This is a genomic window from Nonomuraea sp. NPDC047897 (assembly GCF_043204415.1).
Lineage (GTDB): Bacteria > Actinomycetota > Actinomycetes > Streptosporangiales > Streptosporangiaceae > Nonomuraea.
This window is the reverse complement of the sequence record NZ_JBIDCC010000005.1, coordinates 388,758-438,188: the sequence shown is the minus strand read 5'-3', so window position 1 is coordinate 438,188 and position 49,431 is coordinate 388,758. Positions and strand designations below refer to the sequence as shown.

General features: G+C 73.6%; 45 protein-coding genes (1 of these 45 cut by a window edge). 27 read left to right on the top strand and 18 right to left on the bottom strand.

All coding sequences use genetic code 11. The features are described 5' to 3' along the window. From ACGF0J_RS14880 to ACGF0J_RS14840, 9 genes are all read left to right on the top strand, one after another. The coding region (locus tag ACGF0J_RS14880; RefSeq protein WP_393145841.1) for an AMP-binding protein at window positions 1–1,278 on the top strand (1,278 nt) is incomplete at its 5' end. Continuing rightward, window positions 1,275–6,740, top strand: a complete 5,466-nt coding sequence (locus tag ACGF0J_RS14875) for an amino acid adenylation domain-containing protein (protein WP_393145839.1) — start codon at window positions 1,275–1,277, stop codon at window positions 6,738–6,740. The genes ACGF0J_RS14880 and ACGF0J_RS14875, both read left to right, overlap by 4 nt. Next, entirely contained in the window at window positions 6,737–8,011 is a 1,275-nt protein-coding gene (locus ACGF0J_RS14870; RefSeq protein WP_393145837.1) for a saccharopine dehydrogenase NADP-binding domain-containing protein, read from the top strand. The genes ACGF0J_RS14875 and ACGF0J_RS14870 overlap by 4 nt, the downstream gene beginning before the upstream one ends. Then, window positions 8,008–9,141 (top strand): Gfo/Idh/MocA family oxidoreductase, encoded by a 1,134-nt coding sequence (locus tag ACGF0J_RS14865; protein WP_393145835.1) that lies wholly within the window; start codon window positions 8,008–8,010, stop codon window positions 9,139–9,141. The genes ACGF0J_RS14870 and ACGF0J_RS14865 overlap by 4 nt, the downstream gene beginning before the upstream one ends. Next, entirely contained in the window at window positions 9,138–9,917 is a 780-nt protein-coding gene (locus tag ACGF0J_RS14860) for a thioesterase II family protein (protein WP_393145833.1), read from the top strand. The genes ACGF0J_RS14865 and ACGF0J_RS14860 overlap by 4 nt, the downstream gene beginning before the upstream one ends. Before the next feature lie 31 nt (window positions 9,918–9,948). Continuing rightward, window positions 9,949–10,329: a nuclear transport factor 2 family protein gene (locus tag ACGF0J_RS14855; protein WP_393145831.1), complete on the top strand. Its 381-nt coding sequence runs from the start codon at window positions 9,949–9,951 to the stop codon at window positions 10,327–10,329. Between the two features lie 73 nt (window positions 10,330–10,402). Then, window positions 10,403–11,371 (top strand): ATP-binding cassette domain-containing protein, encoded by a 969-nt coding sequence (locus ACGF0J_RS14850; protein ID WP_393145829.1) that lies wholly within the window; start codon window positions 10,403–10,405, stop codon window positions 11,369–11,371. After that, window positions 11,368–12,201 (top strand): ABC transporter permease, encoded by an 834-nt coding sequence (locus tag ACGF0J_RS14845; RefSeq protein ID WP_393145827.1) that lies wholly within the window; start codon window positions 11,368–11,370, stop codon window positions 12,199–12,201. The genes ACGF0J_RS14850 and ACGF0J_RS14845 overlap by 4 nt, the downstream gene beginning before the upstream one ends. Next, window positions 12,198–12,953, top strand: coding sequence for an ABC transporter permease (locus tag ACGF0J_RS14840; RefSeq protein ID WP_393145825.1), 756 nt, complete (start codon window positions 12,198–12,200; stop codon window positions 12,951–12,953). The genes ACGF0J_RS14845 and ACGF0J_RS14840 overlap by 4 nt, the downstream gene beginning before the upstream one ends. A gap of 52 nt (window positions 12,954–13,005) precedes the next feature. Here the strand turns inward: ACGF0J_RS14840 and ACGF0J_RS14835 are convergent, their stop codons facing one another. After that, entirely contained in the window at window positions 13,006–13,692 is a 687-nt protein-coding gene (locus tag ACGF0J_RS14835; protein WP_393145823.1) for a methyltransferase, read from the bottom strand. A 114-nt stretch (window positions 13,693–13,806) separates the two neighbouring features. Here ACGF0J_RS14835 and pdxH point away from each other — a divergent pair, with 114 nt between their 5' ends. The 8 genes from pdxH (at window position 13,807) to ACGF0J_RS14795 (ending at window position 22,299) form a co-directional block, all read left to right on the top strand. Then, complete coding sequence (gene pdxH, locus ACGF0J_RS14830) at window positions 13,807–14,445, top strand: pyridoxamine 5'-phosphate oxidase (protein WP_393145821.1); 639 nt, start codon at window positions 13,807–13,809, stop codon at window positions 14,443–14,445. Window positions 14,446–14,468: 23 nt separating this feature from the next. Beyond that, on the top strand, window positions 14,469–16,118 hold the full coding sequence (locus ACGF0J_RS14825; RefSeq protein WP_393145857.1) for a (2,3-dihydroxybenzoyl)adenylate synthase: 1,650 nt from the start codon (window positions 14,469–14,471) through the stop codon (window positions 16,116–16,118). Next, window positions 16,115–17,305, top strand: coding sequence for a 3-deoxy-7-phosphoheptulonate synthase (locus ACGF0J_RS14820; protein WP_393145819.1), 1,191 nt, complete (start codon window positions 16,115–16,117; stop codon window positions 17,303–17,305). Before ACGF0J_RS14825 ends, ACGF0J_RS14820 begins: the two co-directional genes overlap by 4 nt. Before the next feature lie 10 nt (window positions 17,306–17,315). Then, on the top strand, window positions 17,316–17,960 hold the full coding sequence (locus ACGF0J_RS14815) for a DUF2461 domain-containing protein (protein WP_393145818.1): 645 nt from the start codon (window positions 17,316–17,318) through the stop codon (window positions 17,958–17,960). Between the two features lie 180 nt (window positions 17,961–18,140). Further along, on the top strand, window positions 18,141–19,394 hold the full coding sequence (locus ACGF0J_RS14810; RefSeq protein WP_393145816.1) for an ABC transporter substrate-binding protein: 1,254 nt from the start codon (window positions 18,141–18,143) through the stop codon (window positions 19,392–19,394). After that, the gene (locus ACGF0J_RS14805; RefSeq protein WP_393145814.1) at window positions 19,391–20,281 is read left to right on the top strand and encodes a carbohydrate ABC transporter permease; all 891 of its coding nucleotides are present in this window, start codon (window positions 19,391–19,393) and stop codon (window positions 20,279–20,281) included. The genes ACGF0J_RS14810 and ACGF0J_RS14805 overlap by 4 nt, the downstream gene beginning before the upstream one ends. Continuing rightward, window positions 20,281–21,114: a carbohydrate ABC transporter permease gene (locus tag ACGF0J_RS14800; RefSeq protein WP_393145812.1), complete on the top strand. Its 834-nt coding sequence runs from the start codon at window positions 20,281–20,283 to the stop codon at window positions 21,112–21,114. The genes ACGF0J_RS14805 and ACGF0J_RS14800 overlap by 1 nt, the downstream gene beginning before the upstream one ends. A gap of 9 nt (window positions 21,115–21,123) precedes the next feature. After that, complete coding sequence (locus ACGF0J_RS14795) at window positions 21,124–22,299, top strand: ABC transporter ATP-binding protein (protein WP_393145810.1); 1,176 nt, start codon at window positions 21,124–21,126, stop codon at window positions 22,297–22,299. A 3-nt stretch (window positions 22,300–22,302) separates the two neighbouring features. On the opposite strand, the gene ACGF0J_RS14790 is transcribed toward ACGF0J_RS14795, so the two are convergent. From ACGF0J_RS14790 to ACGF0J_RS14775, 4 genes are all read right to left on the bottom strand, one after another. After that, entirely contained in the window at window positions 22,303–22,965 is a 663-nt protein-coding gene (locus tag ACGF0J_RS14790; protein ID WP_393145808.1) for a TMEM175 family protein, read from the bottom strand. Window positions 22,966–23,037: 72 nt separating this feature from the next. Further along, window positions 23,038–24,501, bottom strand: coding sequence for a hypothetical protein (locus tag ACGF0J_RS14785; RefSeq protein WP_393145806.1), 1,464 nt, complete (start codon window positions 24,499–24,501; stop codon window positions 23,038–23,040). Window positions 24,502–24,596: 95 nt separating this feature from the next. Then, window positions 24,597–25,382 carry a sulfite exporter TauE/SafE family protein gene (locus ACGF0J_RS14780; RefSeq protein ID WP_393145804.1) on the bottom strand — a complete coding sequence of 262 codons (786 nt, stop codon included), beginning with the start codon at window positions 25,380–25,382 and terminating at the stop codon, window positions 24,597–24,599. Window position 25,383: 1 nt separating this feature from the next. Then, a complete protein-coding gene (locus tag ACGF0J_RS14775) occupies window positions 25,384–26,211 on the bottom strand; it encodes an IclR family transcriptional regulator (RefSeq protein ID WP_393145802.1) in 828 nt (275 codons plus the stop codon). A 244-nt stretch (window positions 26,212–26,455) separates the two neighbouring features. Here ACGF0J_RS14775 and ACGF0J_RS14770 point away from each other — a divergent pair, with 244 nt between their 5' ends. Continuing rightward, window positions 26,456–27,067: a hypothetical protein gene (locus ACGF0J_RS14770; RefSeq protein ID WP_393145800.1), complete on the top strand. Its 612-nt coding sequence runs from the start codon at window positions 26,456–26,458 to the stop codon at window positions 27,065–27,067. 61 nt (window positions 27,068–27,128) lie between these two features. Here ACGF0J_RS14770 and ACGF0J_RS14765 read toward each other — a convergent pair whose 3' ends face one another. Further along, a complete protein-coding gene (locus ACGF0J_RS14765) occupies window positions 27,129–28,229 on the bottom strand; it encodes an acetate/propionate family kinase (protein WP_393145798.1) in 1,101 nt (366 codons plus the stop codon). 377 nt (window positions 28,230–28,606) lie between these two features. On the opposite strand from ACGF0J_RS14765, the gene ACGF0J_RS14760 reads away from it, so the two are divergent. Further along, on the top strand, window positions 28,607–29,656 hold the full coding sequence (locus ACGF0J_RS14760; protein ID WP_393145796.1) for a glucose 1-dehydrogenase: 1,050 nt from the start codon (window positions 28,607–28,609) through the stop codon (window positions 29,654–29,656). On the opposite strand, the gene ACGF0J_RS14755 is transcribed toward ACGF0J_RS14760, so the two are convergent. Continuing rightward, on the bottom strand, window positions 29,628–30,851 hold the full coding sequence (locus tag ACGF0J_RS14755) for a TerC family protein (protein WP_393145794.1): 1,224 nt from the start codon (window positions 30,849–30,851) through the stop codon (window positions 29,628–29,630). The two genes, ACGF0J_RS14760 and ACGF0J_RS14755, sit on opposite strands and share 29 nt — an antisense overlap. Before the next feature lie 157 nt (window positions 30,852–31,008). On the opposite strand from ACGF0J_RS14755, the gene ACGF0J_RS14750 reads away from it, so the two are divergent. Further along, entirely contained in the window at window positions 31,009–31,518 is a 510-nt protein-coding gene (locus ACGF0J_RS14750; protein ID WP_393145792.1) for a DUF6328 family protein, read from the top strand. 38 nt (window positions 31,519–31,556) lie between these two features. Here the strand turns inward: ACGF0J_RS14750 and ACGF0J_RS14745 are convergent, their stop codons facing one another. Beyond that, complete coding sequence (locus tag ACGF0J_RS14745) at window positions 31,557–32,528, bottom strand: carbohydrate kinase (protein ID WP_393145790.1); 972 nt, start codon at window positions 32,526–32,528, stop codon at window positions 31,557–31,559. 176 nt (window positions 32,529–32,704) lie between these two features. Between ACGF0J_RS14745 and ACGF0J_RS14740 the strand changes: the two genes are divergently transcribed. Genes ACGF0J_RS14740 through ACGF0J_RS14725 form a run of 4 tightly spaced genes read left to right on the top strand, consistent with a single transcriptional unit; the run spans window position 32,705 to window position 36,512 of the window. Next, window positions 32,705–33,700: a sugar ABC transporter substrate-binding protein gene (locus tag ACGF0J_RS14740; RefSeq protein ID WP_393145788.1), complete on the top strand. Its 996-nt coding sequence runs from the start codon at window positions 32,705–32,707 to the stop codon at window positions 33,698–33,700. A gap of 10 nt (window positions 33,701–33,710) precedes the next feature. Beyond that, window positions 33,711–34,673, top strand: coding sequence for an ABC transporter permease (locus ACGF0J_RS14735; protein WP_393145786.1), 963 nt, complete (start codon window positions 33,711–33,713; stop codon window positions 34,671–34,673). Then, window positions 34,670–35,476: an ATP-binding cassette domain-containing protein gene (locus ACGF0J_RS14730; protein ID WP_393145784.1), complete on the top strand. Its 807-nt coding sequence runs from the start codon at window positions 34,670–34,672 to the stop codon at window positions 35,474–35,476. Before ACGF0J_RS14735 ends, ACGF0J_RS14730 begins: the two co-directional genes overlap by 4 nt. A gap of 22 nt (window positions 35,477–35,498) precedes the next feature. Further along, window positions 35,499–36,512 (top strand): LacI family DNA-binding transcriptional regulator, encoded by a 1,014-nt coding sequence (locus ACGF0J_RS14725; protein ID WP_393145782.1) that lies wholly within the window; start codon window positions 35,499–35,501, stop codon window positions 36,510–36,512. A gap of 58 nt (window positions 36,513–36,570) precedes the next feature. Here ACGF0J_RS14725 and ACGF0J_RS14720 read toward each other — a convergent pair whose 3' ends face one another. After that, window positions 36,571–37,395 (bottom strand): PIG-L family deacetylase, encoded by an 825-nt coding sequence (locus ACGF0J_RS14720; RefSeq protein WP_393145780.1) that lies wholly within the window; start codon window positions 37,393–37,395, stop codon window positions 36,571–36,573. A 195-nt stretch (window positions 37,396–37,590) separates the two neighbouring features. Here ACGF0J_RS14720 and ACGF0J_RS14715 point away from each other — a divergent pair, with 195 nt between their 5' ends. Next, window positions 37,591–38,469, top strand: a complete 879-nt coding sequence (locus tag ACGF0J_RS14715; protein WP_393145778.1) for an NUDIX domain-containing protein — start codon at window positions 37,591–37,593, stop codon at window positions 38,467–38,469. A 7-nt stretch (window positions 38,470–38,476) separates the two neighbouring features. On the opposite strand, the gene ACGF0J_RS14710 is transcribed toward ACGF0J_RS14715, so the two are convergent. The 8 genes from ACGF0J_RS14710 to ACGF0J_RS14675 form a co-directional block, all read right to left on the bottom strand. Then, the gene (locus ACGF0J_RS14710) at window positions 38,477–39,460 is read right to left on the bottom strand and encodes an MsnO8 family LLM class oxidoreductase (protein WP_393145776.1); all 984 of its coding nucleotides are present in this window, start codon (window positions 39,458–39,460) and stop codon (window positions 38,477–38,479) included. A gap of 34 nt (window positions 39,461–39,494) precedes the next feature. Beyond that, window positions 39,495–40,310, bottom strand: coding sequence for a hypothetical protein (locus tag ACGF0J_RS14705; protein ID WP_393145774.1), 816 nt, complete (start codon window positions 40,308–40,310; stop codon window positions 39,495–39,497). A gap of 411 nt (window positions 40,311–40,721) precedes the next feature. Next, window positions 40,722–41,210 (bottom strand): SigE family RNA polymerase sigma factor, encoded by a 489-nt coding sequence (locus ACGF0J_RS14700; protein ID WP_393145772.1) that lies wholly within the window; start codon window positions 41,208–41,210, stop codon window positions 40,722–40,724. A 168-nt stretch (window positions 41,211–41,378) separates the two neighbouring features. Continuing rightward, window positions 41,379–42,350, bottom strand: a complete 972-nt coding sequence (locus ACGF0J_RS14695) for an adenylate/guanylate cyclase domain-containing protein (protein WP_393145770.1) — start codon at window positions 42,348–42,350, stop codon at window positions 41,379–41,381. A gap of 94 nt (window positions 42,351–42,444) precedes the next feature. Further along, a complete protein-coding gene (locus ACGF0J_RS14690) occupies window positions 42,445–43,281 on the bottom strand; it encodes a carbohydrate ABC transporter permease (protein WP_393145768.1) in 837 nt (278 codons plus the stop codon). Then, entirely contained in the window at window positions 43,278–44,240 is a 963-nt protein-coding gene (locus ACGF0J_RS14685) for a carbohydrate ABC transporter permease (RefSeq protein ID WP_393145766.1), read from the bottom strand. The genes ACGF0J_RS14690 and ACGF0J_RS14685 overlap by 4 nt, the downstream gene beginning before the upstream one ends. 13 nt (window positions 44,241–44,253) lie before the next feature. Further along, a complete protein-coding gene (locus tag ACGF0J_RS14680) occupies window positions 44,254–45,591 on the bottom strand; it encodes an ABC transporter substrate-binding protein (protein WP_393145764.1) in 1,338 nt (445 codons plus the stop codon). An 8-nt stretch (window positions 45,592–45,599) separates the two neighbouring features. Further along, window positions 45,600–47,108, bottom strand: a complete 1,509-nt coding sequence (locus ACGF0J_RS14675) for an alpha-N-arabinofuranosidase (RefSeq protein ID WP_393145762.1) — start codon at window positions 47,106–47,108, stop codon at window positions 45,600–45,602. Window positions 47,109–47,271: 163 nt separating this feature from the next. On the opposite strand from ACGF0J_RS14675, the gene ACGF0J_RS14670 reads away from it, so the two are divergent. After that, window positions 47,272–48,309 (top strand): LacI family DNA-binding transcriptional regulator, encoded by a 1,038-nt coding sequence (locus ACGF0J_RS14670; RefSeq protein WP_393145760.1) that lies wholly within the window; start codon window positions 47,272–47,274, stop codon window positions 48,307–48,309. A gap of 131 nt (window positions 48,310–48,440) precedes the next feature. After that, the gene (locus ACGF0J_RS14665) at window positions 48,441–49,253 is read left to right on the top strand and encodes an aminoglycoside 3'-phosphotransferase (RefSeq protein ID WP_393145758.1); all 813 of its coding nucleotides are present in this window, start codon (window positions 48,441–48,443) and stop codon (window positions 49,251–49,253) included. 37 nt (window positions 49,254–49,290) lie between these two features. Here ACGF0J_RS14665 and ACGF0J_RS14660 read toward each other — a convergent pair whose 3' ends face one another. Continuing rightward, window positions 49,291–49,431, bottom strand: partial view of a FadR/GntR family transcriptional regulator gene (locus ACGF0J_RS14660; protein WP_393145756.1) — the 3' end only. 612 nt of this gene lie beyond the right edge of the window; only the last 141 of its 753 coding nucleotides appear in the window; the start codon falls outside the window, past its right edge; its stop codon occupies window positions 49,291–49,293.

The window sequence follows — 49,431 nt, the reverse complement described above, 5'->3', positions numbered from 1 at the left end:
CATCGGGCGGCGTTGAACACGGTGGTGGATGTGAACGCGCGGTTCGGGGTGGGTGCGGGGGATCGGGTGCTGGCGGTGTCGGCGTTGGACTTCGATCTGTCGGTGTGGGATCTGTTCGGGTTGTTGTCGGTCGGTGGTGCGGTGGTGCTGATCGGTGAGGAGGAGCGGCGGGAGGCGCACCGGTGGGCCGAGTTGGTGGCCGAGCACGGGGTGACCGTGTGGAACACCGTGCCCGCCCTGCTCGACATGCTCCTCATCGCAGCGCCGCCCGGCACCCTCGCCGGCCTGCGCCTGGCCATGGTGTCCGGCGACTGGGTCGGTCTCGACCTGTCCCGGAGACTCGCCGAGCACGCGCCCGGCTGCCGCCTGATGGCCCTCGGCGGGGCGACCGAGGCCGCGATCTGGTCCAACTTCTGTCCCGTCCCGGAGAAGGTGCCCGCCGAGTGGGTGTCGGTGCCGTACGGGCGGCCGTTGGCCAACCAGTGCTTCCGGGTGGTGGACGGCCGGGGCCGGGACTGCCCGGACTGGGTGGCGGGGGAGCTGTGGATCGGCGGCGTGGGTGTCGCGCTGGGCTATCGGGGTGATCCGGAGACGACGGCGGCCAGGTTCGTCGAGCGTGACGGGATGCGCTGGTATCGCACCGGTGATCTGGGCCGGTACTGGCCGGACGGGACGCTGGAGTTCCTGGGCCGGGTCGATCAGCAGGTCAAGGTGCGCGGGCACCGGATCGAGCTGGGCGAGGTGGAGGCCGCCCTGCTCGCCCATCCGGCCGTCGGCCAGGCCGTGGCGACCGTCGTCGGCGGGGCCGCCCGCCGGCTGGCCGCCCTGGCCGTACCGGCCGCCGGAGCCGACACACCCGGCCCGGACGAGCTGCGCGCGTGGCTCACCGACCGGCTGCCCTCCTACGCCGTGCCGGCCACCATCCGCCTGCTCGACGGCCTGCCACTCACCCCCAACGGCAAGATCGACCGCGCCGTCCTCGCCCGCCTGGCCGGGCAGGACGACACCACCGCCGACGCCCCGCCCGACGGGGACACCGAGCAGGCCCTCGCCCGCATCTGGCGCGACCTGCTCGTCCTGCCCGAGGTCGGCAGGCACCAGAACTTCGTCACCCTCGGCGGCGACAGCATCCTGGCCGCCCGCCTGGCCGAGGAGATCCGCACCGAGTTCGGCGTCGAGCTCCCGCTGCGGGACATCTTCGCCGGACCCACGATCGCCGAACACGCCGCCCTGATCGACCAGCGGCGGACCGCGACCTTCGAGGAGGGGACCGTATGAACGCCGGCCGGCTCGCCGCGGAACTCGAGAGCCTGGGCGTCCACCTGTGGGAGGAGTCCGGGCGGCTCCGCTACCGCGCACCCCGGGGCGTCCTCACCGACGAACGGCGCGCGCTGCTGGCCGAACACAAGGCCGCCCTGCTCGACCAGCTCGCCCGCCGCGAACGGCCCGAGGTCGTCCACGACCCCGGCAGCCGCCACGAACCGTTCCCCCTCACCGACGTGCAGGCCGCCTACCTGCTGGGGCGCCGGGACGCCTTCGACTACGGCGGCACCGCCTGCCAGGTCTACGCCGAACTCGCCTTCGCCGACCTCGACCCCGCCCGCCTCGAACACGCCTGGAACCAGCTCGTCCGCCGCCACGACATGCTCCGCGCCACCGTCCACACCGAGGGCTACCAGCAGGTCAGCCCGGACGTGCCGCACTACCACGTCCCGGTGGCCGACTTACGCGGCCGGCCCGCCGCCGACGTCGCCGCACACGTCGAACGCACCCGCGCCGAGCTGGACCACCGCGTCTACGACCCCGGCACCTGGCCGCTGTTCGAGCTGCGCGTCACCCGCACCGGCGAGCGCGACCTGCTGCACGTCTCCGTCGACTTCCTCATCGCCGACTACCTCAGCATCCGGCTCCTGCTCACCGAGCTGGAACGGCTCTACCTCGACCCGGACGCCGCCCTGCCCCCGCTGGAGATCACCTTCCGCGACTACCTGCTCGCCGCCCGCCGCGAACGCGACGGCCTCGCCTACGAGCGCGACCGCGACTACTGGGAGTCGCGCCTCGACGAGCTGCCCGGCCCGCCCGAACTGCCGGTCACCGAGCAGGCCGCCACCAGGGCGGGTAACCGCTTCACCCGCCACCAGGTCACCCTCACCCCCGCCCAGTGGGACGGCCTGCGCGGCCGGGCCGCCGCCCACGGCGTGACCCCGTCCACGGCCGTCCTCACCGCGTTCGCCGAGGTCGTCGGCCGGTGGAGCCGCCACCCCGCCTTCACGCTCAACCTCACCCTGCTCAACCGCCGCCCCCTGCACCCGCAGGCCGCCGACCTGGTCGGCGACTTCACCACCGTCAGCCTGCTCGCCGTCGACACCGGCGCCGCCGGCACCTTCGCCGGGCGGGCCGCCGCCGTGCAGAGCCGCCTGTGGGAGGACCTCGACCACCGCCTCCACACCGGCGTCGAGGTGATGCGCGAGATCGCCCGCCGCCGCGGCCGGGCCGCCGCCCTCATGCCCGTCGTCTTCACCAGCACCATCGGCGTCGGCGACGACCAGGCGGGCGGCGGCGACCTGGCCGAGGTCGTGTACGGCAGGAGCCAGACGCCGCAGGTGTGGATCGACTGCCAGGCCCTCGTGGAGGGCGGCACCTTGCAGGTCCGGTGGGACGTGCGCGACGGCGTCCTGCCCGACGGCGTCGCCGAGGACGCGTTCGGCGCGCTGCGCGACCTCCTGCTCGACCTGGCCGGCTCCGACGCCCCCTGGGACGCCGCCGCGCCGGTACGCCTGCCGGCCGTGCAGGCCGCCCGGCGTGAACGCGCCAACGCCACCGCCGCGCCGCTCCCCGCCGGCCTGCTGCACGAACCCGTCGTGGCCCAGGCCCGCCGCACCCCGGACCGGCCCGCCGTCGTGACCGGCGACCGCACCCTCACCTACGGCGAGCTGCTGCGGCGCGCCCGCGCGGTCGCCGCGCGGCTGCGCCCCGGCACGCGCGTGGCGATCCTCATGGACAAGGGCTGGGAGCAGGTCGTCGCCGCGCTCGGCACGCTCCTGGCCGGAGCCGCCTACCTGCCGGTCGACACCGCCCAGCCGCCCGCCCGGCGTGCCCGCATCCTCGCCGACGCCGGGGTCGCCCAGGTGCTCACCCAGTCGTGGCTCGCCGACCGCCCGGACGGCGTCGACCTGGTCGACGTCGACACCCTCACCCCCACCGACACCCACACCCCCACCGACACCCCGCCGCCGCCGTCCCCGGCCGGACCCGGCGACCTCGCGTACGTGATCTACACCTCCGGCTCCACCGGCACGCCCAAAGGCGTGATGATCTCGCACGCCGCCGCGCTCAACACCGTCGCCGACGTCAACGACCGCTTCGCCGTCACCGGAGGCGACCGCGTCCTCGGCCTGGCGAGCCTCGGCTTCGACCTGTCGGTGTACGACATCTTCGGCCCCCTCGCCGTCGGCGGCGCCCTCGTCCTGCCCGACGCCGCCCGCCGCGGAGACCCCGCCCACTGGGCGCGGCTCGTCGCCGAGCACGGCGTCACCGTGTGGAACTCCGTCCCCGCCCAGCTCCAGATGCTGGAGCACTACCTGGGCGCGCACCCCGGCTCCGGCCTGCCGTCGCTGCGGCTGGCGCTGCTCAGCGGCGACTGGATCCCCGTCGCCCTGCCCGGCCGGATCCGCGCCCACCTGCCCGGCCTGGACCTCGTCAGCCTCGGCGGCGCCACCGAGGCGGCCATCTGGTCCATCCACCACCCCATCGGCGACCCGTTGCCCGGCTGGTCCAGCGTCCCGTACGGCAAGCCCCTCGCCAACCAGGCGTTCCACGTCCTCGACCACGAGCTGCGGCCTCGGCCCGACTGGGTGCCCGGCGAGCTGTACATCGCCGGCGCCGGCCTGGCCCTCGGCTACCTCGGCGACGAACGCAAGACCGCCGAACGCTTCATCCGCCACCCCGAGACGGGCGAGCGGCTCTACCGGACCGGCGACCTGGGCCGCTACCGCGGCGACGGGGTCATCGAGTTCCTCGGCCGGGAGGACCGGCAGGTCAAGATCCGCGGGCACCGGATCGAGCTCGCCGAGGTCGAGGCCGCCGTCCAGGCCCACCCGGCGGTCGCCGCCGCGCACGTCCTGGTGGACGGCGACGGCATGGACCGCCGCCTGGCCGCGTTCGCCGAGCCCGCACGCACCGCCGCCGGAGCCGCCGAGGACGGCGAACGGGTGGCCGCCGAGCTGAGCGCGGCGGCCGCCGCGGCGGCGGCCCCGTGCACCGCCCACATCGACCGGGCCGAGCTGATGGAGTTCATCGCCCGGCTCGACCGGGCCGCCGTCCTCGGCATGATGCGGGCGCTCGTCCGGCGGGGCCTGTTCGGCGAGCCAGGCGCCACCGCCGCCGCCGACGAGGTGCTCGCCGCGACCGGCGCCGCGCCCCGCCACCACCGGCTCGTCCGCCGCTGGCTGCGCGTCCTGGAGAACGAAGGGCTGCTCGAACGGCACGGGGACCGTTGGCGGGCCGTACGGACCGTCGCCGCCGAGGACCTGACGGCGGCCTGGCGGGCCGTCGACGAGCTGCAACGCGAGGACAGCTACCCGGCCGAGCTGATCGGCTACTTCAGGGACAGCACGGACCGCCTGCCCGAGCTGCTGCGCGACGAGCTCGACCCGCTGCCGCTGCTGTTCCCCGAAGGCCGGCTGGAGATCTCCGAGGCCGCCTACCGCGAGAACCTCATCAGCCGCTACGTCAACCACGCCGCCGTCGAGCTGCTGCGCCGCATCGCCGGCCGCCACCCGGGCACGCTCCGCGTGCTGGAGGCCGGGGCGGGCGTCGGCGGCACCAGCGCCCAGACCATTCCCGCGCTCGACGGCCACGACGTCGACTACCTGTTCACCGACGTCTCGCCGTTCTTCATCAACGAGGCCCGCGAACGCTTCGGCGACCGGCCCTGGGTCCGCTACGGCCTGTTCGACATCAACGAGGACTACCGCGAGCAGGGCTACGCCCCCAACGACTTCGACGTCATCCTGTGCGCCAACGTGCTGCACAACTCCCGCCACGCCGGCCGGGTGCTGCGGCGGCTCACCGAGATGCTCCGGCCGGGCGGCTGGCTGCTCTTCATCGAGACCACCAAGGACAGCTACCAGATCATGACCTCGATGGAGTTCATGATGCCCGGCAAGGACCCCGCCACCTGGGACTACGAGGACCTGCGGCACGGCCTCGACCAGACCTTCCTCGGCCGGGAGCAGTGGCTCGGGCTGCTGCGCGAGGCCGGCGCCGACGCCGCCGTCTGCCTGCCCGGCGACGGCGACGTCACCGGGCCGCTCGGCCAGAACGTCTTCGCCGCCCGCTTCAAGGCCGACCGCGCCCCCATCGACGTGGCCGGCCTGGCCGGGCACCTGGCCGACCGGCTGCCCGAGTACATGATCCCCGCCCACCTGCAGGTCCTCGACAAGCTGCCGCTCACCACCAACGGCAAGGTGGACACCGCCGCGCTGCGCGGGCTGCTGCCCCGCGCCGCCGCCGGCCGAGCCTCCGCCGGCGGCCCGCCCCGCGACGACCTCGAACGCCGGCTCGCCGCCGTCTGGGCGGAGGTGCTGCACCTGCCGCGGGTCGACCGGGACGACGACTTCTTCGACCTCGGCGGCGACTCCCTCGTCGTGGCCAAGCTCGCCGCCGTGCTGCGCGAACAGGTGCCCGAGGCGTGCGAGATGTTCTGGGACGACCTGGTCCGCCACATCCTGCACCGGCCCAGCGTCGCCGCCCTCGCCGACGAGCTGCGCCGCGGCGCCCGGCCCGCCGCCGACGACGACAGCGGCGACGACGGCGGCGGCGGCCGGGCCGCGAGCTCGCCGCTGGTGCCCCTCGGCGGCGAACCGGCCGGCCCCGGCCCGCTGCGCGTGCTCGTCCACGAGGGCAGCGGCACGCTCGGCCCGTACCGGGCGCTCGCCCGCCGCCTCACCGACAAGGGCGAGCGGCTCGCCGGCCTCGCCGTCACAGAGGTCGACGCCTACCTCGCCGAGGACCCGCGCGGCCTCATCGAACGGCGCGCCGCCCGCTACGCGCGCGCCCTCCTCGACACGGGCGCCACCGGCTTCCACGTCGTCGGCTACTGCATGGGCGGCCTGCTCGCCACCGAGGTCGCCCGGCACCTCACCGAGGCGGGCGCCACCGTCGAGAACCTCACGGTGATCAGCAGCTACACGCTGCCGCGCGTCATCGACGACGACCTGGTCGCCGAGTACGTCTTCGCCCGCGTCATGGGCGTCGACCCGGCCGCGGCCGGCTACCCGGCCGACGAGGCGGCCATGTCACGGCTGTTCGAGCGGCTGCTCGCCGAGGACCCCGAACGGGTGCCCGCCGGCCGGCTCGCCGCCCTCGACGCCGCCTTCAGCCGCCTGGCCGCCCGCCCCCAGCCCGAACGCCTGGCCGCCATCGGCCGCACCGCCGCCCACGCCGACGCCGAGATCGAACGGCATGTCACATCCCTCTACCAGGTCGTCCGGCACAGCCTCGACGCCGTCGGCACCCACCGGCCCGAGCCGTACGCGGGGGACATCACGTTCCTGCGGCAGCTCGGCGACACCGGCTTCCTGCCGTGGCTGCGCGACGACATGACGGGCTTCTGGCGTGACCTGTGCCTGGGCGAGCTGACCGTGGCCGACATCCCGGGCGACCACTTCACCTGCCTGCGACCTCCGCACGTGGACGAGGTCGCCATGCTGCTGACCCGCCTCGGGGAGCGCCGATGAGCGCCCCGGACGCCCCCGCCGCCGGGCCGCCGCGCCACCCTGCCGCCGCGTCCGCCGGGCCGCCCGGCCGTCCGGGTACGGACGGCGCGCCGGTCGGGGTGCTCGGCTGCACCGGCGCGATCGGCGGCGCGCTGGCCCGCCGCCTCCACGAGGCCGGCATCGGACCCCTCCGCCTCGGCGGACGCGACCTCACCCGCGTACGGGCCGTGGCGGCCTCGCTCGCCACCGGGCCGCCGGGGCCCGGCCGCGGGGTCGAGAGCGTGGAGGTCGACGTGGCCGACGCGGACGCGCCGGCGGCGTTCTGCGCCGGGTGCCGGGTGGTCGTCAACTGCGCCGGCCCCTCCGCCCGCATCCTCGACACCGTCGCCCGCGCCGCGCTCGCCGCCGGCGCCGCGTACGTCGACGTCGCCGGCGACCTCATCGACCGTGCCCCGCTCCACGCCCTCGCCGGCGACGGCGCCGGCGACGGCGTGGTCGTGCTGGGGGCCGGGATGATGCCCGGGCTGTCGGCGTTGCTGCCGAGATATCTCGCCGCCGGAGCCGGCCGGGTGGAGCGGCTCGTCGCGTACGTGGGCGGGCTGGATCCGTTCACGCCCGCCGCCGCGCGGGACTACGTCGCCTCCCTGGCGGGCGGCCACGGGACGCCGCTGGCCGCCTGGCGGCGGGACGGTCCGGTGCGGGGGGCGTTGCGGCCCGCCCGGGGCGTGCGGGTGGCCGGGTGGCCGGGTCGCGTCAGCGTGTACCCGTACCTGGCCGCCGAGACCGAGCGGCTGGCCCGGACGCTCGGCATCGCCGAGGTGGACTGGTGGACGGTGTTCGACGGCGACCGGACCCTCGACGCGCTCGCGCGGGCGGGGGAGGCCGAGCCGGATCGGACGGCCGAGACGCTGGTGCGGGCCTCCCGGCTGGACGCGTTCGGCCGCGAGCCGTACTTCCAGATGGTCTTCGAGCTGACCGGCGACGGCGGCGGGCGGACACTGGTGGCGCGCACCGGGCGCAGCCACGAGCTGAGCGCCGCCGTGGCCGCCGCCGCGACCGCGGCCGTGCTGCGCGGGCAGGTGCCCGCGGGCGTGCACGAGGCGGGCGACGTGCTGAGCCCGCAGGAGGTGTTCCGGCGGCTGGACGACGATCCGGCGCTGACCCGGCTGGCCGTCGAGCCGATGATCCGGGCGGCCGGCGGCGCGGCGCCCGGTCACGCGGGCGGCGCACCGGCGCGGCCGCACCGCCGCGGTGACGAGGCGGACACGCTGGTGGAGGAGGGAACGCTGTGAGCGGACGGCCCCGCGTCCTGGTCTGCGGCACCGGCTTCGGCCGGGTGCACCTGGCGGCTCTGACCGACCCGGGATCGGCCTTCGAACTCGCCGGCATCCTGGCCAGGGGCGGCGAGCGGTCCCGGGCCTGCGCCGCCGAGGCCGGGGTGCCGCTGTACACGCGGGTGGCCGACATGCCGGACGGTGTGGACCTGGCCTGCGTCGTGCTGCTCGGCGACGTCAACGGCGGCCCCGGCAGCGCCGTCGCGGCCGAACTGATGGCCCGCGGCGTGCCCGTGCTGCAGGAGGGACCGCTGCTGCGCGACGAACTGGCCGCCTCCCTGCGCGCCGCCCGCCGCCACAAGGTGGTGTTCCAGGTCAACACCCACTACGTGCACCTGCCGCCGGTGCGCAGGTTCGTGGCCGCCGCCCGGGCGCTGCGTGCCGAGCAGGAGCCGCTGTGGGTGGCGGCCGCCTGCGGCATCCAGGTCGCCTACCACCTGGTGGACGTCCTGGGCCGGGCGCTCGGGGGCCTCAGACCGTACGAGTTCGCCGCGTGCGGCACGACGGACGGGCCGCGCACGCCGTTCCGCACCCTGGAGGGCGTGATCGCCGGCGTGCCCGTCACCCTGCGCGTGCAGAACCAGCTCCACCCCGCCGACCCCGACAACCACGCCCACCTGCTGCACCGGATCACCATCGGCGCCGAGGGCGGCACCCTCACCCTGCTGGACCCGCACGGCCCCGTCCTGTGGTCGCCCCGCCCGCACCTGCCCGCCCCGGCCAGGAACGCCACCCGGCTGCACGACGCCGCCGACGCGCACCTGGACTTCCCGGCCTGCACCCCGCTCGGGCCGGCCGAGGCGCCGCCGTACCGGGAGATCCTGGCGCGGATGTGGCCCGCCGGCGCCCATCGCGCGATCTCCACCACCTGGACCGCCGTACGTGATGGAATGGACACGATGCGTGACGGACAGTACTACCTCGCGGTCGGCGGGGCGTGGCAGGAGCTGACGGCGGCGCTCGGATTTCCCGAACGGCTCACCGCGCCGCCGCCCCGGCCGCTCTCCGCCGAGCCCCTGCTGGCCGCGGCCCTGCGAGCAGCCGCGCCCGAGGAGGAGCCCGACGCGCTGGAGGAGGCGAACGCATGACCGTCACCACGACCGAGCTGCGCGAACGGTGGCTGCGCCCGCTGCGCCGGCACGACGCACCCAGGCTGCGCCTGGTGTGCTTCCCGCACGCCGGCGGCGCGGCCGGCTTCTTCCGCACCTGGGCGGCCCGCCTGCCGCACGGCATCGAGCTGTACGGCGTGCAGTACCCGGGCCGCCAGGACCGCATCGGCGACGGCCACGCCGCCGCCATGGACGACCTGGCCGGCCCCGTCGCCGCCGCGCTGGAACCGCTGGCCGGCGTCCCGCTCGCGCTGTTCGGCCACAGCATGGGCGCGGCCGTCGCCCACGAGACCGCCAGGCTGCTCGAAAGCCGGCTCGGCCGGCCGCTGGCCGGGCTCGTCGTCTCCGGCCGGCCGGCGCCCGACCGGCCGCGCCCCTCCGACGTCCACCTGGGCGGGGAGGAGGCGCTGCTCGACGACCTGCGCCGGCTCGGCGGCACCAGCGAGGAGGTGCTCGACGACCCCGCCCTGCGCGCGATCGTCCTGCCCACGCTGGAGGCCGATTACCGGCTGATCGAGACCTACCGTCCCGCCACGACCGCGCCCATCCGCACGCCGGTGTGCGCCTGCGTCTCCGACGCCGACCCCGAGGTCGACCCGGACGAGGCGGCCGCCTGGGAGCGCCACACCACCGGCTCGTTCGACCTGCGGATCTTCCCCGGCGACCACTTCTACCTGGTCCCGCAGGAGGCCGAGCTGGTCGCCCAGGTGCTGCGCTCCTGCGACCTGCCCGCCCCCTGGCCCTCCACCCCCTGACACACCCGCCCACCACGAAAGGAGCACCGCGATGAACCTCGACAAGGAACTGACCGCCCTGGAGGAGCAGGGCTGGGCCGCGATCTCCGTCGGCGACGGCGGCTTCTACCGCCGGCTGGTCACCGACCGCACCGTGTGCGTCGAACCCGACGGCCTGCAGACCGGCCGGGAACTGGCCGACGACATCGACGCCAGCAAGTCGCCGTTCGACGACTACAAGCTGGAGGACGTCAAGGTGTTGCCGCTCGGCGACGCCGCCGCGATCATCACCTACCGCGCGGTCGTCCGGCTCAGCCAGGCCGACTTCACCTTCCAGCTCTACATGACCAGCGTGTACGAGCGCGCCGGCGAGGAGTGGAAGCTCGTCTTCCACCAGCAGACCCCGGTCAAGGAGGCGGGCGAGGACGGCTGATCGCGGATGCGCCCGCCCGCGCGTGGGCAGGATCTCCGGCGCAACCGACCGCTCACCCCAGGAGGTTCCGATCATGCACGGAGGCAGTGTCGAGGTGGAACGCCTCCGCAAGACCTTCGGCGAGAAGACGGCCGTGGACGACGTGTCGTTCGGTGTCGCGCCGGGCACCGTCCTCGGTCTGCTCGGCGGCAACGGCGCGGGCAAGACCACGATGGTCAACTGCCTGAGCACGCTGCTGCCCCTCGACGGCGGGCGGGCCGTCGTCGCCGGGCACGACGTCACCGACGACCCGGCGGGCGTACGCGCCTCCATCGCGCTGACGGGCCAGTTCGCCGCCGTCGACGACGTGCTGACCGGACGGCAGAACCTCGTCCTGTTCGGCAGGCTGCTCAAGCTGGGCCGCAGGGAGGCCGCCGCGCGCGCGGCGGAACTGCTCGCCGGGTTCGGCCTCGCAGACGCGGCCGACCAGCCGGTCAAGTCCTACTCCGGCGGCATGCGCCGCCGCCTCGACCTGGCCGCCAGCCTGGTCGTGCGGCGGCCCGTCATCTTCCTCGACGAGCCGACCACCGGCCTCGACCCGGCCGGGCGCAGGGAGATGTGGGGCGTCGTGTCCGGGCTGTGCGACGACGGGGCGACGCTGCTGCTGACCACCCAGTACCTGGAGGAGGCTGACCGGCTCGCCGACCGGATCGTCGTCCTCGACCAGGGCCGGGTCATCGCCGAGGGCACCCCGCGCGAGCTCAAGGACCAGGTCGGCGGCGCCGTGTGCGCCGTCCACGTCGACGTTCCCGAGCAGCGCGAGCGGGCCGTGCGCGCGCTGCGCGACCGGATGGACGGCGTCACCGAGTCCGGTGACCTGATCACCGTCCCCGGCGCCGACGCCGGCACGCTCACCGAGGTGGTGCGCGTCCTCACCGAGGCCGGGGTGGAGCCCGACGACGTGGGGCTGCGCCGGCCCACGCTCGACGACGTGTTCTTCTCCCTCACCGGCCGGCGCGAGGAGAGCGAGGAGCAGGAGGAGCAGGAGGGGACGCGGCTGTGACGCTCCCGACCAGCCCGACCGGCCCAGCCCGCGCGACCGCCGGGGCGGCCCGGCGGCCCGTCACCGAGAAGGGCCCTCGCAACCTGCTGGAGCAGGGCCTGCTGCTGGCCGGCCGCAACGTGCGGCTCGCCTCGGTGGCCGACACCGTCAGCACCATGGTCGTCTTTCCGGTGATCTTCGTTTTCGGCTTCCTGGCCATCTTCGGCAACCTGCTGGCGGCACGGGGCGTCGACTACGCCCAGTTCCTGCCGCCCGCGATCGTCGTGCAGTGGATGTTCTCGGTGGCCATCTCGGCCGCGTTCTTCTTCGCCACCGACCGGCGCACCGGCATGCTCGCCCGCTACCGGGCGATGGCCATCAACCGCGGCGCCGTGGTGGTCGGCAGGATGGCCGCCGACAGCCTGCGCGCGCTGCTGGCCATCGCGGTGATCCTCGCCGCCGGGCACGTGGCGGGCTTCCGCTTCCAGGCGGGGCCGTTCGCCGCGCTCGGCTTCGTGGCGCTCGCGGTGGGCTTCGCGCTGACGCTGTCGGCCGGCACCAGCGCGGTCGGCCTGACCGCCCGCGATCCGGAGGCGGTCTCGTCCACCCTGCACACCGTGTACCTGCCGCTGCTCATGGTCTCGTCCGCGTTCGTGCCGGCCGACGCCTTTCCCGCCTGGATCGAGCCGTTCGTCAGGGCGCAGCCGGTGACGGCGGTCATCGACGCGCTGCGCGCCCTGGCCGACGGCGGGCCCATCGCGGGGCCGCTGACCCGGGCCGTGCTGTGGATGGCCGGGCTGCTGGCGCTCTTCTCGCTGGCGGCCGTCCGCGCGTTCAGGAGGGCCACGTGAACACGCTCACCGAGACGTCCCTGCTGGCCGGGCGCAACCTGCGGCGTTTCCTGCGCAGCCCGCAGCTCATCGCCGACTCGGTCACGTTCCCGCTGATCCTGCTGTTCGTCATGCTGCTGGTCTTCGGTGAGCTGGTCGGAGGGGTCACCCGCGGCGCCTACATCGACCGGCTGGCCCCCGTGATCGTGCTGTTCAGCGCCGCCTACGGCGCGGTCGGCACCGGGGTCGGCTTCTTCACCGACCTGCGCGGCGGGATCGTCGACCGGTTCCGGGTCATGGACATCGGCCGGCTGTCGGTGCTGACCGGCCGGATCGCCGGCGACCTGGTACGGGTGCTGCTCGTCGCCGTGGTCACCACCGCGGTCGCGCACCTGGCCGGGTTCCGTTTCACGCAGGGGCCGCCGGCTGTGGTGGGCTTCTTCGGCGTCGTGCTGCTGTTCGCGTGGATCTTCCTGTGGCCGGCGATGGTCGCCGCCATGTCCGCCTCCAGCGAGCAGGCCGTCAGCGGGGCGCTCAACACGCCGATCACGCTGCTGCTCTTCCTGTCGTCGGGGTTCGTGCCCGCCGAGCAGTTCCCCGGCTGGCTGCAACCGGTCGTCCGCGCCAATCCGCTGTCCCTGGCGGGAGACGCGCTCGTGGGGCTCTCCCGTGGGGGTCCCGTGGCCGGGCCGGTGCTTTTCACCCTCGCCTGGGCGGCGGTGGCGACGGTGATATTCGTGCCGCTCGCGGTGCGCCTTTACCGGCGGCGGTGAAACGCATTCTTCCGGGCCTTTTCCGGGGCTCGAAAGAATGCGCGCCGCGTCGTTATCCGGCTCGTCGGAATTCGACGAGCCGGTATTCGATGTGCCCGTCGGCGGCGCCGCACCGCGCCGCCCGGATCGTGCCGGCCGACCAGCCGTGCCGGGTGGCCAGCTCGTCCAGGCGCTCCCGGCTGCCGAGGTCCGTGAAGCCGAGCAGTAGCCTGCCGCCCGGCTCCAGGTGCCGGGCGGCGTCCCGCAGATACGTCTCGTGGGCGCCGTAGCCGGGGTCGAAGAAGGCCCGCTCCAGCTCGCCGCCCGCTCGCTCGCCCGCCGGCGCCTCCACGAAGTTGGAGTTCCAGAAGATCAGGTCGAACCGGTCGTCGCCGCTCAGCGGGGCGAACATGTCGCCGTGCCCGACCCGTACGCGGTCCTCGACGCCGTGCCGTACGGCGTTCATGCGGGTGTTGCGGGCGGCGGCGGCGCTCACGTCGAGGGCCGTGACGGAGGCGCAGCCACGCAGCGCCGCCATTACGGCGAGGTAGCCGCAGCCGCTCCCGACCTCGCAGAACGACCCGTGCACCGGATAGGGCAGCCACTCGGCGTACAGGGCGGCCGACTGGGTCAGGTGGGGGGCGTACACCCCCGGCAGCAGGTCCCACTCCAGGCCCAGCAGCCGGAATGTCGCCGGCTCGACGATCTCCCTGTGCCGGTCGAGAAGAATTCCCGCCGCCTGTCTGGCTCGTCCATTCATCACCGCTCTCCGATCGTTGTCCGGCATTGCGTCACGATAATTATAGGCATTAGTGTTTAAAAGGCACCAGGGATGGTAATCGGGAGATGAATCTGGATAAGGACGGATATGGCGATGACCGCTACCGCAGACGTCACCCGGCTCGCCGCCGCGTACCGGCGCACGGGCATCGAGGCGCCCGACCCCGACCCCCTCGGACAGTTCGCGCGCTGGCTGGAGGAGTGGCGGGCGGCCTGCCCCGGCCTCCCGGCCTCGGCCGTGCTGGCGACGGCCGACCACCACGGGCGTCCCTCGGCCCGCTGGGTGGACGTCGCCCACGTCGACCACGGCTTCGTGTTCTTCACCCACCACGCCAGCCGCAAGGCCGCCGACCTGGCCGTCAACCGGACGGCCGCGCTCTGTTTCGGCTGGCTCGACCTCGGCCGCCAGGTCCGCGTCGACGGCACGGCCGACCGGCTGACCGACGTGGAGTCCGACGCCCACTTCGCCCGGCTGCCGCGCTCCCTGCAGGTGCTGTCCTGGGCGAGCGACCAGAGCGCCGAGATCGGCGACAGGGAGGTCGTACGGGAACGTTTCGCCCGGGTCCGCGATCGCTTCGCCGGCCAGGAGATCCCGCGGCCCGTGCACTGGGGCGGCTACCGGCTCACGCCGCTGGAGGTGGAGTTCTGGCAGCGGCGCGGCGACGAGATCCAGGACCGGCTGCGCTACCGACGCGACGACGGCGGCTGGCAGCAGGGCAGGCTCGCCCCATGAGCGCCCCCGAGGAGGACGACGCGATGATGCCCGGATGCGTGCCGTGGCCCCCCGAGGTCGCCCGGCGCTACCGCGACGAGGGGCTGTGGCGCGGGGAGACGCTCGGCGACCTGCTGCGCCGGTCCGCGCGCGAGCACGGTGACCGCACCGCCGTGGTCGCCACCGGCGGCGGCCCCGGCGCGCCCCGCCCGGTGCGGTGGACGTACCGGGAGCTGGACGAGCGGGCCGACCGGCTCGCCGCCGGGCTGCGCGCGACCGGCGTGCGGCCCGGCGACCGCGTGCTCGTCCAACTGCCCAACATCCCCGAGCTGATCGAGCTGTGCTTCGCGCTGTTCCGCACCGGCGCCGCCCCCGTGCTGGCGCTGCCGCCGCACCGCCATGACGAGATCACCCACCTGGCCGCCCACACCGAGGCCGTGGCGTACGTCATCCCCGACCGGCACCAGGGCTTCGACCACCGCGAGCTGGCCCGCCGCGTCCGCGGGGCCGTGCCCGGCCTGCGGCACGTCATCGTGTGCGGCGAGCCCGAGGAGTTCACCCCCCTCGACGGCCTGTACGCCGCCGCGCGGGACGGGGAGGCGGGCCCCACGCCGCAGGACGTGGCGCTGTTCCTGCTGTCCGGCGGCACCACCGGCCGGTCCAAGCTCATCCCGCGCACCCACGACGACTACCTGTGCAACATCCGGCTCAGCGCCGTCAACGCCCGCCTCGGTCCCGGCGACGTCTACCTGGCCGCCCTGCCCATCGCGCACAACTACGCCCTCGGCTGCCCCGGCGTGCTCGGCACCCTGCACGCGGGCGGCACCGTCGTGCTGCCGCCGACGCCCAGCCCCGACGACGCGTTCCCGCTGATCGAGAGCGAGCGCGTCACCGTGACCGGCCTGGTGCCGTCGCTCGCCCGGCTCTGGACCGAGGCCGCCGCCTGGAGCGGCCACGACCTGTCGAGCCTGCGGCTGGTCCAGGTCGGCGGCGCCGCCGTCGACCCGGAGCTGGCCCGCGCGGTGGGGGAGCGGCTCGGCCGCGTCCAGCAGTCGTTCGGCATGGCGGAGGGGCTGCTCAGCCAGAGCCCGCCGGACGACCCGCCCGACCTGCTGGCCACCACCCAGGGCAGGCCGCTGTCGGACGCCGACGAGGTGCGCGTCGTGGACGACGAAGGGCACGACGTGCCCGCCGGGCAGACCGGCGAACTGCTCGTGCGCGGCCCGTACACCATCCGCGGCTACTACCGCGCCGAGGAGCACAACACCGCCGCCTTCACCCCTGACGGCTTCTTCCGCAGCGGCGACCTGGCCAGGATCACCCCGACCGGCCACCTCGTCATCTGCGGCAGGGTCAAGGACGTCATCAACCGCGGCGGCGACAAGGTGCCCGCCGACGAGGTGGAGGAGCACCTCGTCGCCCACCCGCGGGTCCGGGCCGCCGCCGTGGTGGCCGTGCCCGACCCGTACCTCGGTGAGCGCACCTGCGCCTACGTCGTCCCCGCCGGGCCCGCGGACCAGGCGCCCACCCAGCGGGTGATCTCCGCGTTCATGCGCGAGCGGGGCGTGGCCGCCTACAAGGTGCCGGACCGCGTCGAGATCGTCCCGGCCCTGCCTCTCACCCCTGTAGGGAAGATCGACAAGGCGCGGCTGCGCGCCGGGGCGGACGCGCGGCGCGGCGGCGGGCCGGCGTGAGCCCCGCCACGGCCGCCGCGGACGGGCAGGCGCGCCCGCGCCCCGCCCCCCAGCAGCCCGACTGGGGCGACCCGGAGCTGCTGGCCGAGGTCACCCGGACGCTCGCCGGGCTGCCGCCGCTGGTCAGCCGCGCCGAGTGCGTCCGGCTCACCGAGGCGGTCGCCGAGGCGGAGCGCGGCCGGGCGCTGCTGCTCCAGGGCGGTGACTGCGCCGAACGCTTCCGCGAGTCCGGGCCCGAGCAGGTCGGCGCCAAGCTGCGGCAGCTCTACGACCTCGCCGCCGTGATGCGCGCCGCCACCGGCCTGCCCGCCGTGCCCGTCGGCCGCCTGGCCGGCCAGTACGGCAAGCCGCGCTCCTCGCCGTACGAGCGGGGCCCGGACGGCGTCCCCGTCCCCGCCTACCGCGGCGACGCCGTCAACAGCCCCGCCGACGACCCCGCCGCCCGCGACCCCGACCCGTTCCGGCTGCTGCGCGCCTACGCGTGCGCGGACCGGGTGCTGCGCGAGGTCCGCGGCTCCTGGCCGGGACGCGGCCCGCTGGAGCGCGCGTACGTCTCCCACGAGGCGCTCCTGCTCGACTACGAGCAGCCCCTCACCCGCCGGGACGGCACGACCCGCTACGCCTCCTCCGCCCACTCGGTGTGGATCGGCGAACGCACCCGCGACCCCGGCGGGCCGCACGTCGCCTTCGCCGCGGGCATCACCAACACCGTCGGTGTCAAGCTCGGGCCGTCGATCACTCCCGCGCAGGCGGTCCGGCTGACCCGCCTGCTCAACCCCGAAGGCCGCCCCGGCCGCCTGGTGTTCGTGGTGCGCCTCGGCGCGACGAGGGTCCGCACGTTGCTGCCCGAGATCGTGGGGGAGGTGACCAGGCGGGGTACACCGGTCGTGTGGTTGTGCGACCCCATGCACGGCAACACCGTGCGCATCGGCTCGGGGCCGAAGACCCGGCCCATGGAGGCGATCCTGGAGGAGGTGGTGGCGTTCGTCCGGGTGCTGCAGGCGCAGCGACGGCATCCGGCGGGGCTGCACCTGGAGATGACGCCCCAGGACGTCACCGAGTGCGTCGCCGCGCCGCGCCCGCACGCCGGGCCGCCCGCGCTGCCGCGCTACCGCACGGCCTGCGACCCCCGCCTCAACGCCGGCCAGGCGGCCGAGGTGGTCGACCGGTTCGTGAGAGTCCTGTGAAGGAGGCGACGTGAGCTTCGACGGCATCCCGCGCAAGGCCTACGACTTCTACAAGGAGCTGGAGGCCGACAACACGAAAGAGTTCTGGCACGCCCACAAGGAGACCTACGACGCCAGTGTCCGCGAACCGCTCCAGGCGCTGCTGGCCGAGCTGGCGGACGAGTTCGGCCCGGCCAAGCTCTTCCGGCCGCAGCGGGACATCCGCTTCAGCAAGGACAAGTCACCGTACAAGACCGAGCAGACGGCGAGCGTCGCCGTCGAGGGCTCCGTCGGCTACTACCTGCAGATGGAGGCGGCCGGACTGTACGTGGGGGCCGGGTTCCACGCCTTCGGCGGAGACGACACCGCCCGCTACCGGGCGGCCGTGGCCGACGACGAGGCGGGGCCCGAGCTGGCCGCCGTCACCGAACGTCTCACCAAGGACGGCTTCGAGCTGGTGGGGGAGCGGGTCAAGACGCGGCCGCGCGGCTACCCGGCCGACCATCCGCGCCTCGACCTGCTGCGCTTCGCGTCGTTGGGCGCCGAGCGGCGCATCCCCAAGACCAGGGGGACCGGCCGGCAGGCGCTGACCGCCGTCCGCGACGACTGGCGGCGCCTGCGCCCCCTGGTCGAGTGGCTCGTCACGCACGTCGTGCACGGCCGCCCGGCCTCCTGACGTGACCACAGGGCGAAGCGTGCCACGCCCGTCAGCCGTGGCGGCGGGCGCGCGCCCGGGGAAGCCGATCCCGGGACAGTCCGGCGAGTTCCGGGATCGGGAGCCGCTCCGAGGCGGACGTTTGGCCGATTGATGGACCACGCTTGGTCATAACAGCAGGTCACCGGGTAGATCCGCGATGTGCGGAGAGCGAGGGGGACACGAGCCGCGGCGGTGCTGCTGGCCGCGGTGGCGCTCGCGCCCGCCGCCGCCTGCGGGACCGGAGACGCAGGCCAGAAGCTGATCAACTTCTACAACGCCCCGCAGGAGAACCTCGCCGCCATCGTCGACCGGTGCAACGACCTGGCCGCCGGCCGCTACCGGATCGTGCTCAACACCCTGCCGCGCGACGCCGACGGACAGCGCGAGCAGCTCGTGCGCCGCCTCGCCGCCGCCGACCCCGGCCTCGACGTGCTCGGACTGGACGTGACGTGGACCGCCGAGCTGGCCGAGGCGCGATGGATCCGCGAGTGGACCGGCGAGCACGCCCGGCAGGCCAGAGCGGGCACCCTGGCCAAGCCGCTGGAGACGGCCACCTGGCGGGGCAGGCTGTACGCGGCGCCGTACAACACCAACGTCCAGCTCCTGTGGTACCGCTCCGACCTGGTCCCGGAGCCGCCGAGGACGTGGGACGAGATGATGCGGGTCGCCGCCGAGCTGGCCGCGCAGGGCAAGCCGCACTACGGCGAGGTGACCGGGGCGCAGTACGAGGGGCTCGTCGTCTGGTTCAACAGCCTGGTCGCCTCCGCGGGCGGCCGGATCCTCGACCCCGAGGGCACGAAGGTCGAGCTGGGCCCGCCCGCGCTGAAGGCGTTGCAGGTGATGCGCGACTACGCCCGTTCCAAGGCCGCGGACCCGTCGCTGCCCAACACCCAGGAGGACGCCGCCCGGCTGGCCATGGAGGGCGGCCGGGCCGCGTTCGAGGTGAACTGGCCCTTCGTGTACGCCTCGATGGCCTCGAACAAGCCCGACATGCTGCCCGTCTTCAAGTGGGCGCCCTATCCGGGCATCCAGGGGCCCGGCACCTCGCCGCTGGGCGGCGGCAACTTCGCGGTCAGCGCCTACTCGCCGAACCCGGCGGAGTCGTTCCAGGCGGCCCTGTGCCTGCGCGACCCCGCGAGCCAGCTCACCGCCGCCGTCAAGGACGGCCTGCCGCCGACCCTTGAGGCCGTCTACGACGACCCCGCCATGGCCGAGCCGTACCCGATGCGGCAGGCCATCCTCGACGCGCTCAAGACGGCCGCGCCCCGGCCCAAGACGCCCACGTACCAGAACGTCTCCACCATGATCTCGGCCGCCCTGTCGCCGCCCGCCGCGATCGACCCGCCCGCCACCCTCGGCGAGCTGCGGGAGCAGATCGGCGAGGCGCTGCGCAGCCAGGGGGTGCTGCCGTGACCGCCCGCGGGGCGCTCACCGAGGGCCAACGCTCCGAACGGCGGCTCGGGCTGTGGCTGTGCGCCCCGGCCGCGTTCATCATGCTGCTCGTCACCGGCTGGCCGATCGTCTACTCGGTGCTGCTGTCGCTGCAGCGCTACGACCTGCGTTTCCCGGCGGACCGGGCGTGGGTCGGGCTGTCCAACTACGCGGCCGTGCTGACCAGCGAGTTCTGGTGGAGCGCCCTGTGGGTGACGCTGGTCATCACCGTGATCAGCGTCGCCATCGAGCTGGTGCTCGGCATGGCGCTCGCCTTCGCCATGTACCGGGCGCTCGTGGGGCGGGGACTGGTGCGCACCGTGGTGCTCATCCCGTACGGGATCGTCACCGTCGCCGCCGCCTACGGCTGGAGGTACGCCTGGACGCCCGGCACCGGCTGGCTGGCCGGCATGCTGCCCGAGGGGTCGGCGCCGCTCACCGACCGCGTCTCCGCGATCGCCATCATCATCCTGGCGGAGGTGTGGAAGACCACGCCGTTCATGGCGCTGCTGCTCATGGCGGGCATGGCCGTCGTGCCGGAGGAGCTGATGCGCGCCGCGTCCATGGACGGGGCCTCACGCTGGCAGCGGTTCACCCGCGTGATGCTGCCGCTGATGAAGCCGGCCATCCTGGTCGCGCTGCTGTTCCGCACGCTCGACGCGTTCCGCATCTTCGACAACATCTACGTGCTGACCAACGGCTCGCAGAACACGAGCTCGGTGTCCATCACGGCCTACCACAACCTCATCGGCGGGCTGAACCTCGGCATCGGCTCCACCATGTCCGTCCTCATCCTCATCAGCGTGGCGATCATCGCCGCGCTGTTCATCGTGGGCTTCGGCACCGCCGCGCCGGGGAGCGGGCGCTGATGGAACGCCTCGACCGCAAGCGCGCCACCGGCTGGACCGTCGCCAACGTCGTGGTCGTCCTGTACGCGATGATCCCGGTGGTGTGGATCGCGTCGCTGTCGTTCAAGGACCCCGGCACGTTCACCGACGGCTCGTTCATCCCGCGCAAGTGGACGCTGGCCAACTACGCCGGCATCTTCGACAATCCCGACTTCGTGCGCGGCCTGGTCAACTCCATCGGGATCGGGCTGATCTCCACGTTCGTCGCCCTCGTCTTCGGCACCATGGCGGCCTACGCCATCGCCCGGCTCACCTTCCCCGGCAAGCGGCTGCTCATCGGCGTCTCGCTGCTGATCGCGATGTTCCCGCAGATCTCGCTGGTCAGCCCGCTGTTCCAGATCGAGCGGAGTCTCGGGCTGTTCAACACCTGGCCCGGCCTGATCCTGCCGTACATCACGTTCGCGCTGCCGCTGACCATCTACACGCTGTCGGCGTTCTTCCGGGAGATCCCGTGGGAGCTGGAGAAGGCCGCCAAGATGGACGGCGCCACCCCGTTCCAGGCGTTCTGGCAGGTCATCGTGCCACTGGCGGCTCCGGGCATGGTGACCTCGGCGATCCTGGCGTTCATCTTCTGCTGGAACGACTTCCTGTTCGCCATCTCGCTGACCTCGTCCAACGCGGCGCGGACGGCCCCGGCGACGATCTCGTTCTTCACCGGCAGCACGCAGTTCGAGGATCCCACGGGGTCGATCTCGGCGGCGGCCGTCGTCATCACGATCCCCATCGTGATCTTCGTGCTGTTCTTCCAGCGCCGGATCGTGGCCGGCCTGACGTCCGGAGCGGTGAAGGGATGACGCGAACACATGGCTGAGATCGAGCTCGACCACGTCACGAAGAGGTTCGCCGACGGGACGGTGGCGGTGGACGACTTCGACGTGCGCATCGCCGACGGCGAGTTCGTCATCCTGGTCGGCCCGTCGGGCTGCGGCAAGTCCACCACCCTCAACATGATCGCGGGCCTGGAGGACATCTCCGAGGGCGAGCTGCGCATCGACGGCGTGCGGATGAACGACAAGGCGCCGCGCGACCGCGACATCGCGATGGTCTTCCAGTCGTACGCGCTCTACCCGCACATGACCGTGCGCGAGAACATCGCCTTCCCCCTCAAGCTCGCCAAACTCGACAAGAAGGTCATCGACGAGAAGGTCGAGCACGCCGCGGGCCTGCTGGACCTCACCCCGTACCTGGACCGCAAGCCGGGGGCGCTGTCGGGCGGGCAGCGGCAGCGGGTCGCGATGGGCCGCGCGATCGTGCGCAGCCCCAAGGCGTTCCTCATGGACGAGCCGCTGTCCAACCTGGACGCCAAGCTGCGCGTGCAGATGCGCACCTCCATCTCGCGGCTGCAGAAGAACCTCGGCACGACCACCGTGTACGTCACCCACGACCAGACCGAGGCGATGACCCTCGGCGACCGGATCGTCATCATGCGGGCCGGGCTGATCCAGCAGATCGGGCCGCCCCAGGAGCTGTACGAACACCCGCGCAACCTGTTCGTGGCCGGGTTCATCGGCTCGCCGGCGATGAACTTCATGCCCGCCGAGCTGACCGGGGACAGCCTGCGCACCGCCATCGGTGACATCCCGCTGCGGGGGCGGCTGCGCCGCGCCTTCGACGGCCGCGACCCGAAGGCCAAGGACGTGCCCAAGCAGGTCATCGCGGGCATCCGGCCGGAGGCGTTCGAGGACGCCTCGCTCGTGCACGACGGCGACGGCGGCGGCGGTTTCACCGGCACCGTGGACCTGCTGGAGTCGATGGGGCCGGAGAAGCTCGCCTACTTCACCCTCGACACCGGCGGCGTCCGCTCGCGGCATCTGGAGGACGTCGCCGCCGACGAGGCCGGCGGCGGCGCGCAGCTCGTGGCCCAGCTCGACCCGAAGTCGCAGGCCCGCCGCGGGCAGCCGGTGCGGCTGTGGTTCGACTGCGAGGCCATCCACCTGTTCGACCCCGACAGCGGCGAGAACCTCACCGAACGCGCCTGACTCTCAGGCCGGCAGGGCCCTGCCGAACGCCCGGGCGGCGACGCCGCCCACCACCGGGCCGAGCAGCCAGAGCAGCGGCACCCCGTCCACCAGCCACGTCAGCCCCGCCGTGAGCAGCCAGAAGACGCCCACCACGGTGAGCGTGCCGGCCTGCACTCGCATCGCCCGCCCGTCAGCGCCGGGGCGCAGCACCCCGTCGCTGACGATCGCCCTCAGCAGCCCCGCCTGGGTGAGCAGCAGTGCCGCCACCGCGCCGGCGAACAGGCAGACGGCCAGCGGGTTGGCCACGGTCTCGCCGATCAGCCCCGTCGCGTACGGCAGCAGCACCACGACCAGCAGCAAGGGGACGTGCCAGCGCATCACCCGGGGGGTGACCCGGCCGACGAGGTCGAGCGTGCGGTGGTGCTCCCGCCACACGCCCCACAGGATGAGGAACGCGATGACGAAGGCCAGCCACGCCCCCCAGTTGTCGCCGAGGAAGCCCCACAGCCGGGCGGCCATCACGGGCCGGGGATCGTCGCTGTCGACCAGCTCGGCGGGTGGCCGGGGCAGCTCGACGGCCAGCAACGTCATCGCGATCGCGAAGACGGCGTCCACGAACGCGCCCACCCGGTCGGGGCCCTGCCCGGGCCCGGCGGCGGCCCGGACCGCGTCCGGCTCACCCATGGCCCACCTCCCGTCACCGACCGTAACAGGCGGTGTCGGGCGCCCGGCGAACCGTGGCCGTCAGCGTGGCCGTCAGCGCGGCAGGTAGGCGGACCAGCGTCCCGGCCGGATGCCCTCCAGCGGGCGCCGCTGCCAGGCCAGCAGGAACGGCGCGGGTACGGAGCGGCCCCGGTCCACGGCGATCACCCGCTTGCCCGCGGCCTCGGCGCCGCGCACCGCCGCCGGCACCTCCCGCTGCCCCGCCCAGTCCAGGACCGTGTGCCCCTCGCAGCCCATCCGGTAGGCGATCTGCACCGCCTGCTCGCCGTACACCAGGCAGGGCGGCCGCACGCGCAGGCCCTCCAGCGCGCGGGCGACGCGCACCTCGGCGTCCCGCTTGGCGAGCCGCGGCGTGACGACCTTGTCCAGCGTGACGCCCTGCAGGACGCAGTGACCGAGGAAGATCGCGGCGGCCAGGCAGGCGCCGGCCCGGCGTGGCGCCGCGCCTCGCGCGCCCGCCGTCAACGCCAGCGCCCCGTGCGCGACGGGGAAGGCCAGCAGGGCGTACGTGGGCAGCAGGAAGCGGGGCGCCGCGTACCCGACGAGGAAGACGTACGGCGCGGCCAGCGACACGCCGGCCACGGCGGGCAGCAGGGCTTCGGCCAGGCGGTCACGGCGCCGGGCCGCGTACAGGCCGAGCAGGACGAGGGCGGGGAGGACGCTCCACCACAGCACCCAGGACGGCACGGCGGGGCCGCAGTCGGCGGGCGGCCGGCACAGCAGCGGGCCGTTCAGCGCCCGGGCGTGCTCGTACAGCGAGAAGTGCAGCCCGGTCTCGTTGGCCGCTCCGGCGGCCCGCCAGCGCGCGAGCGGCCCGCCGAAGCGCACGTACGCCTCGACGACCCAGTCCGCCCAGCCGGCCGTCAGGCCGGCGAGCAGCGCGATCGCCACCCGGGGCCGCCACCGTCCGGGCCCGGCGAGCGCCGCCCCCAGCGCCAGGACGAGCCAGACGCTGTCGGGCGGCCGTACCAGCGCCACCGCCGCCACGCACAGCGCCAGCCCGGCCACGCAGCCGCGGCCGGCGTCCGGCCGCAGGCAGCGCAGGAAGAACCCGACGGCGGCCACCGCGCCGAACGCCACCCACATGTTCGGCATGGCCGCGGCGCCGTAGAACAACGCCAGCCACAGCGACGCGAACAGCAGCGCGGCCAGCGGCGCCGCCGCTCCCGGACGCAGCCGCAGCCAGGTCGCGAACGACGCGTACAGCGCCAGGGCCGACAGCACGGCCAGGTAGATCCGCAGCGCCTCCGTCGAGGACGTCACCAGCGTCACCGGCGCGACGATCAGCGTGATCCCGCGGGCGCGGGGGGCGATGAACTCGACCGCGGACACGCGGGGATCGACCTGGCTGACGTACACCACCTCGTCCCACCCCAGCCCCATGCCGGGGCCCACCGCGAGCAACTGGACGGCCCCATAGCAGCCGGCCACCAGCATCAGCAGCGCCCGCCAGGGGTCGGCCCGCAGCCACGAGGACATCGATGTGCTTGGTCGCATGAAGCCCTTCGTAACGCCGGCGCCTGCGCGGGCGCGGGCGCGACGAGAAGACTTGCCCCAAGACATGCGCAGTGATGACGCTGTCACGGCAGGTCTCAGGCGACGGCGGTCAGCCACAGGTGCAGGGCGAGGCCGAGGCCCGCGAGCGCGATGGCGAAGCGCAGCGGCCGCTCCGGCAGCCGCCGCACGACCGCCGGGCCGACCCAGCTCCCCGCCAGGCAGCCGACCGCGAGGGCACCGGCGGCGGGCCAGTGCACGGGGGCCAGGAAGGCGTAGGCGACGGCGGCGGTGATGTTGGCGGCCCCGGTGGCGATGTTCTTGACCGCGTTGGTCACCGGGAGCGGTTCGGTCGCCGAGGCCGACAGCACGGCCAGCATGAGCACGCCGGCCGCCGCCCCGAAGTAGCCGCCGTACAGGCCGACCAGCACGACCGTGCCCGCCAGCGGCAGGCTCGCCGGTGCCCGGCCGGTTGCCGCGGAGACCGAGGCGGCGGCGGCGCGCCGGTCGGCGAACCTCCTGAGCGGGTCGCGGGCCAGCAGCAGCACCGAGCCGAGCGCGATGAGCCACGGGACGACCAGCTCGAACGCCGACGCCGGGGTGCTCAGCAGCAGCCACGCGCCGAGCGAGCCGCCCGCGGCGGCGAGGACGACCAGCTTGGCGACGCGCACCCGCTGGCCGCGCAGCTCGGCGCGCGACCCGGCGGCGGAGCCGACCGTGGTGGAGAACATGGCCACCGTGTTGGTGACGTTGGCCGCGATCGGCGGCAGCCCGACGGCCAGCAGCGCCGGATAGCTGAACAGCGAGGCCAGCCCGGCGACGGAGCCGGCCAGCCCCGAGGCGATCCCGGCCAGCACCAGCAGGCCCGTGGAGGCGGCGTCCACCTCAGAACTCGGCGGCCGGATCGACCGGCGCCATCCGTTCGATGGCCAGCCGCGTGCGCTCCATCGCCGCGACGATCTCGCGCGACCGCTCGGGGGTGAGGTGGGGGACCGGCACGGAGCAGCTGATCGCGTCGGTCGCCGGGCGGCTGTAGCGCAGCGCGAAGCCGAAACACGCCACGCCCTCGTAGTTCTCCTCGTCGTCGGTGGCGTAGCCGCGCTCGCGGGTCAGCCGCAGGTCGGCGATCAGGGTGTCACGGTCGACGATGGTCTTGGGGGTGAGCGGGGTCAGCCGCTCGGGGATGGGCACCTCCGTGCTGGTGCCCAGCCGCTCGGCCAGCAGGGCCTTGCCCATCGCGGTGCTGAAGGCCGGCAGCCGGCGGCCCACCCGGCTGAACGGGCGGAGGTACTGGCTCGACTCCTTCGTCGCCAGGTAGACGATGTCGCCCCGGTCGAGGCGGCCGAAGTGGATCGTCTCGTCGAGCAGCGCGCTGAGGTCGTTGATGTGCGGCTGGACGATGCGCAGGTAGGGGTCGGTGTCGAGGTACGTCGTGCCGGCGAGCAGGGCGCGGATGCCGATGCTGTAGAGCGTGCCGGTGGGGTCGGTGCGCACCCAGCCGTGCTCGGCCAGCGTGCGGATGAGCGCGTAGACGCTGCTGCGCGGCGCGCCGAGCGCGTCGCTGAGCTCGCGCAGCCGGGCGGGGCGGTTCTGGCGCGAGGCGAGCAGTTCCAGCAGTTCCACGGTGCGCGCGGCGGATTTGACCCCGCGGACGCCGGTCTGCGCTCCGTCGTCGGTCGCGTCAACAGGAGTCGCGTCAACAGGAAGGGTCATCGCACTCATCCGATCCGGGCACGTGGTGGCTCCAACGGCTGACACCTTACCAAGCAGCGAGCAGGTTCGTTTGAAACATAGATGTCGTCTCCCTATGAAGACAGTCTGCTCTGTATGTGTCTTCGATGCGTGGCGGCGCGGGTCAACGGGCCGCAACGAGGTCTTGGCCCGGCGGAGATCGACCACCCGGCCGGACCGTTCCTAGCGTGGAGGGTGGCGGCGCGGGCCCGGAGAGGAGAAGGCCATGTTCATCCAGGTCATACAGGGGCGGGTCGGCGACACCGGCGAGATCCGGGAGGCGCTCGACCGGTGGATGCGGGAGCTCCGGCCCGCCGCGCGCGACTGGCTCGGCACCACGGCCGGGGTCACGGACGACGGCATGTTCGTGAACATCGCCCGGTTCGCCTCGCGCGAGGCCGCCCGCGCCAACTCCGAACGCCCCGAGCAGCACCGGTGGTGGATGGAGACCGCGAAGCTGTTCACCGGGGAGGTGTCCTTCCACGACTCCGACCGGGCCGAGACGTACCTGCGCGGCGGGTCCGACTCCGCCGGGTTCGTCCAGGTGATCCGGGGCCGCGTCCGTGACGCCGCCCGCGTCCGCGAGCTGATGCGGGCCGGCGAGGCGGACCTGGCCGAGGAGCGGCCCGACCTCATCGGCGGGCTCGCCGCCGTGGAGGACGACGGCGGCTACGTCGACGCGGCGTACTTCACCAGCGAGGAGGAGGCCAGGCAGGGCGAGCGCAAGGAGCTGTCGCCGCGCCTGCGCGAGGCGTTCGAGGAGATGATGAGCCTGTTCGACGGGCAGCCGGACTTCCACGACCTGCGCTCCCCGTGGCTGTACTCGCCGCCCTCCTGACCGGGGCGGACGTGACGGCGCGTGGCTTGCCGCCACTCCAGGTCAGCGGGGCGGGGGCGGCTCAGGCCAGGACGGCCAGGGCTTCGCGGGCGAGCTGCAGCTCCTCGCGCGGCTCGACCACGTAGACGGGCACGGCGGCGCCCTCGGCGCTCACCGGACCGTCCTCCGACCGGTGCGTCACGGCCGGCGGCTCGACGCCGAGCACCCGCAGCCGCCGGCAGACGTCGTCGCGCACCTCGGGCTGGTCCCAGCCGATCTCGCCGGTGAACACCAGGGCGTCGACCCGGCGCAGGGAGGCCGCCACGGCGGCGACCTCCCTGGCCACCCGGTGGCAGAACACGGCCAACGCCAGTGCCGCCGCCGCGTCGCCGTCCCCCTGGGCCGCCACCAGCTCCCGCGTGTCTCCGGACCGGCCGCCGGACAACCCGAGCAGCCCGGACTTGCGCCACAGCCCCTCGTTCAGCTCCCCGGTCGTGAGCCCGCCCTCCTCCAGCAGCCACAGCAGCATCCCCGGATCGACCGCGCCGGACCGCCTGCTCATCGGCAGCCCGTCCAACGGCGTCCAGCCCATCGAGGTGTCCACGCTGCGCGCGCCGGACACGGCGCACACCGACGCGCCGCCGCCCAGGTGGGCGAGCACCAGGTCCAGCTCCTCCACCGGCCGGCCGGTCAGCTCCGCCACCCGGTCGGCCGCCCAGGCGTAGGACAGGCCGTGGAAACCGTAGCGGCGCAGCCCGTACCGCTCGCGCCACCGCGCCGGCAGCGCGTACGTCGCCGCCTCGACGGGCAGGCCGGCGTGGAAGGCGGTGTCGGGGCAGAGCACGTGCGGCACGGCGGGCAGCAGTTCCCGGGCCGCCTCCACCAGGGCCAGCGCCGGCGGCAGGTGCAGCGGCGCCAGCCCGCGCACGGCGCGCACCGCCTCCAGGATGTCGTCGTCGGCGACCACCGCGCTCCGCACGGTGTCGCCGCCGTGCACCAGGCGGTGCGCGACGGCCTCGACGTCACGGTCCAGGCGACGGCCGAGGAACGACGACAGCTCGTCCCTGGCGGCCGCCGGGTCCAGGGCCCGTTCGGCGCGCGCGCTGTCGATGAGCACCCCGCCCTCCACGAGATCGAGCCGGAGACTGGACGATCCGGCGTTGACGGTGAGCACGCTCGTCACGATGACACTGCCTCCTCGCCTGGCGGGATCCACTCCCGGCAGGATCTTCGTCGGCGGGCCGCGCGGGCCCCTCCGGCGGGGGGGGGGGGGGGGGGCCGCGGCGCCGGCGCCGGGGGGGGGGGGGGGGGGGGCCGCCCGCCCCCGCCGGGGGGGGGCCGCGCGCGCATGAGGGGGCGGGCGGGGCCCGCGCGCCCCCGGCGGGCGCGCCCCCCCCCCCCCGCGGGGGCCGGGGGGGGGGGGGGGGGGCCCCCCCCGCCCCAGCGGGAATGCGCCGGGTGGCGGGTAGCCCGCGCCCCGGCTGAATGCGCCGCGTCCCGTCCTCCACGTGTCCGGATCGGCGCCCCGGGTAGGTGTGCGGCGACGAAGGGGTGGCGCCGATGAAAGCGATCACGGTGATTCCCGGTGAGGCCGGCAGCGTGCGGGTCGAGGACCTCGACGGTCCGGCGCCCGGCGAGGGTGAGGTGCTGGTCGAGGGGTTGCTGCTCGGCATCTGCGGCACCGACGCCGAGATCGTCGAGGAGTTCGAGCACGGCGCGCCGCCGCCGGGCCGCGACCGGCTGGTGATCGGGCACGAGTCGCTGGGCCGGGTGATCGAGGCGCCGCGGGGCAGCGGCCTGGCGGAGGGCGACCTGGTGGTGGGCATCGTCCGGCGTCCCGATCCGGTCCCGTGCGAGCCGTGCGCGAACGGGGAGTGGGACTTCTGCCGCAACGGCCGCTTCACCGAACGCGGCATCAAGGAGCACGACGGGTTCGGCGCGCGGCGGTGGCGGATCGAGCCGGAGTACGCCGTCAAGCTCGACTCCGGCCTCGGTGACCGCGGGGTGCTGCTGGAGCCGGCGTCGATCCTGGCCAAGGCCTGGGAGCAGACCGACCGGTTCGTCACCCGCACCTCCTGGCGGCCCCGGGTGGCGCTGGTCACCGGCGCGGGGCCGATCGGGTTGCTGGCGGCGCTCATGGGCGTCCAGCGCGGCCTGGAGGTGCACGTCCTCGACCGCACCGACCGCGGGCCCAAGCCGCGACTCGTCGCCGACCTCGGAGCCGTCTTCCACACCGGGGACGTCACCGGCCTCGGCGTGGAGCCGGACGTGGTGATGGAATGCACCGGTCACGGGCCGCTGGTGTTCGCCCTGCCCGAGGTGGCGGGGCGGGACGCCGTCATCTGCCTGACCGGCATCTCCTCGGCGAACCGGCTCGATGAGGCGCCCCTCGGGCTGGTCAACACGGAGCTGGTGCTGAAGAACACCGTGATGTTCGGCACCGTCAACGCCGCCCGCCGCCACTACCAGCAGGCAGCCGAGGCTCTCGTCAAGGCCGACCGGGACTGGCTCGACCGGCTGATCACGCGGCGGGTGCCGATGGAGGAGTTCGGGGCGGCGCTGGGCAAGGAGCCCGACGACATCAAGGTCGTCGTCGACCTGACCCTCTGACCGGCCCGCCCTGGGCGCGGGTCGTGGCGGAGGCGTGCGCGTCGCGGGCCCGGGCGAGCAGCTCCATGAGCCGCTCCTCCTCGCGGATCCGCGCCCGGTACTTTTCCGGCAGCTCCCTGATCTCCTCGATCTCGCGGCACAGCTTGGCGTGGATCTCCTCGCGGCGTACGGGGTCCTTCTCCACCTCCAGGTACTCCGTGGCGTGGCGGCGGGCCGCCGAGACGAGGTTCTGCGCCCGGCCCTTGGGGCTGTGCAGTGAGGCGAGCACGGTGACGACGAGCACGCCGAGGATGACGCTGAGGGACAGGCCGGTGCTGATCTCCACCACGGCGACCGGTTGACCGTCGGCGATGAACGGCACGTTGTTCTCGTGCAGCGCGTGCAGGATGAGCTTCACGCCGATGAAGGCGAGGATCGCGGCCAGGCCGTAGCCGAGGTAGATGAGGCGGTCCAGCAGCCCGTCGATGAGGAAGTAGAGCTGGCGCAGTCCGAGCAGGGAGAAGGCCGTGGCCGTGAACACCACGTACACGTTCTGCGTCAGCCCGAAGACGGCCGGGATGGAGTCGAGGGCGAACAGGATGTCGGTGCCGCCGATGGCGGCCATGACGAGCATCATCGGCGTCATGACCCGCCGGCCGTCCTGGACGGTGAACAGCTTGTCGCCGTCGTAGGCGTCGGTGGTGCGGACGAGCCTGCGGGCCAGCCGGACCATGACGTTGTCGCCGGTGTGGCTCTCCTCGCCCTCCGGCCTGACGAGGTTGCCGGCCGTGACGAGCAGGATGAGGCCGAACGCGTAGAACACCCACGCGAACGAGTTGATCAGCGCCGCGCCGAGGAAGATGAACCCGGTCCGCGCGACCAGGGAGAAGACGATGCCGAACAGCAGCACCTTCTGCTGGTCGGCGCGCGGCACCTTGAAGCTGCAGATGATGATGAGGAAGACGAAGAGGTTGTCGACCGACAGCGCCTTCTCCGTCACGTAGCCGGCGAGGTACTCGGTGCCCGTCGCGGGGTCGCCGAACAGCCACACCCCGCCGCCGAAGGCCAGCGCGACGCCGATGTAGAGCGCCGACCACGCGGCGGCCTCGCGCAGGCTGGGCGCGTGGGCCTTGCGCACGTGGAAGAAGAAGTCGAACAGGACCAGGCCGGCGATGCCGGCGATGGTCAGCCACCAGACCACAGGGGGTACGTCCACCGGGCCCGTCTACCCCGGTGGCGGATTGATCACTCCGCCCGGCCGTACCGGCTCTGATCAGCGACGCCGTCCAGCCAGGCAAAAAGCGAGGTTTTGCAGGCAAAAGTCCGGTAAGTCGTAGCGTCTGAGTGACGACTGTACGGAGAGGACGGCCCAGGTGAGCGAAGGACTGGAGTCGGGCGGGGAACCCGGCGGCGACCGCGCCGATCGCAACTTCGTGGAGCTGCTGCAGGGCGCCCGGGTGGCGGTGACCGGGGTGCAGGTGCTGTTCGCGTTCCTGCTCACCGTGCCCTTCTCGCCGGGCTTCACCCGGCTGGACGCGTTCGACCGCCGGCTGTTCTACGTGGCGCTGGTCAGCGCGGCGATCGCGTCCATCTGCTACATCGCGCCCGCGGCGCAGCACCGCGTCCTCTTCCGGCAGGGGCTGAAGGAGACGCTGGTACGCCGGTCCAACTTCTACGGCATCGCCGGGGCCCTGGCGCTCGCCGTGTCGATGACCGCGGCCACCATGCTCGTGGTCGACCACCTCTTCGACAGCACGATCGGGGCCGTCACGGCGGCGGTCGTGGCGCTGCTCGCGCTGTGGACGTGGTTCGGCCAGCCGGCGCGCGACCGCTCCAACACGCCGACGCGGGAGGGCGCGCCCTCCGACGACGGCCGCGACTAGCGACCGAGGCGGCGGGCGGCGGCCGGCCGGGTCGTACGTCAGGAGGCCGCCGGTTCCGTGAGCTGGTGTGCCCACGGCGGGCTGGCGCCGGCGACGGCGCACGTCAGCGCGGCGACCCGGGCCCCGAACGCCGCCGCGTCGGCCGCCGCGCCCAGGTCCAGGCCGTCCAGCCGTCCGCCGAGCAGGCCCCGCTCGCCCAGACGGTGCAGCAGCCCCGCCGTGAAGGCGTCACCGGCGCCGACCGTGTCCACCACCGCGACGCGGGGGGCCGCGACCTGCGTACGGGAGCCGGCCAGGGAGACGAGCGCCCCCGCCGCGCCCCTGGTCACCACGACGAGGCGGGCGCCCGCCGCGTGCCAGGCGTCGCACACCTGCTCCACCGGTTCGCCGGGGGCGAGGAAGGCGAGGTCGTCCTCGCTCAGCTTGACGATGTCGGCGAAGGCGCACCAGCGCGGCACGTCGTAGGCGTCGCGCCGCGCGAGGCTGGGCCGGACGTTCGGGTCGATCGAGACCGTGGCTCGCGTGGCGGCCTCGGCGGCGAAGCGCTCCACCGCCTCCCGTCCCGGCTCCCTGACCAGGGCGAGCGAGCCCGTGTGCAGGCAGGAGGAGCCGGCCAGGCCGCCTGCGGCCAGTTCGCCGGCGGTCCACCGCCAGTCGGCCGCGCCCTCGGCGTGGAAGCTGTAGGCGGCCTGGCCGCGCGCGTCGAGCGAGGCCACCGCGAGCGTGCTCGGCTCGGCCGCGTCCACGCAGCCTGACAGGTCCACTCCCGAGGCGGCCAGCCGGTCGCGGAACAGCGCCCCGAACACGTCGCGGGAGATCCGTCCCAGGAACCGCGTGGGCGTGCCGAGCCGCGCGAGCGCCACCGCCGTGTTCGCCGGGCCCCCGCCGGGCAGCACCCGCAGCGCCAGCTCCGGGTCCGCGGCCCGCTGACCGGCCGCGCGGCCGGCGTCGTCGCCGCTCACCCGGCCGGCGAAGGCGTCGGCCACGCACTCGCCGAGGACAGAGATCATCACAGTCGCCTCTCACCACGTTGCCGATTCGTTACGGCCGTAGACCATTGACGTTTCCCGGTTCGGAGTTCATCATCGCAACACGGCCGATGTCAACGATGACATGTGTCAACGATGACATCGAGTTCGCCCTGATAGTAGGATGAGATCCGAGACCACACTGATAGGAAGCCACCATGAAAGCTAGGCTCTCGGCCGGTCTCCTGGCTGCCGTGCTCCTCGCCACCGGATGCGGCAGCGACGACGGAGGCGGCAGCGGCCAGCAGGCCGCCTCCACCGCCAAGGTCGGCCTGATCACCAAGACGGAGACCAACCCGTTCTTCGTCAAGATGAAGGAAGGCGCGCAGAAGTCCGCGCAGGCCAACGGGCTGGAGCTGATGACGGCCGCGGGCAAGTTCGACGGCGACAACGCCTCCCAGATCACCGCCATCGAGAACATGGTGGCCGCCGGCGTCAAGGGCATCCTCATCACGCCCAGCGACACCAAGGCGATCGTCCCCGCCATCAAGAAGGCCCGCGACGCCGGCGTCCTCGTCATCGCGCTCGACACCCCGACCGACCCGCAGGACGCCACCGACGCGCTCTTCGCGACCGACAACCTCAAGGCCGGCGAACTCATCGGCCAGTACGCCAAGGCCGCCATGGCCGGCAAGCCCGCCAAGATCGCCACTCTCGACCTGGCGCCCGGCATCACGGTCGGCCAGCTCCGCCACGACGGCTTCCTCAAGGGCTTCGGCATCGCCGAGGGCGACCCGTCGATCGTCTGCTCGCAGGACACCCGCGGCGACCAGTCCAAGGGCCAGACCGCGATGGAGAACTGCCTGCAGAAGGCCCCCGACATCAACCTCGTCTACACCATCAACGAGCCGGCCGCGCTCGGCGCCCACACCGCGCTCAAGGCCAAGGGCCGCGAGAAGGACGTGCTGGTCGTCTCCGTCGACGGCGGCTGCACCGGCGTCAAGGCCGTGCAGAGCGGCCAGATCGCCGCCACCTCCCAGCAGTACCCGCTGAAGATGGCCGAGGACGGCGTCAAGGCCGTCGCCGACTACGCCAAGGGCGGCAAGAAGGCAGCCGGCTACACCGACACCGGCGTCACGCTGATCACCGACAAGGCGGTCGACGGCGTCGAAGCCAAGGACACCGCCTTCGGCCTCGCCAACTGCTGGGGCTGACATGGCCGTCATGGAAGCGACGCTGCCGCGGCGCCTCATCACCACCCCCACCGCGGGCCCGCTGGCGGCGCTCGTGCTGGCGTGCGTGTTCTTCTCGGTCAACTCCGAGCAGTTCCTCACCGGGGGCAACTTCTCGCTCATCATCCAGCAGGTCATGGTCGTCGGCACGCTCGCCATCGGCCAGACGCTGATCATCCTGACCGCGGGCATCGACCTGTCCAACGGCGCCATCATGGCGTTCGGCGGGATCGTGATGACGAAGCTGGCCGTCGACAGCGGCCTGCCGCCGCTGCTCGCCATCGCCGCCGGCCTGGCCGTCTGCGCCGCGTTCGGGCTGCTCAACGGCCTGCTGGTGATGAAGATCTCGCTGCCGCCGTTCATCGTGACCCTCGGCATGCTGAACGTGGTCTTCGCGCTGACCCACATCTACTCGCAGGACCAGACGGTCACCGACCTGCCGCCCGCGATGACGTACCTCGGCCAGACCTTCAACCTCGGCGGGACGAACGTCACCTACGGTTCGCTCCTCACCATCCTGCTGTTCCTGCTGTTCGCCTACCTGCTCGGCCAGACCGCCTGGGGCCGCCACGTGTACGCGCTCGGCAACAGCCCCGAGGTCGCCCGGCTGACCGGCATCCGCACCAACCGGCTCCTCGTCGGCGTCTACACGGTCGCCGGCCTCGTGTACGGCATCGCCGCCCTGCTCCTGGTGTCCCGCACCGGGGTGGGCGACCCGCAGGCCGGGCAGACCGACAACCTCGACAGCATCACCGCGGTCGTCCTCGGCGGCACGAGCCTGTTCGGCGGCCGGGGGCTGGTGCTCGGCACGCTGATCGGCGCCCTCATCGTGGGGGTGTTCCGCAACGGGCTGCAGCTCATGGGCGTACCGTCGATCTACCAGACCCTCATCACCGGGATCCTGGTGATCCTCGCCGTCACCGTCGACCAGCTCTCCCGCAGGAGGAACCGATGACCCCCGTCCTCCAGGCGCGCGGCCTGGTCAAGCGCTACGGCCACGTCACCGCGCTCGACGGCGCCGACTTCGACCTGATGCCCGGCGAGGTGCTCGCGGTCATCGGCGACAACGGGGCCGGCAAGACGAGCCTCATCAAGGCGCTGACCGGCGCCCTGCAGCCGGACGAGGGCGAGATCCTCCTCGACGGCAGGCCCGTCCGCTTCCGCGATCCGCTCGAAGCGCGCCGGCACGGCATCGAGACCGTCTACCAGGACCTCGCCGTCGCCGCCTCCCTCGACATCGCCACCAACATGTTCCTCGGCCGGGAGATCCGCAAGCCAGGCCTGCTCGGCACGGTGTTCCGGATGCTGGACAAGAAGCGCATGCGCGAGGAGTCGGCCCGGCACATGGCCGACCTCAAGATCGGCCTGCGCTCGCTCACCCAGTCCGTCGAGTCGCTGTCCGGCGGCCAGCGGCAGGGCGTCGCCGTGGCCAGGGCCGTCGCCTGGGCCTCCAACGTCGTCGTCATGGACGAGCCCACCGCCGCCCTCGGCGTCAAGGAGTCGGGCCAGGTGCTCGACATGATCAGACGGGTCCGCGACCGCGGCACCCCCGTCGTGCTGATCAGCCACAACATGCCGCACGTGTTCGAGATCGCCGACCGCGTCCACATCCAGCGGCTCGGCCGCCGGGTCGCCCAGATCAAACCGGGCGACTTCAGCATGGCCCAGGTCGTCGCCATCATGACCGGCGCGATGCAGGTCACGGACGGCAAGGCAGTGGTCACCGACCAGGACGCGGCGGAGGCGATCGGCCTGTAGCGGGGCCACTACCATGGTCGGAATGCGGCGCCCCACGATGGCAGACGTCGCCCGCGAAGTCGGTGTGACCGCCAAGACCGTCTCGCGGGTGCTCAACGACGACGGGCCCGTCGCGGCCGACACCCGGGAGCGGGTCCTCGCCGCGATGCGCAGACTGGGCTACCAGCCCAACCTGATGGCCCGCAACATGCGGGTCGGCGCCCGCGACGCCGCGATCGGGCTGGTCATCCCCGAGATGGGCAACCCGTTCTTCGGCACGGTCGCGGGCGGCGTCGAGAACGCCGTCCGCGCCCGCGGCCTGACCCTCATCGTCGGCTCGTCCAGCGAGACGGCCGACCTGGAGCAGTCGCTGATCGCCACGTTCCTGGCGCGCCGGGTCAGCGCCCTCATGGTCGTGCCGTCCGCCGCCGGCGACCACCGCCACCTGCGCGCCGAACGGGCGGCCGGGCTGCCGATCGTCTTCCTCGACCGCCCGGCCGTCGGGATGGCCGCCGACCACGTGGTCAGCGGCAACCGCGACGGCGCCCGCGACGGTGTCGCGCACCTCATCGCCCACGGGCACCGCCGGGTCGGCTTCGTCGGCGACCTGCCCGCCACCCTCTACACCCGCCGCGAACGTTTCCAGGGCTACCGCGACGCGCTGGAGGAGGCGGGCCTGCCCTTCGACCGCACGCTCGTGGAGAGCGGCCACGACCAGGATGCGGCCAGCGCCGCCGTGCTGCGGCTGCTGGCGCTGCCCGACCCGCCGACCGCGCTGTTCACGGCGAACAACTTCGCCTCCATGGGCGCCGTCGTGGCCCTGGCGCGGGCCGGACGGCGCGACGTGGCGCTGGTCGGGTTCGACGACCTGCCGCTCGCGGAGGTGCTCGACCCGCCGCTGACGGTCGTCGCCCAGGACCCGGCCGCCATCGGCGCGGCCGCCGCCGAGCTGGCGCTGTCCAGGCTCGACGGGCACCGCTCGAAGGCGGCCCGCCGCCTGCTCATCCCCACCCGCCTCGTCATCCGCGGCTCGGGCGAACTCCCCCCACCGGCCTGACGCCCCCGCCCTGGGCGCCGTCCACGGCCGGAACGGGGGCGGAGGTCACGGGCGGAGGTCACGGGCGGAGGCCGGCGAACAGGTCGTCCTCGTGGTGGGGGGCATCGACGCGGGACAGGACGCGGATGAACGCCTCGTGGGAGAACGCCTGATGCTGCGCCTCCTCCGGCATGCGGAGCAGGAAGATGTTCTCGCCCTGGCTCTCGTGGGCCATCAGCGCCTTGAGCTTGCGTTCCACGTAGGGGGCGACGTCGACGACCGTGGTGACCTGCTCGTCGGGGGTGCCGAAGTCATCGGACGGCTGGAAGTCGCCCATGTCGGCCCCGCTCTCGCGCATGAGCTCGAACATCCGCTTGATCGCCGAGCGGGGGATCGCCGTGTAGTAGAACTTGGCCGGGACGCCGGACGCCTCGACGGCCGCCGCCGTGACGCGGTGAGCCTGGACGTGGTCGGGGTGGAAGTAGCCGCTGCCCCCGGTCTCGTCGTAGGTGACGACCACGTCGGGCCGGTAGCGCTCCATCAGCTCGCCGAGCCGGGCCGCGGCGGTCTCGACGGGCACGTTGGCGAACGCGTCGGGATGCCGGTTGGTGTCCCAGCCGTCCATCCCGGAGTCGCGGTAGCCGAGCAGCTCCAGATGCTCGACGCCGAGCACGGAGACCGACTCGCGCAGCTCGGCCAGCCGCCGCTCGGCGACGGCCGCGTCGTCGTGACCCGGATCGCCCGGCTTGACGCCGCCCGGCCCGTCGCCCTGCTCGCCGTTCGTGCAGGTGACCAGCACGGTGCGGACGCCCTCCGCGGCGTAGCGGGTCAGGACGCCGCCGGTGCTCAGGCACTCGTCGTCGGGGTGGGCGTGCACGGCCATGAGGGTGAGTCGCCGGTCCATGCTCCGAAACCCTACCCCCCGCCAGGGCGCCCCGGGCGGCGAGACGTCTCCACCTCCGCCACCAGCCCCTGACGCCCGGGGCGGCTCTCCTGGGGTCCCCGCTGCGGCATGTGCGGTCATATGCGCACGCGTGACGAAGCCCAGCGAGGCGTTCGCACCCCCGACCCGGAAGCCGATCGGGCAGACTCCTGAGCCATGACACATGACGGAGAGCCCGGCTCGTTGCGCGGTGTGCTGGCCGAGGTCGCGGCCGAGCGTGCGGCCCAGGACGCGATGTGGGGCTTGCAGGACTTCCCGGACGGCACGGGACGCACGGCCCCCGCGGACGCCGGCGGGGTCCGGGAGGCGGGCGAGGCCGCCGACCGCGCCAAGCGGGAGGTGACGGAGGCGGCGGCACGAGGGGCGCTGACGTGGCGGCACGTGCTGCACGAGGAGGTGCTGGAGGCGTTCGCCGAGGACCAGCCGGCCGCCCTGCGGGCCGAGCTGATCCAGGTGGCCGCGGTGGCGGTCAAGTGGGTGCAGGCGCTCGACCGGCGCCGTGAGCCCGCGCCGCGGCGCGACCGGCAGCGCTTCCGCGCCATCGTGGACGTGCACGTCCTGCTGCTCCGGCCCGCCGCGCGGGGCGGCGGACCGGACCGGGGCGGACCGGGGGGCGGACCGGACGGCGAGCCCCGGCCGGGCGCCCGGGTCCGCGAGGTGCTGCTGGGCCGGCGGGCGGGCACCGGTTACGGCGACGGCCTGTGGCATCTGCCCTCCGGGCACCTGGAGGCCGGCGAGTCCGTGATCGGGGCCGCGGTGCGGGAGACACGCGAGGAGACGGGCGTCGCCCTCGACCCGGACGACCTGACGTTCGTTCACGTCATGCATCGGGCGCCGGAACGGATCGGCCTGTTCTTCGCCGCCACCCGGTGGCGGGGCGAGCCGTACAACGCCGAGCCGCACAAGTGCTCCGAGCTGGGCTGGTGGCCGCTCGACAGGCTGCCCCACGACATGGTCGGCTATCCGGAGGAAGCGCTCTCGCACATCCGGGACGGCGTGCCCTTCGCCCTCCACGAGTGGAACCCCGTCGGCTGAGGCGGGGTCACGCCGTCGCCGACCAGACGGCCGCCAGCCGGCGGTAGGAGTCGAGGCGGAGGTCCAGGTCGTAGGTGTTCATGGTGACCAGGACCTCGTCCGCTCCGGTCAGCTCGACCAGGCCGCTCAGCTCCAGCGCGACCTGCTGAGCCGTGCCGTGGACGCGCCCCTTGCGTGCCTCCTCCAGCAGCGCCCGCTCCCGGTCCGTCATCTCCAGCGCCAGCACCTCCTCCGGCGGGAGCAGGGGCGGGAAGGAGCCGCGGGTGCGGGCGTGGGCCGTTGACCACGCCTCCGGCACCTGCAGCAGGGCCGCCTCTTGCTCGGTCGGCCCGACAGCGACGTCCACCGCGGCCACCACGTACGGCCGGGCGGCCCACGCTGAGGGGCGGAACCCGGCGCGGTACCGCCCGACCGCCTCCCGGGCCCGCCCGCCCGTCGCGCCGATCACGAGCGGCAGCCCGTGCGCGGCGGCGATGTCCGCGCCCGCCCCCATGGCCAGCACGAACGCCTGCGGCCTGAGCCCCTCGGCGGGCAGCGCGTGCACGCCCGGATGGGCCGACCGGCCGGTGAAGAAGCCGAGCAGCTCGGCCAACCGGTCGCCGAAGTCGTCCGCCTCCTCCTTGCCGACCCCCAGCGCCCGCCGGATGCCGCCCGTGAACCCCACCGACCGGCCGAGCCCCATGTCGACGCGGCCGGGGTACAACGACTCCAGCACGCCGAACTGCTCGGCCACGACCAGCGGCCGGTGGTTGGGCAGCATCACCCCGCCGGTGCCCACCCGGATGCGGGAGGTGGCGGCGGCCACGGCCGCCGCCAGCACGGTCGGCGCGGAACCCGCGGCGCCGGGCACGCTGTGGTGCTCCGACACCCAGAACCGGTGGTAGCCGAGCTCCTCGGCCTGCCGCGCGAAGCGGACGGTGTCGCGCAGCGCCTCGTCCGGCGGGTGGCCCTGCCGGACGAGCGAGCGGTCGAGGATCGAAAGCCTGGTCACATACGTGTGCAACACCGACGGACGCGGAGAATTCCTACCCCTGGTAGAGGCCGACCGACCAGCGGACGAGCCGGTTCGGGGCCGCGGACGGCATCGACGCCTTCACCGTGATGGTCGCCGTCCTGCCCTTCGGCACGGTGACCTCCGAGATCGCCAAAGGGTACGTCCCGTTCTTCCACCCGCCGCACGAAGTGCCGGAGCCCGTGTCCCGGCCGTCCACCTCGAAGCGGAACCGCAGCCGGCCGGCCAGCTCTCCGCTGCAGAGCTGGTCGACGCCGACCTTCCGGCCGTTCCCGCGGACCCGGAACGTGACGGAGGCCTCCCGCGGCCACGTGCCCGACCGCGACTGCGTCAGCGCCAGGCCGCCCGCGCGGTGGGGGAGCGCCCGCAGCGCGGGCGGCTCGACCGGCCGCTCGGGCGGCGTCCACTCGTACACCGCCAGCGACCAGTCGGTCGGCTCCTCCTCCACCTTTCGGCACGGATCGGACGGCTTCTCCCGGACGCAGGCCGAGCCGACGGTCGTCGTGTCGAAGGTGACCGTGACCTCCTTCCCGGCGCCCACGGGCACGGGCAGCGAGACGAGCTGCCTGCCCTGCAGGCAGTACAGGCCGGTGTTCACCGGCGTGCGGCCGATCGTGATCCTGGGCACGGCGTGGCTGCTGCCGGGCCGGCCGCCCCTGGAACAGACGGAGGCCACGTCGAGCGGCTTGCCGGTCACCGGGATCGTGATCGTGGCCTTCCCGCCGGACGACGTGCCGACGGAGGCCACCCCGAGACGGCGGTACACGGCGCCGTCGGCCGAGGTGAACGAAGCGGGCAGCTCCGGGTGGTCCGCGCTCCGGGTGACCACCGCGGTGTCGCCTGCCCCGTCGTCGGCGGGGCGCGTGGTCTGCGTACCGGGCAGGAGGGTCAGGCCCAGCGCGGCGACCGCCGTGGGGGGGGGGGGGCGGGGGGGGGCCCCCCCCCCGGCCCCCCCCCCCCGCCCCCCCGCCCGCGGCCGCCCGCCCCGCTCAGAGGGGCGGGGGGTTGGGGGGCGCGCGCCCCGGGGGGGGGGGGGGGGGGGTGGGCGGCCCCGCGGGGGGGGGCCCCCCCCCCGGGGCCCCCCCGCGGGGGGGCCGCGCCGCGGGGCCCCCCCCCCCCCCGCCGCGCCGACGCCGGCGCATCCGGCCGATGCGCGCTCGCACCTGCTCGTGGCGGACGGGGTTGGCCGGCGCGGGGCCGTCGCCGTGCTCGCGCAGGGCGTCGCGCAGATCTTGTACGGTCACCGGTGCAGCTCCTTCACGATCGACTCGTCCACGCGCAGCTTGGCCAGCGCCTTGGCGGTCTGGCTCTTGACCGTGCCGGGGTTGCAGCCCATCAGCCGCGCCACCTCGGCCACCGCCAGGTCCTCGTAGAAGCGCAGCACGACCACGGCCCGCTGCTTGGCGGGCAGCCGACCCACGGCCCGCCACAGCGCCTCCCGCTCGCCGACCCCGGCGGCGTCGTCGCCGGTCGGCGTGTCGGGCAGGTCGGCGCTCGGCAGCTCGCGACGCCACCTGCGCCGCCACCACGACGTGTAGGTGGTCACGAGCACCCTGCGGACGTACGCCTCCGGCTCGTCGATGCCCGGCCAGGCGAACCACGCCTTGGCCAGTGACTCCTGCAGCAGGTCCTCCGCGAGCGCCCAGTCCCGGGTCAGCAGGTACGCCGTGCGTAACAGCAAGTCTGACCGCGCCAGCACGAAGTCCTGATATGTCGCCCGATCCGCCACCTGTTGCCTCCTGACGGCGCCGCTGTCATCGCCCGCCCTCTACATCTCGGTCGTGGTGGTCCCGGGTAGCGGGGCCACTGCCGGTAGGGACGCATCGATGCCCCAGCCGGGTTGCCCGCCCGGTGGCCGGGAACGCACGGGGAGGGACGGCGTCAGGGGGTGGCGCGGTCAGGGAGCGGTGCGGCCGGCGCGGGCGATGGTGAACGGGGCCAGCTCGCCCAGGCCGCGCACCGACAGACGGTTGACGGGCCGCAGCTCGAACGCCCGGTCGCCCTCCAGCTCCTCGGCCATCTCCGGGTCGGCGAGGATCGTGCCCGGGTTGGCGAGCGCAGTCAGCCTGCTGGCCAGGTTCACCGTGGTGCCGAACACGTCGCCCATCCGCCAGACCACCGGTCCGGCGGCCAGCCCCACCCGTAGCTGCGGCATGGTGCGCGCCCTGGCGTGCGTCTCGATGAGCCGCAGCCCGATCTCCGCCGTCTCGTGAGCTTTGCCGGAGACGAACAGCACCGAGTCGCCGAGCGTCTTGACCACCCGCCCGCCGGAGGAGGTGACGACGTCGGCCGAGCGGCCCTCGAACTGGTCGACCAGCCCGGCCAGCTCCCGCTCGGTCATCTGCCTGCTCAGCCGGGTGAACCCGACCAGATCGGCGAACCCCACCGCGAGCCGTACCGCGGTGTGGTCCTGGTCGACCATGCGGCCGGCCGCGGCGGCGAGCTGCCGCTGCCAGGAGTAGACGAGCAGCCGCGCGAGCGGCGGGACGACCCGGTCGGCCCGCCGGCGCCAGGCCCTGGCCCGCTCGGACAGCGGCACGCCCGCCTGGTCGAGCGTCTCCACGCCGAGCTGCGCCTGCGACTCGGCCAGCCGGGCCGTCGCCCGGCCCAGCGAACGGGCCGTGAGCAGCATGTGCTCCTCGTCGTAGACCCCGTCGGTGACCATCCCGACCAGCGTCCTGAGCGCCTCGACGTCGGCGTCGGTGAACTCGACCGCGTCGTCGGCGACGTTCGGGAACCCGAGCGCCCGCCAGAACCGGCGCGCACGGTAGACCGGCACCCCGGCCATGTGCGCGACCTGGTGGCTGGTGTAGCGACGGGGCTCGCGCAGGAACGCCTCTGCAAGCCCGTCGGGGTCCTCGTGCGTCATGCTGCAAGATACACCGCTACGGGGGATGGAAGGGTACCGTTTCGCCCCTGTTTGCCAAGGTGGGGGCGTCCGTGCCCGAACGAGCGGGGGCGGGTCAGCCCTTGAGGCCCGAGCGGGAGATCCCCTCGATCACCCAGCGCTGGGCGATCAGGTACAGCGCGAGCACCGGCAGGCTCGCGATCACCGCCCCGGCCATCAGCAGGTCGTAGCGGATGTTGTTGGCGCTCTGGAAGTTGCCCAGGCCCGCCGGCAGGGTGAGCGACTCCGGGCTGAGCAGCACGTACAGCGGCCACAGGAAGTCGTTCCAGTTGGTGAGGAAGGACAGCAGGAACAGGGTCACCAGCGCGGGCCGGGCCAGCGGCAGCGCGATGGCGACGAAGATGCGCCACCGGTCGCACCCGTCCAGCTCGGCCGCCTCCTCCAGCTCGGCCGGCAGGGTCAGGAAGAACTGCCGCAGGAAGAACACCCCGAACGCGCCGGCCGCCGAGGGGACGATCACGGCGGGCAGGCTGTCCACCCAGGACAGCTCGTTGACGATCAGGAAGTTGGGGATCAGCAGCACGACGGGCGGCACGAACAGCGTCGCCACGATCGCGGTGAAGATCACGCCGCGGCCCCGGAACCGCAGCCGGGCCAGTGCGTACGCCGCGGGCGCGGCCGTGACCAGGACGAGGGCGGCGTGCCCGGTGGCCGCGACGAGGCTGTTGACGAACCATGTCACGACGGGACTGTCGGCGCTGGACAGAATGTCGCGGTAGGCGCCGGTGGTGAACGGGTCGGGGATCCACGACGGCTCCGTCGACCCGGCGCTCGCCCGGGTCTTGAACGAGGTGGAGACCATGTACACCAGCGGACTGAGGTAGAGCGCCGCCAGCACGACGAGGACCAGGTGGAGCAGCGCCCGCCGCAGGCCGCGCACGTCCCGGGTCACCGCTTGCCCCTTTCCCTGAAGGCGCCGAAGACCAGCGCGCTGACGACCATCAGGCAGCCGGCCAGGACGAAGCTCATGGCCGACGCGCTGCCCATGTCGAACTGGCGCAGGCCCGTCTCGGCGATGAGGTAGATCGCGGTCTTGGTCTGGTCGGCCGGGGCGCCTCCCGTGATCAGGTAGGACTGGCCGAACATGTTGGCCGAGGCCAGGATGGTGGCGTTCACCACGAACACCGTGACCGGCCGCAGGCCGGGCAGCGTCACGGCGCGGAACCGGTGCCAGGCCGAGGCGCCGTCCACCATCGCCGCCTCGTGCAGCTCGCGCGGGATGTCCTGCAGTCCCGCCAGGAAGATGACGGAGTTCAGGCCCAGCGTCCACCACACCGTGACCCCGACGAGGGCCACCCAGGCGGGCGGCACGGCGGTGGTCCACTGCACGTCCAGTCCCAGGTAGTGGTTGACCAGGCCGATGTTGCCGTCCAGCAGGAACCGCCAGACCAGCCCCACCACCGCGACGCCCAGCACGTAGGGGGCGAAGTAGACGGCGCGGTAGAGGTTGCGCCCCTTGAACCGGCCGTTCATCAGCAGCGCCACGAGCAGGGGGAGCACGATCAGCAGGGGGACCGAGGCGACAGTGAAGATCGCGGTCGCCCGCATCGCCGTCCAGAAGCGCGACCCGTCCACGTCGGCCGGGTCGAACAGGTCGGCGTAGTTCTGCAGGCCGACGAACGGCTTGGCCGGCAGGTTGATGTCCCACTCGTGCAGGCTCGTCCAGCCGCCGAACGCGATCGGCGCCAGCATGAAGACGGCGAACAGCACGAGGTAGGGGGCGAGGAAGGCGTACGGCGTCCAGGGCCGCATCCGCGGGGTGCGCGGGGCGGGTCCGCCACCGGTGCGCGGGGCGGGTCCGCCCCGCGCACCGGTGCCGGGCAGGCCCCGCGTCCGGATCGGCAGGCTCACTGTCCGTACTTCCTCACTGTCCGTACTTCCGCTTGTTGTCGGCGAGCAGCTTGTCCGCCGTCGCGACGCCCTCCTTCAGCGCCTCGACCGGGGAGGCCTGCTTGAGCACGGCCTTGGCCACCGCCAGTTCGAGGGCCTTGGACTGCACGTCGCCGACGCCGGGCAGCGGCGGCAGGAAGTGGAAGGCGTCAAGGTCGGCGGCCAGCTTGATCTGCGGCAGCTCGGCCACGGCGGGGTCCTCGCGGGCGGAGTTGCGTGCCGGGATCATGCCGGCCTTGGCCCACTCGGTGGACAGGCGGCCCATGTGGTCGATGAAGGACTTGGCGGCCTGCACCTTGTTGGCGTCCTTGCCGGCCTGGGAGGTCATCACGAAGTTGTGGGAGGAGCTCCACACCGCCGCCGTGCCGCCGATGTTCGGGACGGGGGCGAGGCCCCACCGCAGCGACTTGGCGTTCGTCGTCAGGTCGTTGATCTGCCAGATGCCGTCCCAGGTGAAGCTGACCTTGTCGTTCTTGAAGGCGGCGTACTGGCTGTCCTGGGCGACCTGGGCGGGGCTGAGACCCTTGTCGATCTGCTCGACCATCCAGCTCAGCGCCCGCACGCCCGCTTCCTCCCCCCACAGGGCCCGGGTGCCGTCGTCGCTGTAGAGTTCACCGCCGTGCTGCCAGAGCAGGCTCATGAACATCAGGTGGGCGGGCCACTTGTTCGGCATCCAGAACGGGTTGGCGATCCCGGCCTTCTTCAGCTGGGCGAGCGCGTCCTCGTAGCCGGCCTTGTCGGCGGGGGCCTCGGCCAGGCCGATCTTGTCCAGGTGGGCCCGGTTCCAGTAGTCGCCGAGGCAGTGCACGTCGAGCGGCACGCTGTAGCGCTTGCCCTGGTAGACGCCCGCGTCCCAGACGGCGGGGATGAAGTCCGACTCGCTGAGGGACAGCGCGCCGACGACGTCGTCCAGCGGCAGCAGCGTCCGCCGGGCGGCGAAGGTGCCCACCCAGTCGTTGTGGATGACCGCCACGTCGGGGCCCTTGCCGGCGGTGATGGCCGTCGGCATCGCGGGGTAGAGGTCCTCCCAGCGCCGGGTGACGTTGCGGACCTCGATGCGCCCGGCGAACTGCTTGTTGAACGTCTCCAGCATCGCCCGCATGTGGGGGCCGTCGCCGCCGGTGAACCCGTTCCAGTAGTCCAGCGTGACCTTGGGCCCGGTGTACTCGCCGCCGGAGAAGGTCGGCGCGGCCGAGGCGGGGGCGGAGGACCCGGCGCCGATCTTGGTGCCGCCCCCGCAGGCGGTCAGGGCGGTCAGCCCTGCGGCGCCGGACAGACCGAGGAACGAGCGGCGGGACAGAGAACTGCTCATGGTGCCTCCTACGGGACGCTGGGAGCGAAGCGGACAATACTCCAAGAAACGGGCGGAAGCGTCAGGGTGAACCCGCGTCCTGCCTGGTCGAGCCCGCTGCCGGCCCGGGGAACCACCCGGTCGGGAGCGTCGGCGGTGTTGGTGGCCGACAGGTCGCCGTCCGTCAGCTCCAGGTGCTCCACCGGCCGCAGGCCGGCGGGCAGGGCGACCTCCAGGCGACACGGTCCGTGCCGGTCGCGGTTGACGACGAACAGCGAGATCTCCCCGGTCGCCGCGTCATGGGTGGCCGTCGCCCAGATCGCGGGCGCCTCGCCGTACTTCGCGGTCGGGATCGCCGCGCAGTCGGGCTCGACCCGCAGCACCTCGCCGCGGGCGTGCCGGGCGGTCAGCGCGAACGGGTGGAAGACGGTCTGCCGCCAGGCGGGACCGCCCGGCTCGGTCCGGATGGGCGCGATCACGTTGGCGAGCTGGGCCAGGCAGGCAACGCCGACCCGGTCGGCGTTGCGCAGCAGCGTGATGAGCAGGCTGCCGACCACCACGGCGTCGGTGACGTCGTAGGAGTCCTCGATCAGCCGGGGGTGCTCGCTCCACTCCAGGGATGCCTCGCCGTGGAAACGGCTCTGGTACCAGACGTTCCACTCGTCGAAGGAGAGCTTCAGCCGCCTGCGGCTGCGCAGCTTCGCGCCCACGTGGTCGGCGGTGGCGGCGATCGAGCGGATCATGTGCTCCATGTCGGCACCGCTGGCCAGGAACGAGTCGACGTCGCCGTCGGAAGGGTCGTAGTAGGCGTGCAGCGAGATGTAGTCGACCAGGTCGTAGGCCGCTTCCAGCACCTCGGCCTCCCACGCCGCGAACGTCGGCATGCCGCTGTTGGAGCTGCCGCAGGCCACCAGCGACAGGCTCGGGTCGAAGCGCTTGAGCGCCCGAGCCGTCTCGGCGGCGAGCCGGCCGTACTCGGCGGCGGTCTTGTGCCCCATCTGCCAGGGGCCGTCGAGCTCGTTGCCCAGGCACCACAGCCGGATGTCGTGCGGCTTGTCCACTCCGTGCGCCCGCCGCAGGTCGGACAGGCGCGTGCCGCCGGGGTGGTTGGCGTACTCGACGAGCTCCAGCGCCTCCGCCACCCCGCGCGTGCCCAGGTTGAGCGCCATCATCGGCTCCACGCCGGCCTTCGCCGCCCAGACCATGAACTCGTTCAGGCCGAACCGGTTGTCCTCCAGGCTCCGCCAGGCGAGGTCCAGCCGTGCCGGTCGCTCCTCGACCGGGCCGATGCCGTCCTCCCAGCGGTAGTTGGAGACGAAGTTGCCCCCCGGGTAGCGGACGACGGTCACCCCCAGCTCGCGGACCAGCCGCAGCACGTCGGTGCGCAGGCCGTCGGCGTCGGCCAGCGGGTGGCCCGGTTCGTAGACGCCGGTGTACACGCACCGGCCCATGTGTTCGACGAACGACCCGAAGAGCCGGGGTTCGACCGGCCCGACGCGGAAGTCGGGATCCAGGGTGAGACGAGCGGTGGTCGCCAAGACAACAACCTCACTGTTAACGCGACGTTTCGTGGAGGTATTGATACAACGTTGGTTCAACGTTGTAAATGGGGATGCGGGCCGCCGATACCGGGGCGTTACGATCGACGGCGTCGAACCGTGTGCGGCAGGCGAGCCGCGCGACCTTGGGAGGTGAGTGCGGATGGGAGCGAGCCTGCGCGACGTCGCGCGCCTGGCCGGCGTGTCGGTGAAGACGGTCTCCAACGTGGTCAACGGGTACGCCCACGTCTCGCCGGCCACCCGGGCCAAGGTCGAGCACGCGCTCTCCCAGCTCGACTACCGTCCCAACCTGTCGGCGCGCAACCTGCGGCAGGGCCGCACCGGCGTGATCGCCCTGGCGCTGCCCGAGCTGGACGCCCCCTACTTCGCCGAACTGTCGCGGTTCATCATCGACGCCGCCGCCGCGGTCGGCTGGCTGGTGATCATCGAGCAGACCGGCGGCAGCCTGGACCGCGAGCGGCAGGTCCTCGACGGGGTGCGCAGGCACCGCGTGGACGGGCTCATCCTCAGCCCCATCGCGATCGGCGCCGACGAGCTGGCCGCCCGGACCGACGACACGGCCCTGGTCCTGCTGGGCGAGCGCATCCACGGCGGCCCGGCCGACCACGTCGCCGTCGACAACGTGCGCGCGGCCCGCGACGTCACCGAGCACCTCATCGAGCTGGGCCGCAGGCGGATCGCCGCCCTCGGCGCGCAGGACAACTCCATCAGCGGCACGGCCCCGCCCCGCCTGGCCGGCTACCGCGAGTCCCTGGCCGCGCACGCGCTGCCCGAGACCGTGGCGAAGGTCGAGCGCTACCGCCGGACGGAGGGCGCCGCCGCCATGGCCGCTCTGCTGGAGTCCCGGCCCGACGCCGTCTTCTGCTTCAACGACCTGCTGGCGCTCGGGGCGATGCGGACGATCCTCGCCGCGGGCCTGCGGATACCGGAGGACATCGCGGTGGCCGGGTTCGACGACATCGAGGACGGCCGCTTCTCCACGCCGACCCTGACCACGGTGGCCCCCGACAAGGGGCAACTCGCCGGGATCGCGGTCGACCTGCTCAAGCAGCGGATCGAGGGCCGCACCGACCGGCCGCCGCGCGAGGTGCACGCCACGTACCGGCTCATGACGAGGGAGAGCACGCTCGGCGGGCACGCGGCGGACGAGGCCGCCGGCCCCGCCCTGAAACGGCCCTGAACCGGCCCTGAAGCGGCCCTGAAGCGGCCCTGAAACGGCCCTGAAGCGGCCCGCTTCGCGGGGTGGTGGCGTCCGCCGGGTGGAGAAACCGTTTGCCGCTCGCGTCGCCGCCCTGGCAGCATCGGGTCCCCATGGACAGGCCCCTGATCTCCGAGATCCCGACCGCCCCCGTGCCGGTCCCCGACGTCGTGTCGGCGCTGGCCGGCGGCGACACCATCACTCCCGTGTGGCGCAACGAGCTCGGCGGCCTGACGTTCCGCCTCCAGGGCGGGCCCGGCACCACCCGGTACGCCAAGTGGGTCCCCGCCGGCACCCCGGAGCTCGACCTCTCGGCCGAGGCCGAGCGCCTGACCTGGGCGCGGCGATGGGCGACCGTGCCGCGCGTCGTCGAGCACGGCGCGGACGCCCACGGCTCGTGGCTCGTCACCGCGGCGGTCCCCGGCCGTCCGGCGGTGGACCCCCGGTGGATCGCCGAACCGGCCACCGCGGCGGCCGCGATCGGCCGAGGGCTGCGCCTGCTCCACGACGCCCTGCCGGTGGAGGACTGCCCGTTCGACTGGAGCGTCGAGCGGCGGCTCGCCCAAGCCGACCGGCGCATCGCCGACGGCGCGGGGCCGGACGACTGGTGGCCCGAGCACCGGCCCCTCGACCTGGCCGAGGCGCGGGCGCGCGTCGGTCAGCCGCCGGCGATCGACCGGCTGGTGGTCTGTCACGGTGACGCGTGCGTGCCCAACACGCTGCTGCACGACGACGGCGCGTTCGCCGCGCACGTCGACCTCGGCTCGCTCGGCGTGGCCGACCGGTGGGCCGACCTGGCGGTCGCCGCCTGGAGCACGGAGTGGAACTACGGCCCGGGTTACACCGGCGTCGTCTACGACGCGTACGGGATCGCCCCGGACGAGGAGCGGATCGCCTACTACCGCCTGCTCTGGGACATGTCGTGACCGGCTGCCGGCGGACGCGAGCCGGATCAGGCGCCGCCTACTCCAGCAGGGCGCGCAGGGCCGCGCGTTCGCCGGCCGGCACGTAACCCACGTAGTAGTCGTACATGGTGCGCCGCGACAGCCGGGCCGCGAGCGGGCCGTCGCCGGCGCGGACGGCGGCCAGCACCTCCTCGTGGTG

Bases quoted from the DNA above. Each gene is read 5' to 3' on its own strand.
- ACGF0J_RS14665 (WP_393145758.1), top strand. From the start codon at position 48,441: ATGGACAGGCCCCTGATCTCCGAGATCCCGACCGCCCCCGTGCCGGTC.
- ACGF0J_RS14860 (WP_393145833.1), top strand. From the start codon at position 9,138: ATGACCGTCACCACGACCGAGCTGCGCGAACGGTGGCTGCGCCCGCTG.
- ACGF0J_RS14680 (WP_393145764.1), bottom strand. From the start codon at position 45,591: ATGAGCAGTTCTCTGTCCCGCCGCTCGTTCCTCGGTCTGTCCGGCGCC.
- ACGF0J_RS14850 (WP_393145829.1), top strand. From the start codon at position 10,403: ATGCACGGAGGCAGTGTCGAGGTGGAACGCCTCCGCAAGACCTTCGGC.
- ACGF0J_RS14800 (WP_393145812.1), top strand. From the start codon at position 20,281: ATGGAACGCCTCGACCGCAAGCGCGCCACCGGCTGGACCGTCGCCAAC.
- ACGF0J_RS14725 (WP_393145782.1), top strand. From the start codon at position 35,499: ATGCGGCGCCCCACGATGGCAGACGTCGCCCGCGAAGTCGGTGTGACC.
- ACGF0J_RS14670 (WP_393145760.1), top strand. From the start codon at position 47,272: ATGGGAGCGAGCCTGCGCGACGTCGCGCGCCTGGCCGGCGTGTCGGTG.
- ACGF0J_RS14790 (WP_393145808.1), bottom strand. From the start codon at position 22,965: ATGGGTGAGCCGGACGCGGTCCGGGCCGCCGCCGGGCCCGGGCAGGGC.
- ACGF0J_RS14785 (WP_393145806.1), bottom strand. From the start codon at position 24,501: ATGCGACCAAGCACATCGATGTCCTCGTGGCTGCGGGCCGACCCCTGG.
- ACGF0J_RS14720 (WP_393145780.1), bottom strand. From the start codon at position 37,395: ATGGACCGGCGACTCACCCTCATGGCCGTGCACGCCCACCCCGACGAC.
- ACGF0J_RS14730 (WP_393145784.1), top strand. From the start codon at position 34,670: ATGACCCCCGTCCTCCAGGCGCGCGGCCTGGTCAAGCGCTACGGCCAC.
- pdxH (WP_393145821.1), top strand. From the start codon at position 13,807: ATGACCGCTACCGCAGACGTCACCCGGCTCGCCGCCGCGTACCGGCGC.
- ACGF0J_RS14870 (WP_393145837.1), top strand. From the start codon at position 6,737: ATGAGCGCCCCGGACGCCCCCGCCGCCGGGCCGCCGCGCCACCCTGCC.
- ACGF0J_RS14745 (WP_393145790.1), bottom strand. From the start codon at position 32,528: ATGATCTCTGTCCTCGGCGAGTGCGTGGCCGACGCCTTCGCCGGCCGG.
- ACGF0J_RS14855 (WP_393145831.1), top strand. From the start codon at position 9,949: ATGAACCTCGACAAGGAACTGACCGCCCTGGAGGAGCAGGGCTGGGCC.
- ACGF0J_RS14795 (WP_393145810.1), top strand. From the start codon at position 21,124: ATGGCTGAGATCGAGCTCGACCACGTCACGAAGAGGTTCGCCGACGGG.
- ACGF0J_RS14695 (WP_393145770.1), bottom strand. From the start codon at position 42,350: ATGACGCACGAGGACCCCGACGGGCTTGCAGAGGCGTTCCTGCGCGAG.
- ACGF0J_RS14760 (WP_393145796.1), top strand. From the start codon at position 28,607: ATGAAAGCGATCACGGTGATTCCCGGTGAGGCCGGCAGCGTGCGGGTC.
- ACGF0J_RS14875 (WP_393145839.1), top strand. From the start codon at position 1,275: ATGAACGCCGGCCGGCTCGCCGCGGAACTCGAGAGCCTGGGCGTCCAC.
- ACGF0J_RS14770 (WP_393145800.1), top strand. From the start codon at position 26,456: ATGTTCATCCAGGTCATACAGGGGCGGGTCGGCGACACCGGCGAGATC.
- ACGF0J_RS14735 (WP_393145786.1), top strand. From the start codon at position 33,711: ATGGAAGCGACGCTGCCGCGGCGCCTCATCACCACCCCCACCGCGGGC.
- ACGF0J_RS14835 (WP_393145823.1), bottom strand. From the start codon at position 13,692: ATGAATGGACGAGCCAGACAGGCGGCGGGAATTCTTCTCGACCGGCAC.
- ACGF0J_RS14715 (WP_393145778.1), top strand. From the start codon at position 37,591: ATGACACATGACGGAGAGCCCGGCTCGTTGCGCGGTGTGCTGGCCGAG.
- ACGF0J_RS14775 (WP_393145802.1), bottom strand. From the start codon at position 26,211: ATGACCCTTCCTGTTGACGCGACTCCTGTTGACGCGACCGACGACGGA.
- ACGF0J_RS14825 (WP_393145857.1), top strand. From the start codon at position 14,469: ATGATGCCCGGATGCGTGCCGTGGCCCCCCGAGGTCGCCCGGCGCTAC.
- ACGF0J_RS14740 (WP_393145788.1), top strand. From the start codon at position 32,705: ATGAAAGCTAGGCTCTCGGCCGGTCTCCTGGCTGCCGTGCTCCTCGCC.